Origin of the sequence: Streptomyces sp. NPDC049954, from assembly GCF_040656295.1 — a bacterium.
GTDB lineage: Bacteria > Actinomycetota > Actinomycetes > Streptomycetales > Streptomycetaceae > Streptomyces.
Genome location: NZ_JBFALS010000013.1, coordinates 111,574 through 168,098, shown reverse-complemented (window position 1 = coordinate 168,098; position 56,525 = coordinate 111,574). Strand labels below are relative to the sequence as shown.

The 56,525-nt window shown below is 73.0% G+C and carries 46 protein-coding genes, 1 tRNA gene and 1 pseudogene (1 of these 48 running past the window's edge); 13 read left to right on the top strand and 35 right to left on the bottom strand.

All coding sequences use genetic code 11. The annotated features are described in order from the left end of the window. Positions 1–101: 101 nt before the first annotated feature. From AB0J21_RS26840 to AB0J21_RS26830, 3 genes are all read right to left on the bottom strand, one after another. Positions 102–2,258: a tetratricopeptide repeat protein gene (locus AB0J21_RS26840; RefSeq protein ID WP_363148681.1), complete on the bottom strand. Its 2,157-nt coding sequence runs from the start codon at positions 2,256–2,258 to the stop codon at positions 102–104. Positions 2,259–2,635: 377 nt separating this feature from the next. Then, positions 2,636–2,709 (bottom strand) — tRNA-Met (locus AB0J21_RS26835). A 41-nt stretch (positions 2,710–2,750) separates the two neighbouring features. Beyond that, positions 2,751–5,723: a UPF0182 family protein gene (locus tag AB0J21_RS26830; RefSeq protein ID WP_363148709.1), complete on the bottom strand. Its 2,973-nt coding sequence runs from the start codon at positions 5,721–5,723 to the stop codon at positions 2,751–2,753. A gap of 143 nt (positions 5,724–5,866) precedes the next feature. On the opposite strand from AB0J21_RS26830, the gene AB0J21_RS26825 reads away from it, so the two are divergent. Beyond that, positions 5,867–6,424, top strand: coding sequence for a PPA1309 family protein (locus tag AB0J21_RS26825; RefSeq protein ID WP_363148680.1), 558 nt, complete (start codon positions 5,867–5,869; stop codon positions 6,422–6,424). Between the two features lie 90 nt (positions 6,425–6,514). Here the strand turns inward: AB0J21_RS26825 and AB0J21_RS26820 are convergent, their stop codons facing one another. The 4 genes from AB0J21_RS26820 to AB0J21_RS26805 form a co-directional block, all read right to left on the bottom strand. Next, complete coding sequence (locus AB0J21_RS26820; RefSeq protein ID WP_363148679.1) at positions 6,515–7,612, bottom strand: PDZ domain-containing protein; 1,098 nt, start codon at positions 7,610–7,612, stop codon at positions 6,515–6,517. Between the two features lie 101 nt (positions 7,613–7,713). Further along, a complete protein-coding gene (locus tag AB0J21_RS26815) occupies positions 7,714–7,881 on the bottom strand; it encodes a hypothetical protein (protein ID WP_363148678.1) in 168 nt (55 codons plus the stop codon). A 159-nt stretch (positions 7,882–8,040) separates the two neighbouring features. After that, a complete protein-coding gene (locus tag AB0J21_RS26810) occupies positions 8,041–8,505 on the bottom strand; it encodes a molybdenum cofactor biosynthesis protein MoaE (protein ID WP_363148677.1) in 465 nt (154 codons plus the stop codon). A gap of 70 nt (positions 8,506–8,575) precedes the next feature. Beyond that, positions 8,576–9,685 (bottom strand): SDR family oxidoreductase, encoded by a 1,110-nt coding sequence (locus AB0J21_RS26805; RefSeq protein WP_363148676.1) that lies wholly within the window; start codon positions 9,683–9,685, stop codon positions 8,576–8,578. 192 nt (positions 9,686–9,877) lie between these two features. On the opposite strand from AB0J21_RS26805, the gene AB0J21_RS26800 reads away from it, so the two are divergent. Both AB0J21_RS26800 and AB0J21_RS26795 read left to right on the top strand, forming a co-directional pair. Next, positions 9,878–11,410: a zinc-dependent metalloprotease gene (locus AB0J21_RS26800; RefSeq protein ID WP_363148675.1), complete on the top strand. Its 1,533-nt coding sequence runs from the start codon at positions 9,878–9,880 to the stop codon at positions 11,408–11,410. Continuing rightward, a complete protein-coding gene (locus tag AB0J21_RS26795) occupies positions 11,407–11,928 on the top strand; it encodes an NUDIX hydrolase (RefSeq protein ID WP_363148674.1) in 522 nt (173 codons plus the stop codon). Before AB0J21_RS26800 ends, AB0J21_RS26795 begins: the two co-directional genes overlap by 4 nt. 168 nt (positions 11,929–12,096) lie before the next feature. Here the strand turns inward: AB0J21_RS26795 and AB0J21_RS26790 are convergent, their stop codons facing one another. The 4 genes from AB0J21_RS26790 to AB0J21_RS26775 all read right to left on the bottom strand — a co-directional run bounded on the left by AB0J21_RS26790 (position 12,097) and on the right by AB0J21_RS26775 (position 16,304). Beyond that, a complete protein-coding gene (locus AB0J21_RS26790) occupies positions 12,097–12,831 on the bottom strand; it encodes an AIM24 family protein (RefSeq protein WP_363148673.1) in 735 nt (244 codons plus the stop codon). An 18-nt stretch (positions 12,832–12,849) separates the two neighbouring features. Further along, entirely contained in the window at positions 12,850–13,530 is a 681-nt protein-coding gene (locus AB0J21_RS26785) for an AIM24 family protein (protein WP_363148708.1), read from the bottom strand. Positions 13,531–13,544: 14 nt separating this feature from the next. After that, entirely contained in the window at positions 13,545–15,221 is a 1,677-nt protein-coding gene (locus tag AB0J21_RS26780; protein ID WP_363148672.1) for a TerD family protein, read from the bottom strand. A 399-nt stretch (positions 15,222–15,620) separates the two neighbouring features. Beyond that, positions 15,621–16,304 carry a M48 family metallopeptidase gene (locus AB0J21_RS26775; protein WP_363148671.1) on the bottom strand — a complete coding sequence of 228 codons (684 nt, stop codon included), beginning with the start codon at positions 16,302–16,304 and terminating at the stop codon, positions 15,621–15,623. A gap of 307 nt (positions 16,305–16,611) precedes the next feature. Here AB0J21_RS26775 and AB0J21_RS26770 point away from each other — a divergent pair, with 307 nt between their 5' ends. The 3 genes from AB0J21_RS26770 to AB0J21_RS26760 all read left to right on the top strand — a co-directional run bounded on the left by AB0J21_RS26770 (position 16,612) and on the right by AB0J21_RS26760 (position 20,431). Then, a complete protein-coding gene (locus tag AB0J21_RS26770) occupies positions 16,612–17,916 on the top strand; it encodes a TOMM precursor leader peptide-binding protein (RefSeq protein WP_363148670.1) in 1,305 nt (434 codons plus the stop codon). 118 nt (positions 17,917–18,034) lie between these two features. Next, entirely contained in the window at positions 18,035–19,402 is a 1,368-nt protein-coding gene (locus tag AB0J21_RS26765) for an AarF/ABC1/UbiB kinase family protein (RefSeq protein WP_363148669.1), read from the top strand. 183 nt (positions 19,403–19,585) lie between these two features. Next, complete coding sequence (locus AB0J21_RS26760) at positions 19,586–20,431, top strand: class I SAM-dependent methyltransferase (RefSeq protein ID WP_363148668.1); 846 nt, start codon at positions 19,586–19,588, stop codon at positions 20,429–20,431. A 269-nt stretch (positions 20,432–20,700) separates the two neighbouring features. Here the strand turns inward: AB0J21_RS26760 and AB0J21_RS26755 are convergent, their stop codons facing one another. The 4 genes from AB0J21_RS26755 to AB0J21_RS26740 form a co-directional block, all read right to left on the bottom strand. Then, positions 20,701–21,024: a hypothetical protein gene (locus AB0J21_RS26755; RefSeq protein ID WP_363148667.1), complete on the bottom strand. Its 324-nt coding sequence runs from the start codon at positions 21,022–21,024 to the stop codon at positions 20,701–20,703. Further along, a complete protein-coding gene (locus tag AB0J21_RS26750; RefSeq protein ID WP_363148666.1) occupies positions 21,021–21,398 on the bottom strand; it encodes a WhiB family transcriptional regulator in 378 nt (125 codons plus the stop codon). Before AB0J21_RS26750 ends, AB0J21_RS26755 begins: the two co-directional genes overlap by 4 nt. 171 nt (positions 21,399–21,569) lie before the next feature. Next, on the bottom strand, positions 21,570–21,884 hold the full coding sequence (locus AB0J21_RS26745) for a hypothetical protein (protein ID WP_363148665.1): 315 nt from the start codon (positions 21,882–21,884) through the stop codon (positions 21,570–21,572). Positions 21,885–22,057: 173 nt separating this feature from the next. Beyond that, the gene (locus AB0J21_RS26740) at positions 22,058–24,292 is read right to left on the bottom strand and encodes an ATP-dependent DNA helicase UvrD2 (protein ID WP_363148664.1); all 2,235 of its coding nucleotides are present in this window, start codon (positions 24,290–24,292) and stop codon (positions 22,058–22,060) included. 185 nt (positions 24,293–24,477) lie between these two features. Between AB0J21_RS26740 and AB0J21_RS26735 the strand changes: the two genes are divergently transcribed. Then, positions 24,478–24,732, top strand: coding sequence for a mycoredoxin (locus AB0J21_RS26735; RefSeq protein ID WP_363148663.1), 255 nt, complete (start codon positions 24,478–24,480; stop codon positions 24,730–24,732). 215 nt (positions 24,733–24,947) lie between these two features. Here the strand turns inward: AB0J21_RS26735 and nudC are convergent, their stop codons facing one another. From nudC to AB0J21_RS26710, 5 genes are all read right to left on the bottom strand, one after another. Then, positions 24,948–25,925 carry an NAD(+) diphosphatase gene (gene nudC, locus AB0J21_RS26730; protein WP_363148662.1) on the bottom strand — a complete coding sequence of 326 codons (978 nt, stop codon included), beginning with the start codon at positions 25,923–25,925 and terminating at the stop codon, positions 24,948–24,950. A 63-nt stretch (positions 25,926–25,988) separates the two neighbouring features. Beyond that, positions 25,989–27,410 carry a dipeptidase gene (locus AB0J21_RS26725; RefSeq protein WP_363148661.1) on the bottom strand — a complete coding sequence of 474 codons (1,422 nt, stop codon included), beginning with the start codon at positions 27,408–27,410 and terminating at the stop codon, positions 25,989–25,991. Further along, on the bottom strand, positions 27,407–31,036 hold the full coding sequence (locus tag AB0J21_RS26720) for a UvrD-helicase domain-containing protein (protein WP_363148660.1): 3,630 nt from the start codon (positions 31,034–31,036) through the stop codon (positions 27,407–27,409). The genes AB0J21_RS26725 and AB0J21_RS26720 overlap by 4 nt, the downstream gene beginning before the upstream one ends. 126 nt (positions 31,037–31,162) lie before the next feature. Continuing rightward, positions 31,163–34,471 carry an ATP-dependent DNA helicase gene (locus tag AB0J21_RS26715; RefSeq protein ID WP_363148659.1) on the bottom strand — a complete coding sequence of 1,103 codons (3,309 nt, stop codon included), beginning with the start codon at positions 34,469–34,471 and terminating at the stop codon, positions 31,163–31,165. Between the two features lie 1,023 nt (positions 34,472–35,494). Then, positions 35,495–35,932: an MGMT family protein gene (locus tag AB0J21_RS26710; protein WP_363148658.1), complete on the bottom strand. Its 438-nt coding sequence runs from the start codon at positions 35,930–35,932 to the stop codon at positions 35,495–35,497. Positions 35,933–36,147: 215 nt separating this feature from the next. On the opposite strand from AB0J21_RS26710, the gene AB0J21_RS26705 reads away from it, so the two are divergent. Beyond that, positions 36,148–39,114: a lysylphosphatidylglycerol synthase domain-containing protein gene (locus AB0J21_RS26705; protein ID WP_363148657.1), complete on the top strand. Its 2,967-nt coding sequence runs from the start codon at positions 36,148–36,150 to the stop codon at positions 39,112–39,114. A gap of 103 nt (positions 39,115–39,217) precedes the next feature. Then, positions 39,218–40,795, top strand: a complete 1,578-nt coding sequence (locus AB0J21_RS26700) for an alpha/beta hydrolase (RefSeq protein WP_363148656.1) — start codon at positions 39,218–39,220, stop codon at positions 40,793–40,795. 37 nt (positions 40,796–40,832) lie between these two features. Here the strand turns inward: AB0J21_RS26700 and AB0J21_RS26695 are convergent, their stop codons facing one another. Together AB0J21_RS26695 and AB0J21_RS26690 are read right to left on the bottom strand one after the other, a co-directional pair. Further along, positions 40,833–41,270, bottom strand: coding sequence for a VOC family protein (locus AB0J21_RS26695; RefSeq protein WP_363148655.1), 438 nt, complete (start codon positions 41,268–41,270; stop codon positions 40,833–40,835). 133 nt (positions 41,271–41,403) lie between these two features. After that, positions 41,404–41,964, bottom strand: coding sequence for a hypothetical protein (locus AB0J21_RS26690; protein ID WP_363148654.1), 561 nt, complete (start codon positions 41,962–41,964; stop codon positions 41,404–41,406). A 138-nt stretch (positions 41,965–42,102) separates the two neighbouring features. Between AB0J21_RS26690 and AB0J21_RS26685 the strand changes: the two genes are divergently transcribed. Continuing rightward, positions 42,103–42,705, top strand: a complete 603-nt coding sequence (locus AB0J21_RS26685) for a TetR/AcrR family transcriptional regulator (protein ID WP_363148653.1) — start codon at positions 42,103–42,105, stop codon at positions 42,703–42,705. Between the two features lie 234 nt (positions 42,706–42,939). Here AB0J21_RS26685 and AB0J21_RS26680 read toward each other — a convergent pair whose 3' ends face one another. The 5 genes and pseudogenes from AB0J21_RS26680 to AB0J21_RS26660 form a co-directional block, all read right to left on the bottom strand. Then, positions 42,940–43,263 (bottom strand): hypothetical protein, encoded by a 324-nt coding sequence (locus AB0J21_RS26680; protein WP_363148652.1) that lies wholly within the window; start codon positions 43,261–43,263, stop codon positions 42,940–42,942. Then, entirely contained in the window at positions 43,244–43,519 is a 276-nt protein-coding gene (locus tag AB0J21_RS26675; protein ID WP_363148651.1) for a hypothetical protein, read from the bottom strand. The genes AB0J21_RS26680 and AB0J21_RS26675 overlap by 20 nt, the downstream gene beginning before the upstream one ends. A gap of 548 nt (positions 43,520–44,067) precedes the next feature. After that, complete coding sequence (locus AB0J21_RS26670) at positions 44,068–44,274, bottom strand: DUF397 domain-containing protein (RefSeq protein ID WP_363148650.1); 207 nt, start codon at positions 44,272–44,274, stop codon at positions 44,068–44,070. 95 nt (positions 44,275–44,369) lie between these two features. After that, positions 44,370–44,561 (bottom strand): annotated as a pseudogene (locus tag AB0J21_RS26665) (DUF397 domain-containing protein); the annotation flags it as partial. Continuing rightward, positions 44,558–45,388: a helix-turn-helix transcriptional regulator gene (locus AB0J21_RS26660; protein ID WP_363148649.1), complete on the bottom strand. Its 831-nt coding sequence runs from the start codon at positions 45,386–45,388 to the stop codon at positions 44,558–44,560. The gene AB0J21_RS26660 and the pseudogene AB0J21_RS26665, both read right to left, overlap by 4 nt. Before the next feature lie 106 nt (positions 45,389–45,494). Between AB0J21_RS26660 and AB0J21_RS26655 the strand changes: the two genes are divergently transcribed. Both AB0J21_RS26655 and AB0J21_RS26650 read left to right on the top strand, forming a co-directional pair. Continuing rightward, a complete protein-coding gene (locus AB0J21_RS26655) occupies positions 45,495–45,704 on the top strand; it encodes a hypothetical protein (protein WP_363148648.1) in 210 nt (69 codons plus the stop codon). A gap of 47 nt (positions 45,705–45,751) precedes the next feature. Continuing rightward, the gene (locus AB0J21_RS26650; protein WP_363148647.1) at positions 45,752–45,922 is read left to right on the top strand and encodes a hypothetical protein; all 171 of its coding nucleotides are present in this window, start codon (positions 45,752–45,754) and stop codon (positions 45,920–45,922) included. Between the two features lie 25 nt (positions 45,923–45,947). Here AB0J21_RS26650 and AB0J21_RS26645 read toward each other — a convergent pair whose 3' ends face one another. Continuing rightward, positions 45,948–46,754 (bottom strand): sulfite exporter TauE/SafE family protein, encoded by an 807-nt coding sequence (locus AB0J21_RS26645; RefSeq protein ID WP_363148646.1) that lies wholly within the window; start codon positions 46,752–46,754, stop codon positions 45,948–45,950. Positions 46,755–46,846: 92 nt separating this feature from the next. Here AB0J21_RS26645 and AB0J21_RS26640 point away from each other — a divergent pair, with 92 nt between their 5' ends. Beyond that, the gene (locus AB0J21_RS26640; RefSeq protein WP_363148645.1) at positions 46,847–47,692 is read left to right on the top strand and encodes a helix-turn-helix transcriptional regulator; all 846 of its coding nucleotides are present in this window, start codon (positions 46,847–46,849) and stop codon (positions 47,690–47,692) included. Positions 47,693–47,716: 24 nt separating this feature from the next. On the opposite strand, the gene moeZ is transcribed toward AB0J21_RS26640, so the two are convergent. The 7 genes from moeZ to AB0J21_RS26605 form a co-directional block, all read right to left on the bottom strand. Beyond that, entirely contained in the window at positions 47,717–48,895 is a 1,179-nt protein-coding gene (gene moeZ / locus AB0J21_RS26635) for an adenylyltransferase/sulfurtransferase MoeZ (protein WP_363148644.1), read from the bottom strand. Positions 48,896–48,958: 63 nt separating this feature from the next. Continuing rightward, the gene (locus AB0J21_RS26630; protein ID WP_363148707.1) at positions 48,959–49,786 is read right to left on the bottom strand and encodes a spherulation-specific family 4 protein; all 828 of its coding nucleotides are present in this window, start codon (positions 49,784–49,786) and stop codon (positions 48,959–48,961) included. A gap of 77 nt (positions 49,787–49,863) precedes the next feature. Further along, positions 49,864–50,877, bottom strand: coding sequence for an NAD-dependent epimerase/dehydratase (locus AB0J21_RS26625; protein ID WP_363148643.1), 1,014 nt, complete (start codon positions 50,875–50,877; stop codon positions 49,864–49,866). Positions 50,878–51,075: 198 nt separating this feature from the next. Then, a complete protein-coding gene (locus AB0J21_RS26620) occupies positions 51,076–52,209 on the bottom strand; it encodes a hypothetical protein (RefSeq protein WP_363148642.1) in 1,134 nt (377 codons plus the stop codon). 97 nt (positions 52,210–52,306) lie between these two features. Beyond that, entirely contained in the window at positions 52,307–54,271 is a 1,965-nt protein-coding gene (locus AB0J21_RS26615) for a glycosyltransferase (RefSeq protein ID WP_363148641.1), read from the bottom strand. 215 nt (positions 54,272–54,486) lie between these two features. Continuing rightward, a complete protein-coding gene (locus AB0J21_RS26610; RefSeq protein WP_363148640.1) occupies positions 54,487–56,097 on the bottom strand; it encodes an ABC transporter ATP-binding protein in 1,611 nt (536 codons plus the stop codon). Continuing rightward, on the bottom strand, positions 56,094–56,525 hold the final stretch of the coding sequence (locus AB0J21_RS26605; protein ID WP_363148639.1) for an ABC transporter permease. 558 nt of this gene lie beyond the right edge of the window; only the last 432 of its 990 coding nucleotides appear in the window; the start codon falls outside the window, past its right edge; the stop codon is at positions 56,094–56,096. Before AB0J21_RS26605 ends, AB0J21_RS26610 begins: the two co-directional genes overlap by 4 nt.

Here is a 56,525-nt window from a genome sequence, read left to right as displayed (position 1 = left end):
CGGCGCCTCTCTGTGCTGCTCAGGCGCCGTGTCGCTGAAGGCCCCCGCCCGCCACTCGGCCCCGCGCCGCCCGAGCCCCCGCCGCGCGGGCGCCGTACCGCTCAGGCGCTCAGTTCCTGCTGGAGCGCGTCCCGCAGCCGGGCGGCGCGCTCGGCGACCTCGGCCGGGCCCGCCTGCACGGCCTTGTCGCACCACTCCTGGCTCTCGACCAGCTCGCCCCTGCGGGCGAACAGCAGCGCGAGCCGCAGCGCGGCGCGGCCGTGACCGGCCTCCGCCGCGCGCCGCCACCACAGGGCGGCCTCCGGCTCGCTGCCCTCCCTGGCCAGCAGGAGGCCGAGGTTGAAGGCGCCGTTGCTGCTCCCGGCCTCGGCCGCCTCGCGGTATCTGCGCGCCGCGAGGACTATGTCGCCGCGTGCGGCGGCGAGCATCCCGGCCCGCACCTGGGCGCGCCGGTGCCCCTGGTCGGCGGCCCGCTCGTACCACTCCTCGCACTCGTCACGTTCGGTCAGGACGCTCTCGCCGAGCACCGGCGGGCCCTGCGGGGGGCGTCGGGCGTCCAGTACGGAGGCGAGCCGGTAGGCGGCCTCCGCGCTGCCGCCGCCGGCCGCGCAGCGCAGGTGCCGCTCGGCGGACTGCTCGTCGCCCTCGCGCAGCAGGGCCATGCCGACCTGGAGGGCCGCGTCGGTGTGCCCGGCGGCCGCCGCGCGCTCGTACCAGCGCAGCGCGCCGTCCTCGTCGCCCCGGCCGCTGTGCAGGATGCCCAGGTTGAAGGCGGCGTCCACGCTCCCGCCCTCGGCGGCCTTGGAGAACCAGGGCTCCGCCCCGGCGGCGTCCCCGGCCTGGAGCAGCAGGACGGCCAGCGCGTTCGCCGCCTCGCGGTGCCCCGCGTAGGCCGCGGTGCGGTACCACTGCTCGGCCTGCGCGGTGCGGCCCTGCTCGGCGCAGAGCAGGGCGAGGTTGTAGGCGCCGTTGTCGTCGCCCGCGTCCATCGCGGCCCGGTACCAGCGCTCGGCGGTCTGCGGCTCGCCGCGCTCTGCGTGCAGGGCGCCGAGCGCGTTGGCCGCGTTGCCGTCGCCCTCCTGGGCGGCCTTGAGCCACCACACGGCGGCGCTCTCCTGGTCCCCGGCGTCGCGCAGCAGGAAGCCCAGGGCGCAGGCCGCGCGGGCCTCGCCGTCCTTGGCCGAGGTCAGGTACCAGCGCCCGGCCTCCTTCAGCTCGCCGCGCTGCTCCAGGATCGCGCCGAGGTGCAGCGCCGCCTTGCGGTGTCCGCGTGCGGCCGCCTGCCGGTACCACTGCTCGGCCTCCTGGGCGGGGGTGAGTCCCTCCGTCCGCTCGGCCGCCCTCGGGCCGCTCTGCGCGGACCCCGCGGGCTGCCGCCGTGCGGTGGCCAGCGGGGCCGAGCCGTCCCGCGGGCCGGGGATGGACAGCGCCGGGGCGGCGCCCGCGCGGCCGGAGCGACGCGGCCCGGGCAGTACGGGGCCGCGCTCGCGGCGCGCCTCGTCGGCCACCCGCTGCTCCAGGATGCGGGCGGTGCGGTAGGCGGCCTCGCGGTGCCCGCGCTCGGCGGCGCTGCGCATCCAGCGCTCGGCCCCGGGCTCGCCCCGGTGTTCGAGCAGGTCGGCGAGGGCGTACGCGCCCAGCACATGGCCCTGTTCGGCGGACTGGCGCAGCCAGTAGTCGGCGGCCGGTTCGTCACCGCGCTCGCGGTGGTGCCGACCGAGGGCGTGCGCGGCGGCCGCGGAGCCCGCGACGGCGGCGACCCGCCACCAGCCGGCCGCCTCCTCGGGGTAGCCGCGCTGGTGCAGCAGGACGCCGAGGTTGTTGGCGGCGGCCCGGTCGCCCGCGCCGGTCGCGGCGCGCAGGTGCGGTTCGGCCTCGTCGAGCTCGCCGCGCCGCAGCAGCATCGCGCCCAGTTCACTCATCGCGGCGACATCGCTCTCGGCCGCGGCGCGCAGCCTGGCCTCGGTCTCGGCGCCCGGCTCGGCGTCGCCTCCCTCGGGGCTTTGGGGGGCCCGGTCGGCGGACGGGGCCGGGGAGCCCCCGGGGCCGACACCGACGTACCCGGGGACGGCGGACAGGACGCCCCGGCCGGGCTGGGCCGGCAGACGCCCGGAGCCGGACCGGGCCTCGGCGTGGAGTTCACGGGGCGCGCGCGCACCGGCGGGTGCACCGGTCGGCTCCGCACTCAGGTCATGCGCACCGGACCGCGCAAACCTCCCGGACTCCCACAGAGTCGCCTTGTCCCCCATAACGTCCATCGTCGCACCACCCGCAACCCGGGTACACCTCGTAACCGGCAGTCAAATGAGGTCTCTACAGCGTTTTATCGACATGCCCCCAGAGGGGCACGTCAAACTCGGATTACTCAACTACCCCCGTACCGAACACACTTCACATGCGGAGGCTGTCCGATCCGGTGCGCCCCGTACAGCCGACACACGGGAGACCCGGGGATCTCCTCGATTGTGCCGCCCGCCGGCCGCTTCCAGCCTCTACCAGGCTGCCCCCGGAACGGCTGAGTAGCCGTACTCAGTTCTGCCCGGGATGGGCGGCACCGGGCGAGCGGCCGCGCACGGCGGCACGCCACGCACGAAGAGGCCCGGATCCCTTTCGGGACCCGGGCCTCTTCGATCAGTAGCGGGGACAGGATTTGAACCTGCGACCTCTGGGTTATGAGCCCAGCGAGCTACCGAGCTGCTCCACCCCGCGCCGTTGTGATCACACAGTATCACGGCGCGGGGTGGGCCTGCTCAGCCGTCGTCGGAGGCCGCGTCCCCGGGCTTGGTGCTCGCCGTGGCGTCCGGCTTGGTACTCGCGCCGGCGTCCGGCTTGGCGCCGCCGGCCTTTCCGTCGCCGCTCTTCTTCTTCGCGGCGTCCTGGGCGTCGGCGGCACGCTGGAGGGCGTCCTGGAGGTCGCTCTGCGCCTTCCCGTACGCCTCCCAGTCGCCGTCCTTCAGGGCGGACTGGCCGTCCTTGAAGGCCTTCCCGGCGTCGTCGAGGGCGCCTTGCAGGCTGCTGTCCCCGGTGGCGGGCGGCGGCTTGGTGGTGTCGTCGCTGTCGCCCGGTGGCGTCTCGTCCTCGGCGCCGAAGACCACGTTGAGCGCCTTGTCCAGCGTCTCCTCGAAGGCCGTCTTCCCGGCGTAGGTGACCAGCACCCGCTTGAGCAGCGGGTACTTGAGGCCGCCACCGCGTACGTAGACCGGTTCCGCGTACAGCAGTTCGCCGTCGAGCGGGACGGTCAGCAGGTTGCCGTACTCGACTTCCGAGTCACCACCACGCAGCAGCCGGATCTTCTCGGCGATGGTCTCGTTGGAGTTGAACTTGCTCTGCACCTGTTTGGGTCCGTCGATGGTCTCGGCGGACGGCATCTTCAGGATGTCGATCTTGCCGTAGTCGGGGGTCCCGGCCTCGGCGTTGACCGCCATGAAGGCGCTCAGGTTGTCACGGCCGTTCGGTGTGAACGTCGTGGTGAGCGAGAAGTCCTGCTCCTTGGAGTCCGGCATCTTCATGCTCAGGTAGTACGGCGGGATCGCGTTGCCCGACTTGTTGGTCGGGTCGTCCGGGACCTGCCACACCTCGCTGCCGCTCAGGAAGGTCTGCGCGGTCTTCACGTGGTAGCGGGTCAGCAGTTCGCGCTGGACCTTGAACAGGTCCTGCGGGTAGCGCAGGTGGGCCATCAGCTCGGGGCTGATCGTCGAGCGCTTCTCGACCGTGTTCGGGAAGGCCTTCATCCAGGTCTTGAGGACCGGGTCCTTCGTGTCCCACTGGTAGAGCTTGACCTCGCCGGTGTACGCGTCAACGGTGGCCTTGACCGAGTTGCGGATGTAGTTGACCTGGTTCTGCTGGGCCACCACCGCCCGCTGGTTGTTGGCCGCGGTGAGCGAGTCGGCCGTCGTGTCCCCGAGCGTGGTGCGCGAGGCGTACGGATAGCCGTTGGTGGTCGTGTAGGCGTCGACGATCCACTGGATGTGGCCGTCCACGACCGCCGGGTAGGAGTCGCCGTCGATCGTCAGCCAGGGCGCTACGGCCTCGACGCGGTCCTTCGGGGTGCGGTTGTACAGGATCCGCGAGCCGTCGCCGATGGCGCCGGAGTAGAGGATCTGGGGCTCGCCGAAGGACACGGCGTAGGCGGCGCGGTTGAGCGGGTTCGAGAGGTTGACGCCGCTCTTGCCCTGGTAGCTCGTCGTCTTCTCGCCGTCGTCGTTGGCGTAGTCGATCTCCTTCTGGGGACCGCCGACGATCGAGTACTGCGTCGTCTTCTCGCCGTAGTAGATGCGCTGGTTGTACTTGCCCAGCTCACCCTGGGAGGGCAGGTCGGACTCGGTGAACACCGGACTGCCGCCGGACGCCGCGTCGTCGCCCTTGGCCGCGACCACCCCGTAGCCGTGGGTGTAGCGGAAGTGGTCGTTGATCCAGTTGTTCTTCGGGATGCCCTTCAGGTCCAGCTCGCGCAGACCGATGACGGTGTCCTGGTCGTTGCCGTCCTTGTCCTTGTAGCGGTCGACGTCCAGGTTGGACGGGAACGCGTAGTAGTTCCTCATCTGCTGGAGCTGCTGGAAGGTCGGCGAGACCACGTTCGGGTCGATGAGCCGGATACTGGCCGCCTCGTTGGCGTCGGCGCGCAGTTTCGCCTTGTCGTCCGTCTCGCTCTTGCCCGGGTACTCCTTGACCTTCGTGTCGTCGATCCCGTACGCCTCGCGGGTCGCCTTGAGGTTCTTCTCGACGTACTTGGCTTCCTTGGCCTGCTCGTTGGGCTGGACCTGGAACTTCTGCACGATGGCCGGGTACAGCCCGCCGATGAGGATCGCGGAGAGCACCATGAGGCCGAAGCCGATGACGGGCAGCTGCCAGGTGCGCCGCCACAGGGTCGCGAAGAAGAGCAGCGCGCAGATGATCGCGATGCAGAAGAGGATCGTTTTGGCCGGCAGGTAGGCGTTGGCGTCGACGTACCGCAGACCGGTCCAGTTCCCGGTGGCCTTGAAGTCGCTGGACTTGACCGCGAGTCCGTAGCGGTCGAGCCAGTAGGCCACCGCCTTGAGCGAGACGAAGACGCCGAGCAGCACCGACAGGTGGCCGGTGGCGGCCTTGGTGGCGCGCGCCCCGGGGCTGGTGATCCGCAGGCCGCCGTACAGGTAGTGCGTGAGCAGGCTCGCGATCACGCTCAGCACGACGGCGGCGAAGCCGAAGCCGAGCAGGAAGCGGTACCAGGGCAGGTCGAAGGCGTAGAAGGACACGTCGAGGTGGAACTGCGGGTCCTTCTGGTGGAAGGGCTGCCCGTTGACCCACATGAGCCAGGTGCGCCACTGTCCGGCCGCGGAGGCGCCCGAGATCAGGCCCACGAGGGCGATGATCCCGAACAGGAGCCACTTCTTGTAGGGCGCGATGCCCATGCGGTACCGGTCGAGGTTCTGTTGCTCCATCGACATGGCGCTCAGCGGCGGGCGCAGACGGTGCGCCAGCCAGATGTTCACGCCGACGGCAGCCGCCATGAGCAGGCCGAAGACGAAGAAGAGCCCGATCTTCGTCCAGAGGGTCTTGGTGAAGACGGAGGAGTAGTCGACCGAGCGGTACCAGAGCCAGTCCGTCCAGAACCCTGAGAACATGACGAAGGCCATGACCAGTACGGCCAGCACGCCCAGTGTCATGAGCAGGGTGCGGACACGCCGGGAGGGACGGCCCACTCTGATCCGTGGCCCCGTCGGGCCTCCGCCGCGGTCCGGCATCTGGAAAGCCAAGGTGCGCACCTCGAAGTTCGGTGTTTTTGATGTGTATGTGCGGGCCCAGCGATCGTAGGGCCCACTCATGCAACTTACTGAAGCTTTACTCAGTTCCCGTCCGGGGCCCTGAACCAGGCAGGATATTGCTCATGTCCCAAGATTCCCCCGCCAGCCCCCCGCCCGCCGCGACCCCGCTCACCCGTGCCGTACTGGAGATCGACGAGTACGTCGGTGGCCTGGGCTGGGATCAGCCCGCCCGGCTCTTCGCCCTCGTGGACACCGGACGTCTACAGGAGGAGGAGCCCTCCCTGGCCCGCCGTCTCGGTCTCGACTCCGAGCAACCGGCCGGTTCCCTCACCCCGATCGAGCAGGAGGAGATCCCTGCCGGGACCCCGCTCGACGAGTTCCTCGCCACGATCGCCTGGCCGGGTTCGGTCGCCGGGTGCGCGCTGACCGTGGAGCGGCTGATGCTGCCCGCGGGCGCCGAGGCGAACGTGCCGGAGGGGCTCGACGAGGCGGCCCTGACCAAGTGGGTCGCCCGGCACCCGGAGCGTCAGGAGGTCCGGATGACGGTCGCGGTACTGCGCGACGGCACCCGGGAGTCGGCGCTGCGGCTGCGTGAGAAGGACTCGGCCGTGGAGGTGCTCACGGGCGCCGGTCTCGTCCCGGGTCTGGCCGAGGCGCTCTCCACGACCTTCGCGGAGTGAGCCCGCGGCCCCGCCCGCCGGCCCGGTGACGGGGCCGCCGGGCGGGGCCGCGCCCGTTCCGTGGCCGGTCGGCAGTCCTCGCCAGGGCGCTCAGCTCTTCGAGCAGCTCGGCAGGGCGTCGTCGTGGCCGGCCTTGATGTCCTTGAGGGCCTTCGTCGCGTCGTCGATCGTGCGGACCTTGACGAGCCGCAGCCCGTCCGGAGTGTCCTTGGCGGCGGTCGCGCAGTTGTCGGCGGGGGTCAGGAAGTAGCGCGCCCCGGCGTCCCGCGCGGCCACCGTCTTCATCCCGATGCCGCCGATCGCGCCGACCTTCCCGGCGTCGTCGATGGTGCCGGTCCCGGCCACGAACTTGCCGCCCGTCATGTCACCGGGGGTCAGTTTGTCGACGATGCCCAGGGCGAACATGAGTCCCGCGCTCGGACCGCCGACGTCGGCGAGCTTGATGTCGATCGAGAACGGGAAGGTGTGGTCGGTGCCCGCCTTGATGCCGACGACGGGCCGCTGCTCGCCGTCCCCCTTGGGCGAGTCGACGGTCTCGACGACCACGTTCCGCGTGTTCATCGGCTCCTTGCCGGCCTTCTCGGCCGCCGCGACCTCCTTCGCCGGGATCACCGCGAACACGACTTTGTCGCCCGTCTTGTGCCGGGTGACGAGCTTGGCGACGTCGTCGGGCGCCTTGACCGCCGTACCGTCCACGGAGCGGATCACGTCACCGGCGTGCAGGACGCCCTCGGCCGGGGTGCCCTTGCCGACGGAGGCGACGACGACGCGCGCGGTGACCGGGATGTCCAGCTCCTTGAGGGCGGCGACCTTCGCGCTCTCCTGCGACTCGCTGAACTCCTCCGCGTTCTCCTGCGTCGACTCCTCCTCCGTCTGGCCCTTCGGATAGAGGTTGTCGTGCGGGAGCACGATCGCGTCCCGGGAGAGCCAGCCGACGACCGCCTGCGGCAGGTTCATCGTGAAGTCGGGGCTCGTGACCCGGACCGTCGTCATGTTGAGGTGCCCGCTCGCCTCGTAGGTCTTGCGGCCCGTGATCTGCAGCACCGGTTCACCGTCGTGCTCGTCGAGGGTGTTCACCGTGGGGCCCGGGGACATCTCGGCGTACGGCACCGTGATGAGAACACCGGCACACAACAACGCGATCAGCATCAGGGTGGAGGCGAGCATCGTCGCGGTGCGGCGTGGCATGGAACGACAGTACGGGACGGGAACGGGGGCGCACCCCCGGGGCCGGTCCGTACGAGGGGCCCGGCCGGGCGCTTCCCCGAGGGTGGTTCAGCGCTCGGCGTTCAGCGCTCGGCGGCGGAGGCGGACTTCTCCATCGCGGCGCGGAACCTGGCGTACCCCGCCAGCTCCGGTCCGTCGCCCGTACGGCGGGTGCGCGCGGCCCAGGAACCCCAGAGCCCCGCGCCGACGGCGGCCGTGAACGGAATCAGCAACCACGCAAGAGCGGCCATGCCGACCTCCGACTCCCCGAGAGCGTCCCGACTGACTGATCAGCAGATTAACGAGCTGCTAGGGCAACGCTCCACGGCGGGGTGCGGTTACGCAACCGGAGCGCCGGTCCCACGGTTGGAGCCGCCGCTTCACCCGGCCACCGCCGCCTGACGGGGCGCCTACGCGCCGACGCCCACCCACTCCTCCGTACCGTCACCGAAGGTCTGGTGTTTCCAGATCGGCACCTCGTGCTTGAGGTCGTCGATGAGACGGCGGCAGGCCGCGAAGGCCTCGGCGCGGTGCGGGCAGGAGACGGCGACGACGACCGCGAGGTCACCGATGGACAGGTCACCCACGCGGTGCACGGCGGCCAGCGCCCGCACCGGGTAGTCCGCCGCGACCTTCTCCGCGACCCGGCGCAGCTCCGTCTCCGCGGTGGGGTGGCACGAGTAGCCGAGCGCACTGACGTCGGCGCCGCCGTCGTGGTCGCGCACCGTCCCGACGAACAGGGCCGTGCCCCCGGCGGCAGCGTCGCCGACGGCCGCGAAGACCTCGTCGACGGACAGCGGGGTCTCCCGGATCGCGAGCAGCCGCACCGGGTCCTGGGACGGCCGCTCGCCCGGGTGCTCAGAGGTGGTTGCCATGCCGCCCATGGTGCCGCACACCGCGCCGGGGCGGGACACGGGACGGCGCTCGGGGCGCCTCGCCGGGGTCTCAGATGCGGCGGCGTGCCTTGCGGGCCCGGCGCACCAGCGCGGCCGTGCCGAGCAGGGCGACGGTGGCGCCCGCCGCTCCGGCGGCCGTGGCGTCCTTGCGGCCGAGCCGGCGACCGGCGACGGTGCGCCGCCCGGCCACCTCCTCCAGCAGCTCCGCGAGGACCTCCTCGTTGGTCCATCGTGGGCGCCAGCCCGCGTCGTGCAGCCTGCTGACGCTGACCACCCAGGGGTTCATCGTGTACGCGAGGTCTCCCGCCGGGGAGGGCGTGAGGCCGATGCGGTGCAGCCGGGCGGCGGCGCCGAGCGCGACGGCGGAGGGCAGCTCCATGCGGCGGATGCCGCTCAGCTCCTCGATCTCCTCCTGCTCCAGCCACCCGTCGCAGCCGACCGCGAGTTCCCCGTCGACCTTTTCGAGTACGGCGTACTCCAGGGCGCTGACCAGGTCCTCCACGTGGCAGAACTGCCAGGCGGGCCGCGAGCCGGCCACGACGAGGAGCCGCGGCGACTCGAAGTAGCGGGTCAGGGCCGTGTCGGTGCCGCCGACCAGGAGGGCGGGGCGCAGCACCGTGACGTTGAGGCCGGGGTGGGCGCGTGGGGCGCGGCGGGCCAGCCGTTCGATCTCCAGGAGGTCGCCGACGCCGGTGGCCTCGGCGGTCGCCTTCAGCTCGGCGTCCTCGGACAGCGGCAGTTCGTTGTCGGGCAGCGCCCCGTAGACCATGGCGGAGGTGCACAGCACGACGCGGTGCACCCCGGCCGCGGCGGCGGAGGTCAGCACCGTCTGGGTCCCCCGCACGTTGTACGCCGTACGGGCGGCCGGATCGGTCTCCAGGTCGAGGTTGAAGGCGAGGTGCACGACGACGTCGGCGCCGCGCAGTTTCTCGGCGATCGCCGGATCGCGGATGTCCAGGGTGTGCCACTGCGCCTGCGGGCAGTCACCGCGCCGTTCGTCCAGTGCGACGACCTGCTTGATCTCCTCGGAGGCCACCAGCCGCTCGACCAGGAGGGCGCCGAGGCCCGAGGCCGCGCCGGTCACGGCGACGACGGGACCGCGCGAGGCGGCGGCGGACGGGTTTCGCGCTGCGCGAACCTGCGGATCTGGGGAACTCACCAGGCGTCTCCAGCGGTTGTCTTCAGTACGTGCGGGAATCACGCGTACGTACCAGGTGGCGTCCATCCTGCCGCAGGCCACGTGTCGGCGGAGCACCGAGCCCCTTTGCGGCTCCGGTGTCTACGCTGGGTGGTGTTGCAGGGCAGCCGCCGCCGGCTTCGTGACCGGCGGCCTTACCAGCCGAGGAAACCCGTGAGTGACACCCCATTCGGATTCGGCCTTCCGCCGGAGGAGCCGGACGACGGCGACGAGGGCAAGAAGAAGGGCACCCCCGGTGGGGGCCAGGGCTCCGGCTCCGGCTTCGGCCAGGGCGGCCCGATGAACCCGTTCGGCATCGGGCCGGGCGGGCCGGGCGGCGCGGGGGGCGACAACCCCTTCGCCGCGATGTTCGGCTCGCTCAACCCGAACGACCTGGGCGCGGCCTTCCAGCAGCTCGGCCAGATGCTCTCGTACGAGGGCGGCCCGGTGAACTGGGACATGGCCAAGCAGATCGCCCGGCAGACGGTCTCCCAGGGCACCGCCGACGGCACGAAGGACGCGAGCGTCGGCCCGGCGGAGCGCTCGGCCGTCGAGGAGGCGGTGCGGCTGGCCGATCTGTGGCTGGACGACGCGACCTCGCTGCCCTCCGGGGCCGGCTCGGCGGTGGCGTGGAGCCGCGCCGAGTGGGTCGAGGCGACCATCCCGGTGTGGAAGGACCTCGTGGACCCGGTCGCCGAGCAGGTCGGCGCGGCCATGGGCGATGTGCTGCCCGAGGAGATGCAGGCCATGGCGGGCCCGCTGCTCGGCATGATGCGTTCCATGGGCGGCGCGATGTTCGGCACCCAGATCGGGCAGGCCGTGGGCACGCTCGCGGGCGAGGTCGTCGGCTCGACCGACATCGGGCTGCCGCTGGGTCCGGCCGGGAAGGCCGCGCTGCTGCCCGTCAACATCGAGGCGTTCGGCAAGGACCTGGGCGTCCCCAAGGACGAGGTCCGTCTGTATCTGGCGCTGCGCGAGGCCGCCCACCAGCGGCTCTTCGCCCATGTGCCGTGGCTGCGCTCGCACCTGTTCGGCGCGGTCGAGGGCTACGCGCGCGGCATCAAGGTGGACACCTCGAAACTGGAGGACGCGGTCGGCCAGCTCGACCCGTCCAACCCCGAGCAGCTTCAGGACGCTCTCCAGCAGGGCATGTTCCAGCCGGAGGACACCCCGCAGCAGAAGGCCGCGCTGGCCCGTCTGGAGACGGCGCTCGCGCTGGTCGAGGGCTGGGTGGACGCGGTCGTGCACACGGCGGCCAAGCCGCGTCTGGGGGCGGCGGACGCGCTGCGCGAGACGCTGCGCCGTCGTCGCGCCTCGGGCGGTCCCGCCGAGCAGACCTTCGCGACCCTGATCGGTCTGGAGCTGCGTCCGCGCCGCCTGCGGGACGCCTCGCGGCTGTGGGCCTCGCTCACCGACGCACGCGGCGTGGACGGCCGGGACGGCCTGTGGGCCCACCCGGACATGCTGCCCACCGCCGAGGACCTGGACGATCCGGACGGCTTCGTCCACCACGAGCAGGCGGACTTCTCCGAGCTGGACAAGATGCTCGGCGAGGCGGCCGGAAGGGCCGACCTGAAGAAGCGGGACGCCGCCGAGGGCTCCGGGGACGCCGCCGAGGACGAGGGCGGTGCCAAGGGCTCCGACCCGGGTGAGGGGAACGGCGAGGGCGGCAAGGGCGGCACGGACAGGGGCGACGAGGGCGCGTGAGTCTGCTCGAAGACGCGGTCGCGGTCCTCAAGGGCTACGACCGCCAGCCCGAGCTGCGCCAGGCGTACCTGGATCACCTCCAGGCGCACCCGGACGGCATGGGGAAGGCGTGCGGCGCCGGTCATGTGACGGCCAGCGCCCTGGTGGTGGACCAGGACGGCGGCCGGGTCCTGCTCACCCTGCACAAGAAGCTGCGGATGTGGCTCCAGATGGGGGGCCACTGCGAGCCGGAGGACCCCACCCTGGCGGCGGCCGCCCTGCGCGAGGCCACGGAGGAGTCGGGGATCGCGGGGCTGAGCCTGCTGCCGGTGGGACCGGTGCGGCTGGACCGGCACTCCATCCCGGGCCCGTGCACCCAGCACTTCGACGTGCAGTACGTGGCGGTGGCGCCGCCGGGCGCGGCCGAGCGGATCAGCGAGGAGTCCCTCGACCTGCGGTGGTTCCCGTACGAGGAGGTCGCCTCGGTGAGCGATGCCTCGGTCGTACGGCTCGTGGAGGCGGCGCGCGCGGCGCTGTGAGGGGCCGGATGCCGTCCGGCCGGACGGCGTCGGGGAGGACATCGGTAAGGGGCGCTCACATGGGTGAGCGCCCCTTACCGTTTCCCGTGCGGCGGTGCGGTCCCACGCGCCGTCGTGGGGTGGCGGTCGGGCCCGGCAGACCGTCGTGACCGGGCCGCCCGCTCCCGCTCACTGCCAGGCGTTGCCCTGGTTCTGGCCGACCCCGTAGTGGCCCGCGAGGCCGGAGGGGCCCGCGCCCTGCGGGGGCAGCAGTTCGCTCGGCTGGACGAGGACCTGTCCCTGGCCGAGGAAGCTGAGTTCCCAGCCCTCCCCCGTGCTGCCCCTGCGCCGCCACACGCCGCCGGCGTGGGTCTGTGCCTGCATCTGGACGCGCAGCCCGGAGGACCAGGCGACGACGGCGTCGGCGTCCACGTTGACGTACGTCTCCCCGGTGACCTGGAGCAGGAGCGGCTGTCCCGAGGTCATGAGGGCGGCCTTGCCCCGGCCGGTGATGTTGAGCTGGTACTTGCCGGAGCCGGAGATGCCGAACTGGCTGTCGACGGCGATCACCTCGGTGTGCAGCGTGGAGTCCAGGGCGAGGACGTAGGCGCTGTCGACGGTGAGGCCCTCGTGGTCGATGTCGACGAGGTGGGTGTACTGGGCGAGGTTCGCGAGGTAGACGGTGCCCTGCCCGGAGCAGCGCATGAGGTCGAGGCCCTCGCCGGTCTGCCTGCGGGCGCGCCGCTGCCCCGGGGAGACGTACTCGCCGTCGAACTCGACGAGGCCCTGGTAGGCGACCATGGCGCCCTTGCGGGCGAGGACGTCCTCGTGGCCCTGGAGGGCCACCCGCAGCAGTTGCGGGTTCTGGACGGTCCAGCGCTCCTGGGTCTGCTGTTCCGTGTACGCGAAAAGCGGGCTCTGCATGATGTGTTTCGCTCCCCCTCAGCCCCGGGCCCTGAGCCGGTCGGTGCTGTCCTCGCTGGGCTGGACGACGACGATTCCCTCTCCGGAGAAGGCCATCTGGTACGCCTCACCGCTGCCGCGGCCGATCATCGCACCGGCCTTGAAGCTGCGTTTCCCCTTGACCTTGAGGTGCGGGGACCAGGCGACGAGGGCGTCGGGGTCGACGTAGGTCTCGTCCTCGCCCCGTCCGCAGTCCACGACGATGGGCGTGCCCCTGGAGGTCAGCGCGACCCAGCCGTCTCCGGCGACCTTGACGTTGAACAGTCCCTGGCCGGCGAACTTGGCGAGGCCCTTGACGCGTTCCACGCCCCACTGGAGGTGGGCGTCGAACGCGAGCAGGTTGGTGCCGTTGACGGAGAGCGCGTCACCGCCGAGGTTGATGACGACGACGTCGGCCCCGTAGTCGGCGAGGTAGAGCAGTCCGTCCCCGGAGCACTTCATGAGGGGCGTGCCCTCCCCGGTGGCCCAGCTGCCGGCCATCTGCCGCAGGGACGGCGGATTGGCCTCGTACTGGACGAATCCCTCGTACGCGACCATGGAGCCCTTGCGGGCGTAGAGGTCCCGGCCGCTCTGCATCGCGATCTTGGCCATGTGGTGGCCGTGGTTCTCCATGCGGGCCGCGACGGGGGTCGCGGCGAAGCCCGCGAGCTGCTGCTGCAACATTCCGCTTCCCCTCAGATCTCGTACGGCTGGACGATGACGAAATTGCCCGGGGCGCCTCTGAACTGGAGGTTCACGGTCTCCCCGCTGTGGCCCGGGTAGGCGTTGCGGCGCAGCCGCACCTGGCTGGAGATGATCACCTGGGAGGCGGCCGACCAGGCGACGACGGCGTTGCAGTCGGCGAAGGTCGTGGGGGTGACGGGCAGGACCACGGGGGTGCCGTGCGTCTTGACGACGACGGTGCCGGTGCCCTGGAACTGCATGGTGAACAGCGAGCCGCCGGGGATGCCGTGCCCGTCGATCCGGCGGACCTCGCGCTGCAAGGACTCGTCGAAGGCGAGGACCGCCTCGGCCGACACGCAGATGGCGTCGCCCTGCAGCTCGATGGGGTGCAGGTGCGCCCCGGCGTCGGCGAGGAACACCTGGCCCTTGCCAGTGCAGCGCATGAGCTGGAGTTCCTGGCCGGTGGCGTTGCCGACGACGCGGCCGGCGAAGCCCGCGCCCTTGTACCCGAAGTCGACCTTGCCCTGGTAGAGCACCATGCTGCCCTGGCGGGCGAGGACGGGTGCGCTCTCGGCGCCGAGGTCGACGCGGACGAGCTGCCCGTTCTGCTGGGTCCAGCGGCGCCCGCCCGGTGCCTCGCGGTACTTCTCGAAGGCCGCGGCGACTCCGGGGGTGCCGCCGCCCTGGGGGATGGCGCCCGGGGCTCCGGCCGGGGGCGCCCCGCCCGCTGCCGGTGCCGCGCCGAAGGGCGGCGGCTGGTAGGCGCCGGGGGGCTGGGCGTAGCCGGGCGGGGCCGAGGGCTCGGCAAGGGTGTGCCCGGGGGCCTGCGGCTGCCCGGGAACGGGCTGGACATGTCCGGGTGGCGGTGGCGGCGGCCCGGGAGCGCCGGGCGGCGCGGTCATCGGCGCCACGACCGTCGGCGCGGCGTGCAGGTCGGGCTGCGGCGGAACCGGCGGCGGCGAGACGGCGGGAGCCGGGACGGCGGGAGCCTGGGGAGCCGGGACGGCGGCGGGCTGCGGGACCGGGGCGGGAGCCTGCGGGGCCGCCGGAGGTTCCGGCGCGGCCGAGGCGGGAGCCGGCGCGGCCGGCGGGGCGAAGGCCGGGGGTGCGAAGCCCGGGGCCGCCGTGGCGGGCGCCGGCTCGGGTGCGGGCGGTTCCTCCTCCGCGACCTCGCCGCCGAAGTTGCGCAGCAGCGCCTCCAGTCCGCCGTCGAAGCCCTGGCCGACGGCGGCGAAGCGCCACACGTCCTTGAGGTAGAAGTCGCCGACCATGACGGCCCGCTCGGTCGTGAACTCCGAGCCGTCGAAGGCGTAGCGGGCGACCTCCTCGCCACCGGCGACGATCCGCAGGTAGCCGGGCCCGATCTGGGACATCTGACCGGCGCCGTCGATCGTCGCGGTGAAGGAGAGCCGCTGGACGTGGGCGGGGACGCGGTCGAGCGTCACCCGGAAGGACTCGGTGTCCCCCGCCTGCGGTCCGAGCAGCTGAAGCGACTCCTCGGGGGACTTCGGCTGGTTGAAGAAGATGAAGTACTGGTCGTCCGACAGCCGTTCCTCGGCGTCGAGGCCGAAGCAGCTGATGTCGAAGCTGAGGCCGGGCCCCGCGATCTGCACTCCCACGTACAGATCCGTCCCGGCGGTGAGGTCACTGATCTTTGCCTTGTGGCCGCGCTGGAATTGCCTGGACATGCCTGCCGACCGCCCCCCATTTCCGTCTACGTGCTGGTCCCTGCGTGCTGCCTGTCCGTCCGGCTGACGGCGACGAGGCCGTGCCGTCACCCGTCGTCCGCCCTCGCGGAGGATCCCGCGGGAAGCAGCCGGGCAGCAGTGTGTCGCGTCAGGCTAACGGTTCACGAGGGGAGGGCCGAGAGCTGGTACAGAGCTGCCGCACAATCGATGCGGGACGAGCACGTGTGACGCCCCGTCACATCGGTGACCTGCGGAGTTCTCGGCCCGCTCCGCCCTCGGGAAGTCCCGCGCCAAAGTCCGGAGAGGACGCGCGCACCAGTCTCCGGGCCGCAGTCCCTGAACCTCGGCGTCTGAACATCAGCCCCCGAACCTCGGTGTCCGAACCTCGGTCTCCGAACCTCAGTCCCCGAAGAGGTCCCGCGGCTCGTCGTGGATGTCCCGGTCCTCGTGATCCTCGTGATCGTCGGCCCCGTCCCCGGCGTCGGCGCCGCCGTCCCCGTCGCCGGTCTGCGCGGGCGACGGCAGGGCGGACACGACGCCCTCCAGGTACCCGCGGGCGCGCTCGGTCCGCGGGTAGACGTCGAGCAGGGCCCAGAAGCGGGGGCCGTGGCCGGGGACCAGCAGGTGGGCCAGTTCGTGCAGGAGCACGTAGTCGACGACGTACTCGGGCATGCCCTGGAGGCGGTGGGAGAGACGGATGCTGCCCTCGGAGGGGGTGCAGGAGCCCCAGCGCGTGTTCTGGTTGGTGACCCAGCGCACGGTCGCGGGCCGCGCCCGGCCGTCGAGGAACTGTTCCGACAGGCGTGCCGCCCGCTCGGTCAGCTCCGCGTCGCCGGGGCGTCTGCGGCTCTCCTGGGCGGCGAGCTTGTCGAGCATCACGTTGACCCAGCGCCGCTCCTCGGCCTCGGACATGCGGGCCGGGATGAGCACGATGGTCCGGTCGCCCTCGCGGTACGCGGAGACCGTGCGCCGTCGGCGGGCGCTGCGGCGCACTTCCACCGGGCCGGTGCGTGCCGGGCTCTGCGAGGGGCTGGGCGCACGGCGCGCGGCGCCGGCCGCGCGGTGCAGGGGGTCGCCGGACATTCCTCGACGTTACCCGCTGTCAGGGGTGGACGTCCCGCCTCCGGACAGCATGCGTGGCGAGCCGCACCACCGTCCGCCGCATTCATACGACAAACGCCCGGGGCTGTGGACAACTTTCCGCACACGAACGGACAGGCGTCGCATGATGGCATCACTCGCTCACGCCGGGTGAGCGGGTGAGGTGAGGGCCGACCATCGGGCGGCGCCGGAGAGCGGGGACGGGATGACGGGACGAGCGAGCACGCGAGGGACGACGGCACGAGCGGGCACTCGGGGGACGACGGCACGAGCGGGCGGCGGTGGCGAGGTGGGGACGGCTGTCGCGGCACCGCTCGGGCATCCCGCGCTGAAACCGGCGCTGCGGCAGGGGTGGCGGGATCTGAACAACACGCAGTTCGGGGTCACGGAGGCCCGGGCCGTGGTCCTCGGTCCGCTGGATCTGGCCACCAGCGCCTTCCTGCGGCTGCTCGACGGGACGCGCGGTCTGCCACTCCTTTACGCGGAGGCGGCGCGGGCGGGGCTGAGCGAGGGATACGTGGACCGGCTGCTGGACGGCCTGGTGCGGGCGGGGCTGCTGGAGGACGCGACAGGCGGCGGGGAGGGCGCCGCCCGCCTGCGGGAGGACTCGGCCCTCATGGAGCGGCTGCGGCCCGACCTCGCGTCTCTCTCGCTGCTCGATCCGCGCCCTTGCGGAGCCCTGGAGAGGCTGGGTGTGCGTGCCCGCGCCCGCGTCCTCGTCCGTGGGGCGGGAAGGGTGGGGGCGTCGGTCGCGGCCCTGCTCTCGGGGGCCGGGGTGGGCCGCGTCGAGGTGATGGACGGGGGCCGGGTCGATCCGGGGGACGTCTCGCCTGGAGGGCTGCCGCCCTCGGCGGTGGGGCAGCGGCGCGCGGAGGCGGCCCGCCGTCTCGTACGGGAGATGGCGCCGGCCCACGGCAGACGCCAGGCGCCGCCGGACGAACCAGCCGGCGGGCGGGTACCACGGCAGAGCGGTGCGGGAGGCGGTGCGGGAGGCGGTACGGATGCCGGTCGCGCTCCGGGGGCGCGGGAGTCCGAGGGGTACTCCCTGGTCGTGCTCGCCCCTCGGGACGGACTGGCCGTGCACGCCCCCGACCCGGCGACAGCTGAGCCGCTCCTCGCCTCCGGCACCCCGCATCTGTACGCCGGGCTGATCGAGTCGAGCGCGGTGGTGGGGCCGTTGGTCCTGCCGGGGGCGACCGGGTGTGCCCGGTGTCTGGACCTGGGGCGCGCGGACCGGGACCCGGCCTGGCCCCGGCTGCTGGCCCAGTGGCGCTCGGGGCGGGCGCACCGGGCCGAGGCGGCGGACCTCGCGCTGGCCGCCGCGGCGGCGGGGCTCGCGGCGGCGCACGCGCTGACCTTTCTGGACGGCGGACTTCCGGCGAGCACCGGAGCACGCTGGGAGGCGGCGCTGCCGGGCGGGGACTGGCGCTCCCGTTCCCTCTCCCCGCATCCGCTGTGCGGGTGCGGGGCGGCTCACGAAACCCGCGCGGGCCGCGCGGGCCGGGCGGACGAGGCGGCCCGGGAGGATCGGGCGGAACAGGCGGCCCCTGAGGGCCAGGCGGCTCAGGCCAGTCATACGGGCGCGGGCGGGTGAACGCCTCGGGGACCGCGCACCGGGTGAGGGGAGGAGCCGACGGGGTCGCGGACGCGAGGGGACACAATGGCCGGGTAGGCGCCGTTCGCGGCGCGGCCTGCTGGGACATGGAGGGCTTATGTCTGATCTTCCCCGTAAGGCGGTGACCAGGACCGCCAAGCTGGCCACACTGCCGCTCGGTTTCGCCGGTCGCGCCACCTGGGGCCTGGGGCGGCGGATCGGGGGCGTCTCCGCGGACCTGGTCGGCCGTGAACTGCAGCAGCGCACCGCCGATCAGCTCTTCAAGGTGCTGGGCGAGCTGAAGGGCGGGGCCATGAAGTTCGGGCAGGCTCTGTCCGTCTTCGAGTCGGCCCTGCCGGAGGAGGTCGCGGGCCCCTACCGGGCGGCGCTCACCAAGCTCCAGGAGGCCGCTCCCCCGATGCCGACGAGCACGGTGCACGCGGTGCTCGCCGAACGGCTCGGGGAGGACTGGCGCGAGCTGTTCCAGGAGTTCGACGAGCGGCCGGCGGCGGCGGCCTCGATCGGCCAGGTGCACCGCGCGGTGTGGCGGGACGGCCGGGCGGTCGCGGTGAAGGTCCAGTACCCGGGGGCGGGCCGGGCCCTGCTGTCGGACCTGAACCAGCTGGCCGTCTTCGCGAAGCTCCTGGGGCCGGTGGTACCGGGCATCGACGTCAAGCCGCTGATCGCGGAGTTGCGTGCGCGGGTCGCCGAGGAACTGGACTACGAGCTGGAGGCGGACTCCCAGCGCGCCCACGCCGCGGAGTTCGCGGACGACCCCGACGTGGTCGTGCCGGACGTGGTGCACCAGTGCGAACAGGTGCTGGTGACGGAGTGGCTGGAGGGCGTGCCGCTGTCGGAGGTGATCGCTTCGGGGACGGCGGAACAACGGGACCGGGCCGGGCAGTTGCTCGCGCACTTCCTGTTCTGCGGACCGGCCCGTACCGGGCTGCTGCACGCCGATCCACACCCGGGGAACTTCCGCCTGGTCCCCGACGGAGAGGGCGGCTGGCGGCTGGGCGTCCTGGACTTCGGGACGGTGGACCGGCTGCCGGGCGGGCTGCCGGACATCATCGGCCGTTCGCTGCGGCTGAGTCTGGAGGGCCGGGCGGAGCAGGTCCACGAGTCACTGCGCACCGAGGGCTTCATCAAGGAGTCCGTGGAACTGGACGCGCAGGCCGTCCTCGACTTCCTCCTGCCGATCATCGAACCGGCCGGGGCCGAGGAGTTCGCCTTCACCCGTGGCTGGCTGCGGGGCCAGGCGGCCCGGATCGCGGACCCGAGGTCGCCCGCGCACCACCTCGGCCGGCAGCTGAACCTGCCCCCGTCCTACCTTCTGATCCACCGCGTGACGCTGAGCACGATAGGTGTGCTGTGCCAGTTGGACGCCCATGTCCGGCTGCGCGAGGAGCTGGAGAACTGGCTCCCCGGCTTCGCGAGCGACGGTGAACTCCCGGGCTTCGTATGGGAGGAGGAGCCGGCCACCTGAGCGGGCGCTGCGGCCCGCCCGGCCACGTACTTCCTGCTTCCCCCCCCTTTCACCGGCACCGCTGATCGCGTCTTCCCCGTCTCACCGGCACCGTCGCCGAGGGTGTGGCTCTCGCCCCGGGCCCGTCACCCGTCGGGCCGCTCCCGTCCGGCCACGGCCCGCCGAGGCACTACCCTGCTCCGCATGCCAGAGGACAGCACCCTTTCGCTGCGGGACGACGCCCCGCAGGAGTCCCGGCGGGAGCTCCTGAGCCGGACGTTCGACGAGGACGCGGAGTTGTACGACCGGGCCAGGCCCGGATATCCGCCGAAGCTGTACGAGGACCTCGCGGAACTCGCGGGCGCCTCCTGCGGCAGCCGCGTGCTGGAGGTGGGCTGCGGAACCGGACAGGCGACGGTGCCGCTGGCCGGGCGGGGGTGCCGGATCACGGCCGTCGAGGCGGGCGTGCACATGGCCGCGGTCGCCCGCCGCAAGCTCGCCGAGGCCGGGGCCGCGGACGTGGAGGTGGTGACGGCGCGGTTCGAGAGCTGGCCGCTGCCTCCGGACCCCTTCGACGCGGTCGTCTCGGCGACGGCCTTCCACTGGATCGACCCGTCGGTGCGGGTGGCGAGAGCCGCCGACGCACTGCGTCCCGGTGGCGCGCTCGCCGTGGTGCGTACCCAGCATGTGCGGGGCGGCACCGAGGAGTTCTTCGTCGAGGTGCAGCGCTGCTACGAACGCTTCGACCCGCTGACGCGACCCGGGCAGCGCCCGCCCGAGGCCGCCGCTGTCGACGGCTCGGACCACGCGCGGGAGGTGGCGCGCAGTGGCCGGTTCGGTCCGACGGCCTTCCGCCGCTACGAGCGGGACCTCACCTACACCAGCGCGGAGTACGTGGAGCTGTTGCGGACCTACTCCAATCACCGCGCCCTGCCGGAGGCCGCCAGGAACGGGCTGCTGGGGTGCGTCGCGGATCTGATCGGGCGGCGGTACGGCGGCCGGGTGACCAAGCGGTACCTGATCGAGCTGGCCGTGTCGCACCGGCGCTGAACCTCGCCCTCGTCGCCCGCACAGCCGATGTCCGCCCCGCCCGTCTCCGTCTCACCCCCCCCTGCCCGCTCCACCGCTGAACGCCGGGAGGGGGTGCCCCACCGTCACGGTGGGGCACCCCCTCACAGATTGGCGCGGACCGGCACGAGAAGGCCCGGGGCCGGGGTGCCGGGGCCGCCGGCATTCCGGGGCCTCCGGCCTCCAGCTTCCGGCTTCCGGCCTTCCGCAGCGTTCTGAGCACCTGAAGGTTCAGGGCGTCCGCTCGCTGATTACTGCATGACGGCCAGCGCGAGGGCGCGGCGGGCCCTCATCGAGGCTCGTTCGGCCCGGCGTTGAAGGCGCCGGGCGGCGAGGAGGCGGGCGGCCGGACGGGCCGCTTCCGCCTCTCGCAGGCGTTCGTGCATATGCGCACGCGCCATGGCTTCTGGGATGAGTTGCATCTCTCGGGTCCTGTTCTGGGGTCCGGCGGTCTCACCGGTACGAGTGGCTTCTGCAAAGGCGATGCCCATGGGCTCCGCTGCGGTGGACTTCATCGGGTCCTGCTTCTGGGGGTTGTGCGTGCGAGGTCGATCGATGGTTCCGGTGATGTTCATGCCACGACCGGGTTCTTGCGCGGGCGGCCACGCGGCCGCTTGCGGGCGACGACCACGCCCTGGACGAAGAGCTCCCCACCCCAGACGCCCCACGGCTCGCGGCGCTCCTTGGCGCCGGCGAGGCAGGCCTCCACGAGCGGGCAGGTACGGCAGAGCGACTTGGCGTACTCGACGTCGGCCGGGGACTCCGCGAAGAAGACCTCGGGGTCGTAAGCGCGGCAGGGCACCGGGGTGCCGAGGTTCTCGATGGCCTCGTCGAGAGCGGTGAGCGGGGTGAGCGGGCTGAGCGCGGTCAAGGCGGAATCCTCCGTGGAGCCGGGCGGCTGACTGGCGGGTGAGGGCGGTACGGACGGGACGTGCGTTTCGGTGTGCACGGTTGCTGGTTCCTCGTCTGTCAGTCCGGCTGGTGGCCGGTGGTGGCTGGTACCGGTGTTGCCTGGCTCGTGGCTCCTTCGCGCTCTGCCTCAGAATGCCGAGGCAAAACAAAAGGGCCGCGGTACCCGAGTGGGGTTCCGCGGCCCTGAAGGAGCCTGTCTGACTGCCGGTCAGACTGGATCGCTCCAGGGTTCGAGCCCACGGAAGGCCCACATCGTGTGGTGCTGGTGCTGCTTCGTCCGGTCTTCAGCACCGGCTGCGGCGAAGGAATAGGCCGAGACCTGTGCCGTCGCTACTGCTGCCGCCGGTGCCTGGGTCGGTCGCTCATTACGCTCGATCACGGGGAGGGAGCCCACGAAGGAGACTCCGGCCATGCGTGCGACAGAGACGCCGGACAGTCCGGTGCCCAGGACGGAGACGCTGAGAGAACGAGAGGCGACGACCGAGAGATCGGTCTTTTTGGTGGAGTTCAGAATGCTGATCACTTCAATCGCCTCCCTTCGGCGTCTCGGGGGACCGGCACGGGGCCTGTCCTGCGGTTTACGACTGTTCGAGCACAGCACGGTTCGGGGGCTTCGGAGAAGCCGTCCGTTCCCGTGCCTAAGAACCTATGGGGCTTGCCCGGGCATGCGCAAACTATTTTTCCGACGAGTTTCGCTCAGTCCTCGTCCTGGGCCGTCGCACGGTCCTCACCTGCGCAGATGGCGAGGACATCGGGGCCGTAGGTGCGAAATTTCCGCGCCCCGACTCCGGGGATGCGCGCGAGGTCCGTCTCGCTCTCCGGGACGGCCTCGGCGATGGCGACGAGGGTCTTGTCCGTGAAGACGCAGAAGTCGGGCTGTCCGAGCTGCTGGGCCCGGGTCTCCCGCCAGTCGCGCAGCCTGCGGTAGACGCCCTCGTCCATGTCCGAGGGGCAGGTCTCGCACCGCATCAGCTTCATCTCGCCGGCCTCGGTGAGGGTGCGTCCGCAGACCCGGCAGCGGGCGGGGGCCCGTCGGCGCGGGGCCGTCCGGAAACCGTCCTGCCCGGCGTCCTCGCCCGCCTTCGCGTCGGGTCGCCCGCCGGTGGAGCCGGGGACTCCGGCGGAGGAACCGAGGGGGGTGCCCGTCGCACCCGAGCGCAGTGTCTCGATGAAGCGGCTGGGGCGGCGGCCTCCCCAGCCGCCGGGGGTGCGGGAGAGCGCCCAGGACAGGGAGAGGTGGACGCGGGCGCGGGTGATGCCGACGTAGAGCAGGCGGCGTTCCTCCTCGATCTGCTCGTCGGTCTTCGCGTAGGTGATGGGCAGCATGCCCTCGTTGAGGCCGACCAGGAACACGGCGTCCCATTCGAGTCCCTTGGCGGCGTGCAGCGAGGCGAGGGTGACGCCCTCGACGGTGGGGGCGTGCTGGGCGGCGGCCCGTTCGTCGAGTTCGGCGACGAGGTCGCCGAGGGCGGCGGCGGGCCGGGCGGCGCTCAGGTCCTCGGCGAGGCGGACGAGGGCGGCGAGGGACTCCCAGCGGTCGCGGACCGCTCCGGAACCGGCGGGCGGGACGGGCGACCAGTTCCGGCTGGAGAGGACGGCGCGGACCTGGGAGGGCAGGCCCGCCGTGTCGTCGTGGCGACTGTCGTTGCCGCCGAAGCGGGCGGCGGCGCGCAGGCCCGTGAGTGCTTCACGGACCTCGGCGCGTTCGAAGAAGCGCTCCGCTCCGCGCAGCTGGTAGGGGATCTGGGCGTCGGCGAGGGCCTGTTCGTAGAGGCTGGACTGGCCGTTGGTGCGGAAGAGCACGGCGATCTGTCCGGCCGGGACCCCGGAGGCGACGAGTTCCCTGATGCGGCGGGCGGTGCCCTCGGCCTCGGCGGGTTCGTCGGCGTACTCGGTGCTGAGGGGGCGGGGGCCCTTGGGGCGCTGGGCGACCAGTTCGAGCCGGTGCTCGGCGGCGCGGCCCTTGGCGTGGGCGAGCAGGTTGTTGGCGAGGTGCACGACCTGCGGGGTCGAGCGGTAGTCGCGGACGAGTTTGACGACCTTGGCCTCGGGGTGGCGCACCCGGAAGTTCAGCAGGTGGTCGGGGGTGGCGCCGGTGAAGGAGTAGATCGTCTGGCTGGCGTCGCCGACGACGCACAGGTCGTCGCGCTCACCGAGCCACAGGTCGAGCAGGCGCTGCTGGAGCGGGCTGACGTCCTGGTACTCGTCGACCACGAAGTGCTGGTACTGGGAGCGGACCTGGACGGCGACCTCGGGGTGGTCCTGGAGGATGCCGACGGTCAGCAGCAGGACGTCCTCGAAGTCGATGAGGACGCGCTCGCGCTTGAACTCCTCGTAGCGGCGGTAGATCCGGTCGATCTCGGCCGGGTCACGGGGCGGGCGGCGGTCGGCCTTGGCGGCGGCGGCCGCGTAGTCGGCGGGGACGGTGCGGGTGACCTTGGCCCATTCGATCTCGCCGGTGACGTCGCGCAGCTCGCTGCGGTCGAGACGGATTCCGCAGTGGGCGGCGGCCTCGGCGACGAGCTGGACCTTGCGTTCGACGAGCCGGGGCAGGTCCCCGCCGACGGCGCGCGGCCAGAAGAACTGGAGCTGGCGCAGCGCGGCCGAGTGGAAGGTGCGGGCCTGGACGCCCTGGGCGCCGAGCTGGCGCAGCCGGCCGCGCATCTCCCCGGCGGCGCGGTTGGTGAAGGTGACGGCGAGCACCGTGCTGGGCTTGAACCGGCCCGTGCGGACTCCGTAGGCGATGCGGTGGGTCAGCGCCCTGGTCTTGCCGGTGCCGGCCCCCGCGAGGACGCACACCGGGCCGGACAGGGCCGTCGCCACCTCGCGCTGCTCGGGGTCGAGCCCTTCGAGCACGGCGTCGGCGGTTTCGGGAACCTGGGGAACCTGCGGGGTGGGGGTGAAGAGGGATGCCTGCGGTGCTGCTGTCACTCCGCCATGGTCTCAGGTCGGCCCCCGGAGGCGACGTCCTTGTCCACAGGCCACCCTCCGCAGTCGTACGACCTGACTGAGTGCCCGGCCCCACCCCCGGGAATGGCCGGGGCGTGGCTTACGTTCACTGTGTGCGTCGACCTCATGGGAGGCCGCACCCCGAGGGGCGAAGGAGTACGAGAGACATGCCGGGCACCGTGACGATGTACAGCACCACCTGGTGCGGCTACTGCCGCCGGCTGAAGGGCCAGCTGGACCGCGAGGGGATCGCGTACAGCGAGATCAACATCGAGAACGACCCCGCGTCGGCCGAGTTCGTGGAGAAGGTGAACGACGGCAACCAGGTCGTTCCCACCGTGCTCGTGCAGGCCGAGTCGGGCACCGAGTCGGTCATGACCAACCCCTCGCTGGCCCAGGTCAAGCAGGCGCTCGGCGCCTGACGAGGGCCCCGGGCCGTCCGCGGGACGGCGCCGCGTCCCGCGACGGCCGTGTCCGGGAACACCGAAGCCCCCCGCCGGAAAGCGTGTCCGGCGGGGGGCTTCGTGCGTCCAGGTGCCACGGGTGGCCACAGGTGCCATCAGGTGCCACAGGTCTCACGGGTCCGACAGGCGCACCGCACCGCGCCGGCCCGGCCGGGCGGGCGGGGGCGGCCGCCTCAGCCCCGGTTGAGCGGCTTCGGCAGCGGCTTCCCGTACCAGAGTTCGACCAGGCGGGCGGCGATCGAGACGCCGAAGGGCGGCAGGACCTCGCCCGCCTCCATCGCGGAGCGCAGGTCCTCCCGGGAGAACCAGCGGGCCTCCTCGATCTCCTCGCCGTCCACGGTGATCTCCGGGGAGGTCGCGTGGGCCATGAAGCCGAGCATGAGGCTGGAGGGGAAGGGCCAGGGCTGGCTCGCGACGTACTCGACGGGGCCCACGGTCACTCCGGCCTCCTCGAACACCTCGCGGCGCACCGCGGCCTCGATGGTCTCGCCGGGTTCGACGAAACCGGCGAGGGTCGAGAAGCGGCCCTCGGGCCAGTGCACCTGGCGGCCGAGCAGGGCGCGGTCCTCCTCGTCGGTGACGAGCATGATCACCGCCGGATCGGTGCGCGGGTAGTGCTCGGCCCCGCAGGCGGGGCAGCGGCGGATGTGCCCGGCGGCGGCGATGACGGTGCGTTCGCCGCAGCGGGAGCAGAAGCGGTGCAGTCGCTGCCAGTTCTCCAGGGCGACGGCGTGCACCATGAGCCCGGCCTCGCGGTCGGACAGCAGCATCCCGGCCTCGCGCAGTCCGGCCGCGCGGGCGGACTGGTCGATGCGGCCGGGCAGGCTGTCCTTCTGGAGCGCGAAGTAGCAGACCCCGTCCTCGTCGGTGCCCAGGAAGTAGCGGTGCGCCTCGGTCATGGGCGCCTCGAAGCTCGGCGTCATGACGATCTCGGTGCGGCCGTCCTCCGTCTCGTCCAGGAGCACCTGGCCGCCCGACACGACGAAGACCCGGGTGCTGGGGTGGCTCCAGGCCGCGGCCAGCCACGCCTCGTCGAGACGGTGGTGGGCGGCGCGGTCGATGCCGCTGGGCGCGGTGAGGGAGATGGGCCGGGCGGTGGTGTCAGTGGTGTCGGTGGTGCGGTCGTTCCGGGTGGTCACAGGTACTTCCAACTCCCCCAAAGTGCGATGGCGCGATGGTCACGGGTCGGGCGGCGGGCGGTGGGGCTCCGTCTTTCAGTGTGCCTGGTCCCCACTGCCGGCGAGGTCCTGCCACAGGTGGGCGCTGGCCTCGGCGCCCTTGAGGAGGAGGTCCAGCTCGATCTTCTCGTCGGGGGCGTGCCAGCCGTCGGAGGGGACGGAGACGCCGAGGAAGAGGACGGGGGCGTCGAGGACGTCGCGCAGGTCGGCGGCGGGTCCCGAGCCTCCTTCGCGGGTGAAGCGGACGGGCTGGCCGAAGGCCTTCTCCATGGAGCGGACGACGGACTGGAGCGCCGGGTGGCTCAGGGGCGTCAGACAGGGCCTGGTGGCGCCTCCGAAGGAGATCTCGGCGCGCAGGCCCTCGGGGACGCGGGCCAGGGCCCAGTCCCGTACGGCCTGCTCGATCCGCTCGGTCTCCTGGCCCTCGACGAGCCGGAAGGAGAGCTTCACGAAGGCCGAGGACGGGATGATCGTCTTGCTGCCCTCGCCCTGGTAGCCGCCGCCGATCCCGTTGACCTCGGCGGTGGGCCGGGCCCAGATCCGCTCCAGAGTGGTGTGACCGGATTCACCCGCGGTGGCCCGGGACTTCGCGGTGCGCAGCCAGCTCTTCTCGTCGAAGGGGAGCTCCGCGAAGAGGCGTCGTTCGTACTCGGTGAGCGGGACGATCCCGTCGTAGAAGCCGGGCACGGTGACGCGGCCGTCCGCGTCGTGGAGGGCGGCGACGAGGCCGGCCAGCGCGGTGGCCGGGTTGGGCACGGCGCCGCCGAAGGAGCCGGAGTGGATGTCCTGGCCGGGTCCGTGCAGGACGATCTCGCACTCGGCGAGGCCGCGCATGCCGGTGCACACGGTGGGCGTCGTCTCGTCCCACATGCCGGTGTCGGAGATGACGACGGTGTCGGTGGCGAGCCGGTCGGCGCGTTCCTCGACGAGGGCGCGGAAGTGCGGCGAGCCGGACTCCTCCTCGCCCTCGACGAGGAGTTTGACGTGGACGGCGGGGGCGGTGCGGCCGGTGGTGGCGAGGTGGGCGCGCAGGCCGAGTGTGTGGAGGAACACCTGGCCCTTGTCGTCGGCGGCGCCGCGCGCGTACAGCTTTCCGTCGCGGATCTCGGGGACGAAGGGCTCGGAGTGCCAGCCGTCGGCGAGGTCGGCGGGCTGCACGTCGTGGTGGCCGTAGACGAGGACGGTGGGGGCTGCGGGGTCCTCGGCGGGCCAGTGCGCGAAGACGGCGGGCCGGCCGGGGGTGTCCCAGATCTCGACCACGGGGAAGCCGGTGTCGCGCAGTTTCCCGGCGAGCCAGTCGGCGCTGCGCCGTACGTCGTCGGCGTGTTCGGGCTGGGCGGACACCGAGGGGATGCGGAGCCATTCGGCGAGTTCACCGAGGAAGTCGGCGCTGTGACTGTGGACGTACGTGCGTACGGCGCCGACCTCGCTGTCGGCACCACCGGGGGGCGTGCTCATGCCCCCGAGCCTATCGGCCCGCCGTCGTGACCTCCTCCGGCGGCGCTCTCGCCGTCCTGTACGGCGAGGCTCCCGGGCCCCGGGTCCGGCTCCCGGTCCGGCTCCGGTTCCGGCTCCGGGTCCCGCAGGAGCCGTTCGAGTTCCCGGCGGCCGGGCAGCCGCCCGGGGCGCACCGCCCGGCCGGTGCGTACGAACAGGAAGGTGGCGGTGACCTTCTCGGGGTCGAGTCCGAGGCGTTCGGCCCAGGCCAGGCGGTAGACGGCGAGCTGGAGCGGGTCGGCGCCGCTCTCGTCGCGGCCGGTCTTCCAGTCGACGATCTCGTACGTGGCGTCCGCGCCCTCGCCGTCCTTGAAGACGGCGTCGATCCTGCCCCGGACGACGCGTCCGGCGAGGCTCATCTGGAAGGGGACTTCGACGCGGTACGGGGCGCGGCGCGCGTACGGGGTGCGTTCGAAGGCCTCCTTGAGGGCGGCGAGGTCGTACTCGTCGGTGATGCCGTCCTCGTCCCGCAAGTCCTGGTCGTCCCCGGGGCCGGACTCGTCGGGGAAGGGCAGGGGCGTCTCCTCGTAGCCGGCGCCGAGCCGGGTCTCCAGCCAGGTGTGGAAGCGGACGCCGCGCCGGGCGGCGGGTTTCGGGGGCTGCGGCATGGGCCGCACCAGTTCGCGCGCGAAGCCGTCGGGGTCGGCGGCCAGGCGCAGCAGCTGGGTCGCGGTGAGCGAGGCGGGCACGGGGACCTCGCGGACGGTCGCGGCGGCCCGGCGCAGTTCCCCGGCGAGCGCGTCGAGATCCCGGTCCCAGGAGGCGACGGCGCGGGCCTCCTCGGGGGTGAGGGGGTCCTCGTCCGGCGCGAAGGGGTTTTCGTCCGGTTCCGGGGGCGGGCCGGGGCGCGTCTGCCGGGGGACGGTGCCCGTCGGCCGGGTGTCGGGGACCGGGGCGGCGGGGCGCTCGGTCGGCAGTTCGTCCCAGTCGAGTACGAGGTCGGGTTCCGCCTCGTCGGCGCCGGGGCCGTACGCGTCGGGCCCCTGCGCCCCTCCCCCGGCCTCGGCGTCCAGGTCCTCGGGGGGCGGCGGCCAGTCCGGGTCGTAGGGCCGCGGGGCGGGGCCGGGCGGCGCGGCGGCGGGTTCCGGGGTGTCGAGGAGGGCGCGGACGCGGGCGGCGGCGGCGCGGCGGCGGCGCATCGCCTCGGGGTCGAGCGGGAGCGGCCAGGCGTGGGCGGCGCGGTCCTCGCCGAGCGCGGGGTTCTCCTCGTCCTCGGCGGGCGGTTCGGCCCACGCCTCGATCTCGCCGTTGCCGCGCACGCAGTGCTCGTACAGCGCGGTGAGGAAGTCGGAGGGGCCGCGCGGCTTCTTCTGGCTGGGGCCCCACCAGTGGCCGGAGCCGAGCAGGATCGAGCGGGGGCGGGTGAAGGTCACGTAGCCCAGGCGCAGTTCCTCGGTGAGCTGGTGGGCGCGCATGTCCTCCTGGAAGGCGCGCAGGGACTTGCCGTCCCAGTCGGTGACGTCGGGGAGGGTCGCGGCGTCGCCGCGCAGGGCGTGCGGGACGACCTTGGGCTGGGCCGTCCACTTCTCGCGGCCCTGTTCGCTGGGGAACTGGCGGGTGACCAGGCCGGGGACGGCCACGACGTCCCACTCCAGCCCTTTGGACTTGTGCGCGGTCAGCACCTTGACGGTGTTCTCGCCGCCGGGCAGCGCGGTGTCGAGCCCCTTCTCGTACTGGACGGCGGTGCGCAGGAAGCCGAGGAAGGCGAGCAGGGAGGCGCCGGGGTCGGCGGCGGCGAAGGAGGCGGCGACGTCGAGGAAGTGGGAGAGGGTCTCGCGGCGGCGGGCGGCGAGGGCGTGCGGGGAGGCGGAGAGTTCGACTTCGAGGCCGGTCACGGCGAGCACGCGGTGCAGGACGTCCATGAGGGGGTCGGCGAGGCTGCGGCGCAGTTCGCGCAGTTCGCGGCCGAGGTGGGCGAGGCGGACCCGGGCCTCGGGCGAGAAGCTGAGGCCGTCCTCGCTCTCGGCGGTGTCCTCGCCGCCGACGAAGGTGTCGACGGCGTCGGCGAGGGACACGACCTCGGCGGGGTCGACGCCCTCGACGGCCTCCGCGAGCCGCCGGTCGGGGTCCTCGGAGCCCTGGGACCGGTCCCGTACGAGGTGGCGGGCGCGGCGGCCGAGCAGCGCGAGGTCGCGCGCGCCGACGCGCCAGCGGGGCCCGGTGAGGAGGCGGACGAGGGAGGCGTTGGCGCCCGGGTCCTGGAGGACTTCGCAGATCGCGCGCAGGTCGGCGACCTCGGGCAGGTGCAGCAGCCCGGACAGGCCCACGACCTCCACGGGTACGTCGCGCGCGACGAGGGCGCCCTGGATCTCGGCGAAGTCGGTCGCGGTGCGGCACAGGACGGCGATCTGCTGGGGCGGGGTGCCGGTGCGGACGTAGTGGGCGACGGAGTCGGCGAGCCAGTCGATCTCCTCGGCGTGGGTGGGCAGCAGCGCGCAGCGCACGGTGCCCTCGCGTTCCTTCCCGGCCGGGGGGTGCAGGGCCTCGACTCCGGCGTGCATCGCGCGCAGCGGGGTGGCGAGGGTGTTGGCGAGGTCGAGCAGGCGGCCGCCGCTGCGCCGGTTCTCGCTGAGCGCGTAGCGGTCGGCGGGGCGGCCGTCGGCGTGCGCGAAGTGCTCGGGGAAGTCGTCGAGGTTGGCGACGGAGGCGCCGCGCCAGCCGTAGATGGCCTGGCACGGGTCGCCGACGGCGGTCACGGGGTGGCCGCTGCCCCGCCCGAACAGGGAGGAGAGCAGGACGCGCTGGGCGACGGAGGTGTCCTGGTACTCGTCCAGCAGCACGATGCGGAACTCCTCGCGCAGCGCGGCGGAGACCTCGGGGTGGTCGCGGGCGAGGCGCGCGGACAGGGCTATCTGGTCGCCGAAGTCGAGGAGGTCGCGTTCGCGTTTGGCGGCGCGGTAGCGGTGGACGAGGCCGGTGAGGGCGAGCCGCGCGGCGGCCGTCTCGGGGACCTTGCGCAGGTCGGCGTTGCTGAGCCGGACGCCTTCGAGGCGGTCGAGGAGGTCCTTGTCGTACGTGGTGAGCGCGCCCGGGTCCACGAGGTGCTCGGAGAGTTCGGAGTCGAGCGCGAGCAGGTCGCTCACGAGGTCGGGGAAGCTCCGGGTGAGGGCCGGGTAGGCGCCGGGGGCCTCGCGCAGGACCTGGGCGGCGAGCTGGAAGCGGGTCGCGTCGGCGAGCAGCCGCGCGGAGGGCTCCAGGCCCAGGCGCAGCCCGTGGTCGGTCAGCAGCCGCCCGGCGAAGGCGTGGTAGGTGGAGATCACGGGTTCGCCGGGCGGTTCGGCGGCGCTCGCCGGGTCCGGGTCGGGGTCCATGACCCCGGCCTTGACGAGGGAGGCGCGCACGCGTTCGGCGAGCTCCCCGGCGGCCTTGTTGGTGAAGGTCAGCCCGAGGACCTGTTCGGGGGCGACCGCCCCGGTGCCGACGAGCCAGACGACGCGGGCGGCCATGACCGTCGTCTTGCCCGATCCGGCCCCGGCCACGACGACCTGCGGGGCGGGCGGCGCGGTGATGCAGGCCGTCTGCTCCGGGGTGAAGGGGATGCCCAGCAGCTCGTTGAGCTGGGCGGGGTGGGTGAGACGTGCGGTCACTTTGACGAGGTTAACCGGGCGGACGGACAGTGCCGCCCGGCGTCCGGAGCCGGACGCCTCCCGGGCCGGGCCCGAACGCTACCGGACACCCCGCAGGCCGGACACCCCGCGACCCGGCCCCGGCGCTCACTCGACCACCTGACGTCCCTCCGGCAGCGCGCTGCACGAGGAGCGGAAGGAGCAGTGCGCGCAGTGGCTGCCGGGGGCGGGCAGGAAGCGCTCGTTCAGGACGCGGCCCGCCGCCTCGCCGAGCAGTTCGGGGAGCCAGTCGCCCTCGGGGGGTTCCTGGGCCTGGATCTTCGGGAGGCTCTCGCCGCCGTCCTTCTTGGCCGCCCCCTGCCGCAGGTGGACGAGTTCGGCGCCGCCCGCCTCGGGCCGTACGCCGCCGAAGACCTCGTCCAGGGCGCCCTGCCGGACGGCGAGCTGGTAGACGGCGAGCTGCGGGTGGTGGGCGACCTCGGCGGAGGCCGGGGCGTGTTTGCCGGTCTTGAAGTCCACGACGTAGGCACGGCCGAGGGGGTCGGTCTCGACGCGGTCCATGGAGCCCCGGACGCGGATCTCGTGCCCCCCGGCCTCCAGCGTCACGTCGAAGGGGTGTTCGCTCGCGACGGGGTCGCGCCCGGAGCGGTCGAGGACGTGCCAGCGCAGGAAGCGTTCGAGGGCGGCGCGGGCGTTCTCCTTCTCCTGGAGCGATTTCCAGGGCGCGTCGAAGGAGAGCCCGTCCCACACGGTGTCGAGCCGTTCCATGAGGACGTCGAGGTCGGCGGGGCCGCGACCGGAGGCGACCTCGTCGGCGAGCACGTGCACGACGTTGCCGAAGCCCTGCGCGGCGGTGGCGGGGGCGTCGGCCTTGACCTCGCGGCCCAGGAACCACTGGAGGGCGCACACGTTGACGAGCTGGTCGAGGGCGCTCCCGGACAGTGCGACGGGCGCCTGCGGATCGCGTACGGGTGTGTCATTGGCGGTGGGCTCGTTGAGGCCCCACCAGCGGTCGGGGTGCGCGGCGGGCACGAGGGGGCGCCCGTCCTCGTCGGTGAGCGCGGCGAGCCGGGCGAGCCGCCGGGCGGCGGCCTCGCGCAGCGCGGGGCCGGCGTGCGGGTCGACGGTCGTGGCGCGCAGTTCGGCGACGAGGGCGGGTACGGCGAGCGGACGGCGCGGGCGCCCCGTGACGTCCTGCGGGGGCACGCCGAGTTCGGTGAGGAAGCGGGAGGGCTGGTCGCCGTCCTCGGCGGGGGCCTTCACGGCGGTGACGACGAGCCGGTCGCGGGCCCGGGTGGCGGCGACGTAGAACAGGCGGCGTTCCTCGGCGAGCAGGGCGCCGGGGGTGAGGGGTTCGGCGAGGCCGTCGCGCCCGATGCGGTCGGCCTCCAGGAGCGAGCCACGGCGGCGCAGGTCGGGCCACACGCCTTCCTGGACCCCGGCGACGACGACGAGGCTCCACTCCAGGCCCTTGGCGCGGTGCGCGGTCATGAGGCGTACGGCGTCGGGGCGTACGGTGCGGCCACTGAGGGTGTCGGCGGCGATGTCCTGCGCCTCGGTCTCGGCGAGGAAGTTGAGGGCGCCCCTGCCGCCGGTGCGTTCCTCGGCGCGGGCGGCCGTCGCGAACAGGGCGCACACGGCGTCGAGGTCGCGGTCGGCGTTGCGCCCGGCGGCGCCGCCCCGGCGGGCTGAGCGTTCGAGGCGGCGCGGCCACTCGGTGCCGTTCCACAGCCGCCACAGGGCCTCTTCGGCGGTGCCGCCCTTGGCGAGCAGTTCGCGGGTGGCGCCGAGCAGCCGCCCGAGTTCGCGGGCGGCGCGCGCGTAGCGGTCCTCGTGGACGAGGAGGCGTTCGGGCTCGGCGAGGGCGCGGGCGACGAGCACGTCGGAGGGCGGCGGTACGGGGTTTCCGGCGGCGCGTTCCTCGGCGCGCAGCGCCCGGCCGAGGCGCCGCAGGTCGGCGGCGTCCATCCCGGCGAGCGGGGAGGTCAGCAGGTCGAGGGCGGTCTCGGTGCCGAGCCAGGCGGGGGCCTCCTCGTCCGGCCGGTCCCCGGCGGGCCGCGTCACCGGTTCGCTCGCGACCGCCCGCAACGCGGTGAGCAGGGGCTGTACGGCGGGTTCGTGGCGCAGCGGCAGGTCGTCGCCGTCTATGTCGAGCGGCACCCCGGCGGCGGTGAGGGAGCGGCGGACGGCGGGCAGCCGGGCACCGGCGCGCACCAGGACGCCCATCTCACGCCAGGGCACGCCCTCTTCGAGGTGGGCACGGCGCAGGATGTCGGCGATGTTGTCGACCTCGGCGCCCGCCGTCGGGTACGTGTACGCCTCGACGCGCCCGCCGCTGCGGGTGGGCCGCTGTTCGCGGTGGGCACGGACCTTGTCGGAGGGCAGCCGGGTGAGCGGCATGCGCTGGGTGAGCTGCCGGGTCGCGGTCAGCACGCGCTGGGCGCCGCGCCGCGCGGTGGGCAGGACGGCGACGGGGGCCGGGGCGCCGTGCGCGGTGGTGAAGGTGTCGGGGAAGTCGAGGATGCCGTTCACGTCGGCGCCCCGGAAGGTGTAGATCGACTGGTCGGGGTCGCCGAGCGCGACGAGGGTGCGCCCGTTCCCGGCGAGGGCCTTCAGGAGGCGGACCTGCGCGGGATCGGTGTCCTGGTACTCGTCGACGTACACGGCGTCGTACTGCGCGGCGATCCGGGCGGCTGCCTCGGGGCGGCGGGCGAGCAGGACGGCGCGGTGGACGAGTTCCGCGTAGTCGATGGCGCCCTGCATGTCGAGGACGTCGAGGTACTCGGCGAGGAACGCGGCGGCGGCGCCCCAGTCGGGCCGTCCGGTGCGGCGGGCGAAGGCGGCGAGCGCGTCGGGGCCGAGACCCAGTTCGCGGCTGCGGGCGAGGACGGCGCGCACCTCGTCGGCGAAACCCCGGGTGGTGAGGCAGGCGCGCAGTTCCTGCGGCCAGTGCGCGCGGGTGCGGCCGTCCTCGGCGAGGGCGATCTGCCCCTCCAGCAGTTCACGTACGGCGAGGTCCTGTTCGGGCCCGGACAGCAGGCGGACCGGTTCGGTGAACAGTTCACTGTCCTGGTGGGCGCGGACCAGGGCGTAGCTGTACGAGTGGAAGGTGGTGGCGCGGGGTGCGGCGGCCGGGCCGATGCGCAGCGCCATCCGGTCGCGCAGGGCGACGGCGGCCTTGCGGCTGAAGGTGAGGACGAGGACCCGCTCGGGGTCGGTGCCGCGCTCGATCCGGGCGGCCACGGACTCCACCAGGGTCGTGGTCTTGCCGGTGCCGGGCCCCGCGAGGACGAGAAGGGGGCCGGTGCGGTGGTCAACCACCGCACGCTGGGCGGCGTCCAGAGAAAGGGGTCCCGGACGGGACTGGGGGGTACGCACCAGTCGGTAGCCGCCCGCGGTCCCTCGCCGCGCCCCGGGGTGCGCGGCGTGCGGGACGGTGATGGAGGAGGAGCTCACGTGGTTCGCCGGTCCTGGTGGAGGTGCGGGTGGAGTCGCGGGCGGAGGAACGAGTACGGGTGGATGAACGAGTACGGGTGGAGGTACGAGTACGGGTGGAGGTACGAGTACGGGCGGGGTGCGGTCGTCGGTACGGGTGGCGCGGGCGGCTCGGGCGGCGGCGTCGGGCCGGTCGGCCCGGTCCCGTGCCCGGGGCTGCCGCCGTACCGCGCCGCTCGTACGACTCGTGCGACTCGCACGACGGCCTTCGACGCTACGCCGACGGGGCGCGTGTTCCCCAGTGAAGCGGAAGCTTCCCGGGTGTGGCCTTGCGCACGCACGGGGCGCGGGAGGAACGGGGTACACAGCGAGAGCACTGCTCTCTCGCGGGGCGGGGCCAACGGCGAGAGCAGCGCTCTCGCGAGCGGCGCGACTGAAGGGGCCGGAGGGGCTGGAGGGGAGAGCGCCGCTCTCCTTCGGGGTGGATCCGGCGACGAGAGCAGCGCTCTCTCCAACGGAGGCGGCGAGAGCGAGAGCGGTGCTCTCACCTGCGACGAGGCCCGCACCGAGAGCGGTGCTCTCTCTCGCGACGGGGCCGGTAGTGAGAGCAGTGCTCTCACTAGTGGTGACGACGGTAGCGAGAGCAGCGCTCTCACCTGCGGTACCGACGACAGCGAGAGCAGCGCTCTCGTGTGCGATGACACCAACGCCGAGAGCACCGCTCTCCCCCGCGCCGCCCGCGCCGCCCGCGCCGCCCCCGACGCCCCCCACGGCACCCACAGCACCCACAGCAAGAGCAGTGCTCTCGGCAAGAGCAGCGCTCACGCGGAGAGCGTTGCCCTTACAAGGCACACGTCAGGGGTACGCCAAGGGCGGCGGCTGCCAGGCACCCGGTCCGCCTCCGCCCACCGGGTGTGTGCCGGACACGCAGACAGGCGCGCAAACAGGCACGCAGACAGACGCACAGACAGGCGCGCACAGGGACGCGCACAGGCCCGGACTCGGTATTCCGGACGACGGGCCGGTGCCCGATGGCGGAAGCTGTCACGTGTGAGACTCCCCCTGCCCCTCGTCCCCCAGCCATCTGGCCCGGCGCATGTCGAGCCGGGGCACGTGGCCCTCCGCGGTGCGCGGGGCGGGGCGCAGCGGGGTGCCCTCGGCGCGGTACCGCTCCAGGGCGCGCAGTTCGTGGCCGGGCAGCAGGACGCCGTCCGAGCGGACCACCCGCCACCACGGCACCGTCCCGCCGTACAGGGACATGGCCCGGCCGACCTGCCGGGGCCCGACGCGGCTGCCGCCGGTGCCTTTGCCGGTGATCGCCTCCTGCTCCTGGCGCTCCTCCTCCAGGCGGCGGGCGACGTCCCCGTAGCTCATGACCCGGCCGGGCGGGATGAGTTCGGCGGCCTCCAGGACCCGTTCGACGTACTCGGGCGGTCCGGGGTGACCGGGCGGACCGGAGTGCTGCTCCCTCGACTCGCTCATCCGGACCATCCTGCCGCATGCCTCCGACAGCGGGCCGTCACCTCGGCGCAGGGTGTCCGGGTGTGCTCGGGGGCGCGGGAATCCTTCCGCACGCTCCCGAAATGCACCCTGATGCCCCTTGGCGGAACCGGGCCGTGCCACCATCGTGCGGGCGGTGACGCGTGAGGCGGGACCGACGACGGCAAGAGTTCCCTGAGACAGCGAGGCGGCAGAGCGTGCGTTCCGAAGAGCCGGACAGCTCTGCCGGCACTCCCCCGCGTCCGGACTCCGGCTCGTCGGCGTCCCCGGGCCCGGCGGCCACCGAACCCGCCGGGGGGGCCACCGACTCCGCACAGCAGCCCTCCGGGCCGACGAGACCGGCCGCCGAGCCGACCCCTTCGGAGGCCACCGAACCCACCCCCCCGAAGGCCGCCGAGCCCACCCCCTCGGAAGCCGCCGACCCCACCCCCTCGAAGGCCGCCGACCCCGCCCCGGACGCCGCCGGCCCCGCCCCGACCGCTCGCCCCTCCGTCGAGGCCGTCGAACGGGCCAAGGCGGCGGGTGAGCTGTCGGGCGCGACCGCCGTTTCCCGTGCGGGGGCGCGGGACGACGAGGACGAGGTCGTGCACGCCGACCAGGTCGAGGGCGACGAGCCCTTGCTCCCGGCGCGGGTGCACCGCCCCTACGACCTGGTGCGGTTGTTCGCCGGGGTGCTCGCCATCGCGGTACTGCTCGCGGTGGCGGCCTTCGCGCACGGTACGACCTCGGGGCTCGAACAGGACATCAGCAAGGGCACGGGGCGCGCCCCCGACCTGCTGATCAAGTTCGCGGGGCTGGCCTCCAGCATCGCGGTGCTGCTGGTCCCGGTGGCCTTCGCGATCGAGCGGCTGATCAAACGGGACGGTCTGCGGATCGCGGACGGGGTGCTGGCCGCCGTCCTCGCGCACGGGGTGACGCTCGCGACGGACCTGTGGGTCGCGAAGTCGGCCCCGCACTCGATCCAGGACGCGCTGACCCAGCCGTCCCCCGCCGACGTCCACGCGCTGACCGACCCGGTGCACGGCTATCTGGCGCCGGTCATCGCGTACATGACGGCGGTCGGGATGGCGCGCCGGCCGCGCTGGCGGGTCGTGCTGTGGGTGGTGCTGCTGCTCGACGCCTTCGCGATGCTCGTCGTGGGCTACACGACCCCCTTCTCGATCGCGCTGACCGTGCTGATCGGCTGGAGCGTGGCCTACGGGACGCTGTACGCGGTCGGCTCGCCCAATGTGCGGCCCACCGGGCGCACCCTGCTGGCGGGGCTGCGGCACGTCGGCTTCCACCCGGTGTCGGCGGCCCGCGCCGAGGACGTACCGGACGCGCCGGAGCACGCGGACCGGGGCCGTCGCTACTTCGTGACGCTGGAGGACGGTCCGCCGCTGGACGTCACGGTCGTGGACCGGGAGCAGCAGGCGCACGGCTTCTTCTACCGGGTGTGGCGGCGGCTGACGCTGCGCTCGGTCACGACGAGCCGCAGTCTCCAGTCGCTGCGGCAGGCGCTGGAGCAGGAGGCGCTGCTCGCGTACGCGGCGATCGCGGCCGGGGCGAACGCCCCGCGTCTGATCGCGACCTCGGAGCTGGGCCCGGACGCGGTCATGCTGGTGTACGAGCACACCGGGGGCCGTTCGCTGGACACGCTGGCCGACGACGAGATCACCGACGCGCTGATGCGGGACACCTGGCGCCAGGTCCAGGCGCTCCAGTCGCGCCGTATCGCGCACCGCAGGCTCGCGGGGGACGCGATCCTGGTGGACCGTTCCGGCACGGTGATCGTGACCGATCTGCGGGGCGGGGAGATCGCCGCCGGGGACCTCGTGCTGCGCATGGACGTGAGCCAGTTGCTCGCGACCTTCGGCCTGCGGGTCGGCGCGCGGCGCGCGGTGGACGCGGCGCTGGACGTGCTGGGCCCGGACGCCGTCGCCGACTCGCTGCCGCTGCTCCAGCCCATCGCGTTGACCCGGTCGACCCGGGCGACCTTGCGGAGACTGGCCAGGGAGCGTTCGCAGCGCGAGCGGGAGGCGGTGCTCGACGCGTCCCAGGAGACGAAGCGGGCGCGCGCGGAGGCCGGGGAGGCGGGCCCGGACCGCAAGGCGGCGCGGGCCGAGAAGCAGGCCGAGAAACGGGCCATCGACGAGGCGCTGGACGAGGCCCGCGAGGACGATCTGCTGACCCAGATCCGTCATCAGGTGCTGCGCATCCGGCCGCAGGCCCCGGTGGAACCGGCCCGGCTGGAGCGGATCAGGCCGCGCACCCTGATCAGTTTCATCGCGGGCGCGATCGGCGCGTACTTCCTGCTGACGCAGCTGACGCACATCGAGTTCGGCAAGCTGATCGACCAGGCGCAGTGGGGCTGGGTGATCGCGGCCGTCGCGTTCTCCGCGCTGAGCTACGTGGCCGCCGCGATGAGCCTGCTGGGTTTCGTACCGGAACGGGTGTCGCTGCGCCGTACGGTGCAGGCGCAGGTCGCGGGCTCCTTCGTGAAGGTCGTGGCGCCGCCCGCGGTGGGCGGGGTCGCGCTGAACACGCGGTTCCTCCAGCGTTCCGGGGTGCGTCCGGGGCTCGCGGTGGCGAGTGTGGGCGCCTCGCAGTTGTTCGGGCTGGCCTCGCACGTCGTCCTGCTGCTGGCCTTCGGCTATCTGACGGGGACGGAGAAGACGCCGTCGCTGTCGCCGTCGAGGACGGTCATCGCCGGGCTGCTGACGGTCGCGGTGCTGGTCCTCGTGGTGACGGCCGTCCCGTTCCTGCGCAAGTTCGTGGTCACCCGGGTCAGGTCGCTGTTCGCGGGAGTGATCCCGCGCATGCTCGACGTGCTCCAGCGCCCGCAGAAGCTGATGACGGGCATCGGCGGGATGCTGCTGCTGACGGCGTGCTTCGTGATGTGCCTGGACGCCTCCATCCGGGCCTTCGGCGACGAGTCGGCGCATCTCTCGCTGGCGAGTGTCGCGGTGGTCTTCCTCGCGGGCAACGCGCTGGGCTCGGCGGCGCCGACGCCGGGCGGGGTCGGCGCGGTCGAGGCGACGCTGACGCTGGGCCTGATCGCGGTGGGCCTGCCCAAGGAGGTCGCGGCGCCCGCCGTCCTGCTCTTCCGGCTGCTGACGCTGTGGCTGCCGGTCCTGCCGGGCTGGCTGTGCTTCAACCAGCTCACCAGAAAGGGGGCGCTCTGACAGCGGCGCCGGGCCCGGGAGGACCACTGCCCGCGAGGGCGGGCACTCACCCGACCGGACCCCGCCCCGAGCGCCCCGGATTCCCCACAACGAGGATGGGACCATGTCATTTCCCGCCCAGCCCCGCGCGGCTCTGAGGACCGGGGCCGCCGCCCTGCTCACGCTGACCCTGGCCGCCGCCCTCACCGCGTGCACCGGAGACGACGGCTCCTCGGCCGCCGGAGCGCCGAGCGGCGGCGATCCCAAGGCCCAGAAGCTGAGCTGGAAGGACTGCCCGGCCCCGAACGACGCGCAGGGCTCGGGCGACAAGCCCTCCCCGCTACCGGGCGGGACGGCGTGGCAGTGCGCCACGATGAAGGCGCCGCTGGACTGGGACAAGCCGAAGGGCCGCACGATCGACCTCGCGCTGATCCGCGCGACGGCCAAGGACAAGAGCGACCGGATCGGTTCGCTGGTCTTCAACTTCGGCGGCCCGGGCGGCTCGGGCGTCTCGACCCTGCCGGCCTTCGGCACCGACTACGAGAAGCTGCGCACCCGCTACGACCTGGTGAGCTTCGACCCGCGCGGGGTGGGCCGCAGCTCCCCCGTCGAGTGCGAGAGCGCCCAACAGCTCGACCAGTACTTCCAGCAGGACAACACGCCGGACGACGAGGCCGAGCGCAACGAGTTCGTGACGGGTACGAAGAACTTCAACGCGGCCTGCGAGAAGAACGCGCGGGCGGTCCTGCCGCACGTCTCGACGACCGACGCCGCGCGCGACATGGACCTCATGCGCGAGGTGCTGGGCGACAAGAAGCTGTACTACTTCGGCATCTCCTACGGCACGGAACTGGGCGGCGTGTACGCGCACCTGTTCCCGAAGCGGGTGGGCCGCGCGGTGTTCGACGCGGTCGTGGACCCCACGGAGGACTCCGAGCAGGGCTCCCTGGGCCAGGCGAAGGGCTTCCAGCTCGCGCTGGACAACTTCGCGCAGGACTGCGTGAAGCAGAAGGAGCAGTGCTCGATCGGCGACTCCGCGAAGGACGTGGAGAACCGCATCGCCACGTTCCTGCGACGCCTCGACAGCAAACCGCTGCCGGGCCTGGGCAAGCGCGAACTGACCCAGTCGGCGGCGACCGGCGGCATCGCGCAGGCGCTCTACTCGAAGGACTACTGGCCGTACCTGCGCGAGGGCCTGTCCCAGGCGTACGAGGGTGACGGCCGGGTCCTGATGGCGCTCGCCGACGCGATGAACGGCCGCAACGAGAACGGCACGTACAGCAATATCCAGGCCGCGAACGTCGCGATCAACTGCGCCGACGACAAGCCCCGTTACTCGATGGACGACATCCAGAAGCGGCTGCCGAAGTTCCGGAAGGCATCCCCGGTCTTCGGTGACTTCCTGGCCTGGTCGATGGTGAGCTGCACCGACTGGCCCGTCCCCGGCGCCGCCGACCACCCCGACGTCTCCGCGAAGGGCTCGGCCCCCATCCTGGTCATCGGCAACACCGGCGACCCCGCGACCCCCTACGCGGGGGCGGCCCGCATGGCCTCGGCGCTCGGCAAGGGCGTGGGCATCGAACTGACCTACAAGGGCCAGGGCCACGGCTCGTACGACAGCGGGGACCCCTGCGTCCAGGACACGGTCAACGCGTATCTGCTGGACGGGAAGGTGCCGCAGAGCGGGAAGGTGTGCCAGTGAGGCGCCCGGCCCGCCGAGGCCGGGGCCCCGCCGACCGTCAGTCCTCCTTCAGCTCCTCGGCGAGCATCACCAGGATGCCGCTGGGGCCGCGGAGGTACGTGAGCTTGTAGACGTCCCGGTAGGTCGCCACGCCGCGCAGCGGACGGCATCCGTGCTTCGCGGCCGCCTCAAGGGCTTCGTCGATGTCGTCGACCGAGAAGGCGACGCGGTGCATGCCGATGTCGTTGGGGCGCGTGGGTTGCGACTCGATCGCTTCGGGGTGGATGTACTCGAAGAGCTCCAGGCGACCGTGCCCGTCCGGCGTCTGGAGCATCGCGATGTTGGCGTGGTTGCCGTCGAGGCCGACGGCGGTGTCGGTCCACTCACCGCTGACCGTGTCCCGGCCGATGACCGTGAGGCCGAGGTCGGTGAAGAAGGAGATCGCTGCTTCGAGATCGCGGACGGCGATACCGACGTTCTCAAGTTTGATGGCCATGCGCCCGCATGCTACCGATCCGGGCCGATCGGCCCTTTCCGGAAAACACCTCGCGCCGTCCGCCGCAGGAGGCGTCACGGGCCCGGTCGGCACCGAGGCCGGCCGGGCCCGTGACGCCGGGCGGCCGGCCCGGTCACGCCTCTTTGCCGGTGGAGCGCAGGCGGAGGGCGGAGACGAGGAAGAAGACGCCGCCGAGGAAGGCGTAGCCGGCGAGGTTGGTCAGGGAGGCGCCGTCCTTGCCCGCCTGCGCGAAGAAGGACGCACCGGCGAGGGTCGAGATGGCGCCGCTGGCGATCATCGCCCACTGACCGCCCAGACGGCGCCGGAGGGCGCCGACGACGAGTTGGACGACTCCGGCGGTGACGGCCCAGACACCCCAGACACGCAGGACGGCCGGGATGCCCGAGGTGGCGGCGAGGGCCAGGCCGACGGCGGTGAGAGCGCTGAGCGCGATGTTCACGTACAGGCCGCGGACCGGGCCGCCGTTCGCCTTGGCCGACCTGACGTCGACGACGGCGCACGCCACGTCGAACAGGGGGTAGAGCACCAGCAGGACCGCACTCAGCGGTCCCAGCGTGTCGGCGGTCGCGAAGAGCAGGGCGGCCCACACGGCGGCGAACGCGAAGCGCAGAAGGTACAGCTTGCGCAGGGCTGCGGCGGGGACGACGGGGGCGCGGCTGACGAGCGTGTCCATGGCGGTGCCTTTCAAGTGACAGCGAGGAGAGCCAGCAGGAGGGAGAACGTTCGGTCTCGCCCCCTTCGCCATACAAGAGGAGCCCGCACCTCTTGTCAAGACCGAACGTTCTCCCTCCTCACTTGGTAGGGTGGCGGCATGAGTCGGACCACTGGAGGCGCCAGCACCTCGGAGGCGCGAGCGCGCTTGCTCGCCACGGCGACCCGGATCTTCTACGCGGAGGGCATCCACTCCGTCGGCGTCGACCGGATCATCGCGGAGGCGCAGGTGACCCGGGCGACGCTGTACCGGCACTTCACCGGCAAGGAGGAGCTGGTCCTCGCGTATCTCGCCCAGGCCGATCAGGCCATCAGGGGGCAGGTCGCCGCCGCAGGGACGAGCGGGCAATCGGCGGCCGACGAGGTGCGGGCCGTCGGCCGGTCCATCGCCGACGGCATCCGGTCCCCCGGGTTCCGCGGTTGCGCCTTCCTCAACGCGGTGGCCGAGTACCCCGACCCGGACCACCCGATCCACCGGGCCGTCCTGGCCCACCGGCAGTGGTTCCTGGACACCGTCACGGACCTGCTGACCGAGACCGGCGAGGCACCCGCCGACGCGGCCGCCCGGCACCTCGTCATGCTCCGGGACGGCGCCATGGCAGCCGGCTGTCTCTTCGACCCGGAACTGGTCAGCGAGACCTTCCTGCGGGGCGTCGAAGGGGTGTTGCGGGCGCGCACCGCCCCCCACGCGGGCACGGGCTGACGTACGTTGCCGCCCGGTACGAGCGGGTGGGGGTCGCGCACGGGGACGAGGCCGCCGCCGCGCGGGGGCGGTGAAGGCCGAGGGCAACCACGGGTCACGCCGGGATGAGTGCGGCGGGCGGCACGCGGGAGATGCTCCGGTGGCCGACCTGGCGGTCACAGCATGCGCGCTACGGACGGGTTCGGTGCCACCCGGCGGCGGCCACTCGTCCGCGTCACTTCCTGGCCTGGCCTCCTACGGGCCGAGTCTCCCCTTGTCGAAGTCCTCGACTAGGGAGGACGCGAAAATGGTTCCCGCCAGCCAGCCGTCCTTGTCGGGCCCACCGGCCGGGATGACCAGACGTTTTCGCGTGTGAGATGCGGCCGTGCCCACGGAATTGATGACGGCGTCCACCCAGACACCTTCACCGTCCTCTTGGAAACTGATCTCCCGCAAGGCAAGAGAACCCTCGTCGGGATCGCCCGCCAGCTGCGCCTCCACCTCGGACCTGAAATCCGCGAGGAAATCGGAGTAGGTGGCCAGCATGCTCACACCGCCCTCAGCATCCACAGTCGTCATGGTACGCAGTAATGACGCCGACCGGACGGTGGTCCTTCGAGCGGCTGTCGACGCGCTCCGTGAAGACCACTTTCATTCCTCCCGCATTGATGTTTCTGAAGGTGTGGCTCTCCAGTTTGCAGGTGGTTTTACTCCCCTTGGCGCCGCACTTCCCGCGATCGAGGGTCGAGTCGATGTCCAGCTTCATATTCGACCAGCTGGAAATCTGCCCCGTCGTGACCGGACTCGATATGCCGTTTGCCGAACCCGTCGACACCGCCGGCGTCCTTCTGGCCGACGCGCAGAGGCACGTCCTCACCGTCCTGCCCGATGAAGGTCGTGTAGACATGCCAGTCGATCGGGTTCGGGTTGGGCTGCCGCCTGCGCGGGCAGCGCTGACGCCCCCACAGCGGCGGCGGCTCCGAGCAGCGCCACCATCACCTGCGTACAAGTGAAGTGCCGCGCGTTCAGTCCCCCTGCCACCTTTGCCCACTTGATCGTCGGCGACACACATACTCCTACAACTCCCCCGCGAGATGTCAACGCCGTTTATCCGGGCCGAGCGGTGAACACGAGACGGTTTCGATTTCCCCACACCGGACGCGCACCCCTCTTACCGAGAGGCGATATCCGCTCACCCCGTACGCGAACCGGAAAACCGGCCCTGAATCGAACTGCACGAAAGCGGAGAAACGGAGAATGGGAGAATCGGTCCGCACGGTGCGCCTGATCGAAAGGTCCCATGAAAACGCGGTGCCCCACCGTGACACATACGGTGGGGCACGCGGTGGGGTACTGAACAGCGCTTCACGCCGGCACAGGCGGTCAGACGGCGCCGAACTCCTCGCCCTTGACGCCCGCGAGGAAGGCGGAGAAGGCGTGGGAGGGAAGGTTCAGAACCGGGCCGTCCGGGTCCTTGGAGTCACGGACGGGGACGAGGCCGCGCAGGGCGGCGAGGTTGAGGGCGGCTTCGACGCACTGGCCGCCGTTGCCGCTGTAGGAGGACGTGAACCAGGAGGCCGAATGATTCATCACTAAGTGCCCTCTCGTCATTGCCCCGCATCGCCATGGGAACCGCCTACAGCAGGGGCTCGTGTCGCGACTGATGGTAGGCGGCTAACAGGCCTCCCGGCCTTTACTCCCGCTACGAAGGACAGGAACGTAGCGGCGCGAAGGTGCAGGACCGGGCTGCTCGAAAGCTTGGAGTCACGGACAGGGACAAGGCCGCGACAAACCGCAAGGTTAAGGGCGACCTCGACACAGGCGCCACCGTTGTCGCTGTAGGAGGACGTGAACCATTGCGGTTTCTCAGTCGTCACAAGGTGCCCTTTCGTACCCGCTCGATCATGGCTACGGATGCCGCCTGCGAGAGCGCTACAGCCTGCAGCTGATGGTAGGTGTTCAACAGAGGTACGACGGAGGTGGCTTCTCGTTCGAGTTGCCCACGTTGCGCGGACTCCGCGTAGGAGAGCAGGCTGCGGTTCTCCATCGTCAGGATGTACAGCGGCAACCTGAGCGGGCGTTGGTCCCCCAGCTCGAACGGAGTGACTTGCAGCACAGTGTTCGGCAGTGCAGCAAATTCAATCAGCCGCGTCAACTGGTCTCTCATGAGTTCCGGTCCGCCAACTGGCCAGCGAAGGCAGCTTTCGTCAAGGACGACGAACACCATGGGGGGAGGCATCCGCTCAAGTGCGTCCTGCCGCCTCTGTACCAGCCCGACCCACTCCTCCCCCTGCTCGCGCGTAACCGCCCCGCGCTCCACCGTACGAGCGGTGAGTGCCGCAGCGTACTCCGGCGTCTGGAGTAGACCCGGGATGATGCCGAACTCGTACAGCCTGATCTCTGCCGCACGCGCCTCCTGCGCGACATACTCCGGAAACCCCTCCAGCAATGCCGTCTGCCGCACCGCACGACTCTGGCGCTGGAGCCTGTCCCCCGTCCCCAAGGCCCTGTCGGCAGCCGCCGCGAAGCGGGGAGTTGGAGGTCGGCGACCAGTTTCGACGGCCGAGATATGGGTCCCTGAACACCCGATGCGCGCCGCCAGTTCGTCCTGGGTCCAGCCGCGCTCCTCCCGCAACGTCCGCAGGAGCAGGCCGAACGCGGAAGCGGGCGACTTGTCGGGATCCAGCTCTTTGAGGTTCACCATCCGGGGAGACCAACCCTCCGCACAAATACCGCAAGTTGAAGATACTTCGACCCTAGGCCACGCTGAGCCGCCCCGGTAGTGAAACGACTACGGAGAGGCACCATCCATGGCTGGCAAGAATGTTCGCCCGAACACCCGGGAGCCGTCGCGCCCCACGGCTCCCGACAAATCGTCCGAGTGCCGCACCTGCCAGGAACTCCATCTGGCCGAGGCCGTCGCCAACGCCCGGCGCGACTACAGCAGGGCGACGGACTGCCGCGTACTTCTCCGGCGTCACCAGGCGGCGGACGACTGCTCGGAGCGGGGGTCGGAGTGAGCGAACGGGAACTTCAACCGCCACGGGAGAGGCCGGAGTTCAACCCGATGCGCTTCCCGCCGTGCGAGTGCCCACGGTGCCGCGAGGACGAGCCCCGGGCGGACGGGGCGGACAGGGAGGACGGGGACGGCAACGAATCCGTCCTGCTGCGACAGCTCCGCGCACGGGTCGCCGAGGAGAACGCCCTGCGCCGCTCGATGCGGCGGCGCCCGGAATGACAGGGCGCACGGTCCCGCCCTCCCCCTACCCGCCCAGCACGACCATCGCCGCCGTCACCGTCGCGAGCAGGCCGGCGTACGCCCGCGTGTGCACGCGGTCCGGGATGCGCGGCGGGTGGCGTCGGAGGAGCGCGATCACCGGTAGGGCGCCTGCCAGCAGGAAGGCGGCGGCCCGGAGGTCGACCAGGCCCGCCAGGGGTGGTGTCTGCGGGTGGGCGGTGGTGGGGCCCGTCGCGCCGCTCAGGTAAATGGCGGCCGCAGGAAGGGAGATGGCCAGGGTGAGAGGGTTGGCCAGGGCGGTGGCCACGCGCATCAGGTGGCCGGCGCGGCGCATCGCGGGGACCGTCATGACGCTGCCGCCCACGCCGAGGAAGGCGGCGAGCGCGCCGATGGGGGCGCCGGAGACGGTCGGCAGGGGGCGCGGGGCGGTGGTGGTGGCCGGGTCGTCCGGCGGGCGCAGGAAGCCGGGGCGCAGGAGTACGTCTGTGAGGGTGAGGGCGGTGTAGGCGACGAACGCCCAGTGGGCGGGGCCCGGTGGGGTGAGCCCCGCGGCGAGCGCCCCGGCCGAGGCACCGGCCGCCAGCAGGAGGACCAGCGGGGCGCTGCCGCGCAGGGCGGCGAGGGTGCGGCGCGGGGTGACGGCCGTCGCGAAGCCCGCGTTCACCACCATGACCAGGGCCGAGGTGGCCGTCGCCACCCGCATCGCGTCCGCACCGAGGGCGGAGTCGGCCCACACCACGACCGGCACGGTGACGAAACCGCCGCCGAACCCGAAAAGTACCGTCGTCAGCCCGGTCAGCAGCCCGATACCGAGCAGGGTCACCATGTCCATGCCCCCAGCTCACCAGCCGCCGGGCGTGTCGGGCATGCGATGGTCGGCAGGATTCCTTCGCGTCTCGGCCACCACCGCCGTACGGTGGCCAGGTGAGGAACGTTTCTCTGGACGAGGTGGACCGGAGCGGGCGGGCCGTGCTGCCGATCGGTACCGACTACGCGCCGGGGCAGTTGCTCGACTGGCACGAGCACCGGCGGGCCCAGTTCCTCTACGGCGCCACCGGCGTGATGGTCGTGGACACCGCTGAGGGCAACTGGACCGTACCGCCCGAGCGGGCCGTCCTGATCCCGGCCGCGACCCGGCACCGGGTGCGCATGCTGGGCGTGCGTACCCGCAGTCTGTACATCGAGCCGGACGCCGTCCCCTGGTGGCCCGCCACCTGCACGGTCGTCGAGGTCGCGCCGCTGCTGCGCGAACTGCTGGCCGTCGCAGTCGACTTCGAGGCGGACTACAGCCTGTCGGGGCGGGAGGGCGTCATCGCCACTCTCCTGCTGCACGAGCTGTACGGAATCGCGGTCGGCGCCCCGCTCCCGTTCCACGTGCGGATTCCGGGCTCCGCGGACCTCGCCGCGCTGTGCCGCGACTACCTGGCCCACCCCGACGCGGGGGTCGGCAACGCCGAGTGGGCCGCGCGCGTGGCCATGAGCGAACGGGCCTTCACCCGTCGTTTCCGTGCGGAGGCCGGGGAGAGTCCCGCCGTGTGGCGCGGGCGGGCCCGGCTGCTCGCCGCCGTTCCGCTGCTGCGTACCGCCTCGGTCACCGAGGTCTCCGGCCGGCTGGGCTACGCCTCCCCCGCGGCCTTCACCGCCGCCTTCACCCGGGCCTTCGGCACACCGCCGTCCCGGTTCGACGCCGCGAGCCCGGCCGTCCCGACCGGGGCACGCGAAAGCGCCGGACGCACCGGGAGGAACTCTCCCGGCGCGTCCGGCGCTTGAGGAAACGCCTTCAACGGTACCGGCCTAGTACACCGGCTTCGACGGCTCGATCTGGTTGACCCAGCCGATGACGCCGCCGCCCACGTGCACCGCGTCGGAGAAGCCGGCCGACTTCAGGACGGCGAGCACCTCGGCGCTGCGTACGCCCGTCTTGCAGTGCAGGACGATCTTCTTGTCCTGCGGGAGGTCCTGGAGGGCGGTGCCCATCAGGAACTCGTTCTTCGGGATCAGGCGGGCGCCCGGGATGGAGACGATCTCGTACTCGTTCGGCTCGCGGACGTCGATGATGTCGATGTTCTCGCCGTCGTCGATCCACTCCTTGAGCTGCTTCGGAGTGATCGTCGAGCCGGCCGCCGCCTCCTGGGCCTCCTCGGAGACGACGCCGCAGAACGCCTCGTAGTCGATCAGCTCGGTGACCGTCGGGTTCGTGCCGCACACCGCGCAGTCGGGGTCCTTGCGGACCTTGACCTGGCGGTACTGCATCTCCAGCGCGTCGTAGATCATGAGGCGGCCGACCAGCGGGTCGCCGATCCCGGCGAGCAGCTTGATCGCCTCGGTGACCTGGATGGAGCCCACGGACGCGCACAGCACGCCGAGGACACCGCCCTCGGCGCAGGAGGGGACCATGCCGGGGGGCGGGGGCTCCGGGTAGAGGCAGCGGTAGCAGGGGCCGTGCTCGGACCAGAACACGGACGCCTGGCCGTCGAAGCGGTAGATGGAGCCCCAGATGTACGGCTTGTCGAGCAGCACGCACGCGTCGTTGACGAGGTAGCGCGTCGCGAAGTTGTCCGTGCCGTCCACGATCAGGTCGTACTGGCTGAAGATGTCCATCACGTTCTCGGCTTCGAGCCGCTCTTCGTGGAGGATCACGTTCACGTACGGGTTGATGCCGAGGACCGAGTCCTTGGCGGACTCGGCCTTGGAGCGGCCGATGTCGGCCTGGCTGTGGATGATCTGGCGCTGGAGGTTGGACTCGTCGACCTCGTCGAACTCGACGATGCCGAGCGTGCCGACGCCCGCGGCGGCCAGGTACATGAGGGCCGGCGAGCCCAGACCGCCGGCGCCGACACACAGCACCTTGGCGTTCTTCAGCCGTTTCTGTCCGTCCATCCCGACGTCCGGGATGATCAGGTGGCGCGAGTACCTGCGGACCTCGTCGACGGTGAGCTCAGCTGCTGGCTCGACCAGGGGTGGCAGCGACACGGCAACTCCGTTGGTCGGTTCTTCGGAAGACTGGTTCTGTCCGTAACACTGCCACGCCGCTTTTCATTCCGAGACACCGCGTCCGATCCGCGAGACGATTTCGTCCCAGTAGCCGGGCAGCGTCTCAAATGCCCTGTATTGCGCGGTTGTCGGGTCCTCGCCGCGCTCCCCGTCAACGGCTCGCGCGGTCCGGTCGGTGAGCAGGACGGTGCCGGCGCCCTGCCAGCGGGCCAGCCGCAGCGCCTCGTCCAGGTGGGTGCGGGGGACGCCGTGCACGAGGTGGCAGAACCGTTCGGGCGGGAGCGCCGCGGTCCACTCGGGCGGCCGCGCCCAGCGGTAGCGGGACCAGGAGCCGAGGAAGGTGACGAGTTGCTCGGCGAGCGGCGCGTAGCCCGGGTCCGGGTGCGTGCCGTGTCCGAGGACGAGGTGGGCGGGCCCTTCGAGCAGTCCGCGCAGCGCGGCGGTGAGCCGTCTCACGTGCGGCAGGGCGGCCGGGCCGCAGGGGCAGCGGTGCAGCAGGTAGCCGTCGACGCGGTACCAGTCGCGGTAGCGGCGGGCCTCGTCGAGCACGGCGCGCGCCCCGCGGGCACCGTGGCCGAGGTCGAGCCGCCCGAGTACGAGGCCCGCCGGGTGCGGCTGTCCGGGGGCGGCGCGGCGTCCGGCGTTCTTGAGCCGGCCCGCGGCCTCCAGGCACCGCGGGTCGGGCCGGGTGCCGGGCCCGTTGTCCACCGAGAGGACCGTCCAGTGGACGGGGACGTCCGCGCGCAGCGGCTGCGCCCACTCGCCGGGTGCGAGCAGCGGGTGCGCGAGGCCCGGCAGGGCGAGTCCGGTGCGGTCCGGGGCGGGCAGGGGGCCCTGTGCCGCCCGCCCGTCGGCCCGCCCCTCGGGCAGCCCGAGGGGGGCCGGTCCGTGGGCGGCCACGGCGGCGGTGGTCCCGCCGCGCGTGGCCGGACCACCGCCGCCGTGGTTCACATGCGGCACGCCGCCTCCATCCAGATGTCGGCGAGGGACTCCTCCAGGTTGATGCGGGGGCGCCAGCCGAGCCGGTCGCGCGCGGTGCGCACGTCGGCCTGCTGCCAGGTCCCGCAGCCGTCCGGGTAGGGGTGCGAGGCGGCGGGTGCGGCGAGGACGTGCTCGCCGTCGCCGCCGCGCGGGTGCCCGATGGTGGAGCGCAGGCCGTGGCCGAGGTGCGGTTCGCGCACGGGCAGTCCGGGGCCGAAGCCGGGCGGTGACTCCAGTTCGTGCAGCGCCCCGCCGAACCCGGCGACCCTGGCGAGTACGGCGGCGGCCTCGCGCAGCCGTACCGCGCGGCCGGAGCCGATGTTGACGACGCCCTGGGCGGCCGACAGCGAGGCGGCGTGCACGGCGCGGGCCACGTCGCGTACGTCGACGAAGTCGCGCTGCACGCCGAGTCCGCCCAGTTTCAGTTCGGTGTCCCCGGCCTGCATCGCGCGCCGCATGGCCTCCGCGAGCCGCCCGAGCGGGGAACCGGCCGGGGTGCCCGGTCCGACGGGTGAGAAGACCCGCAGGACGACGGCGTCGAGCCCGGAGCCGAGGACGAGTTCGGTCGCGGCGAGTTTGCTCACGCCGTACGGCCCGCCGGGGCGGGGCACGGCGTCCTCGGCGGTCGAGGAGCCCGGCTGGCTCGGCCCGTACTCGGCGCCGCAGCCGAGCTGGACGAGGCGGGCCCCGCAACCGGAGCGGCGCAGCGCCTCGCAGATCGTGGCGACGGCGACGGTGTTGTGCCGGGTCAGGTCCCGGGCCCCGCCGCGCACGGTACCGGCGCAGTTGACGACGACGCCGGGGTGGACGGCGTCGAAGAACCGGGTGAGCGCGCCGGGTGAGCCGCCCGCGAGGTCGAAGCGGACGTCGGCGTCGTCGCCCCGGCCCAGCACGGTGAGCTGGACGGCCGGGTCGGCGAGCAGCCGGTCGGCGACGAAGCGGCCGAGGTAGCCGTTCGCGCCCATCAGCAGCACCCTCATCGGGCACCTCCGGTGGGGGCCGAGGGGCGGCGGGGGCTGGTCATCGTGTGTCTCCTTCGGGGGGTGGTGCCGTGGGTCGCTGGTGAGGCCCGCGGGGCCGGTCCTGCGCGAGAGGCGCCGGGCCGGCTTCGCGGGAGGTGGCGCGAGAGGCGCGCCTGACGGCGGTGGTGCTCCGGTGTGCGGACCGGGCGCCCCGCGTCAGGTCCGGCCGGCCCGGGCCGCGTGGGCCGAGGCGCGGGAGAGTGCGGGCAGGCCCCGGGCCAGCAGGGTGAGCACCGCGAGGGTGCAGGCCAGCGCGGGGACGGCCCCGGTGCCGCCCAGGTCCGTGAGCGCCTCGACGGGCGCGGACACGGACCGGGCGCCGGGCAGCCGGGCGGTGAACACGGCGCACAGGGCGGCGAACTGGAGTCCGCAGGCGGTGAGCAGGGCGGTCCTCGCGGCCCCAGCGCAGCCGTACTGGATCATCAGCCGGGTCAGCAGCAGGAGCCCGCCGAGCGCTCCGGCGGACAGCGCTCCGCTCGCCTGGTGGAGCGCGGCCGCGGTGAGGCCGAGCAGGGTCCACAGGCAGCACAGGAACAGCAGGAACGTGCCGAGCAGCAGCGGGCGGACGGCGAGGACGAAGTCGTCGAGGGAGCGGCTGAGCGCGAGCCGCCGCCCCGCCCCGTACGCGAAGGCCCGCGCGCACAGGGCGCCGGGGACGAGGGCGAGGAGCAGCGCGAGGGCGGGCGCGGTGTGCGGGCTCCAGCCGTGCTCGGGGCCGCCGGTGAGGGCCTGGGCGAGCAGTCCGTCGCCGTACAGGGTCCCGGCGAACAGGAGCAGTACGTACTGCGTGGTGCCGGGGGCGGCGGGGACGCGGCTGGCGAGCGGGCAGCGCCGCAGACAGGCGCGCAGGCTCAGCAGGACCGCGAGCGGTCCGGCGCCGAGCAGCGCGGCCCGGGGGTGTCCGCCGGTGTGCGGGAGGGCGAGGAGGGTGCCGAGGGCCAGGGCGCCGGGCAGGAGCACGAGGAGGGCGCTCAGGTCGCGGCCCTTCGTCACCGGGGTGGCGGTGGACGGGGCGCGGTCGGTGAGCAGTTCGGCGCGGGCGCGGTCGGTGTGCCGGGGCATCCGCGCGAACATCTCCTCGGCGAGCGCGAAGACGTCCCGGTGCAGGTAGTGGCGGGCGGTGCGGTCGGTGACCCCGCGCGCCTCCAGGCCGGCCGCGATCTCCAGCGGGTCCACGGCCTGGGCGCACAGGTCGTGGTGGGTCTCCATGAGGGCCTTGACCGGGTCGGCTCCGGCCCCTGCGCCCGGTTCCGGGCGGGCTCCGGGCCCGGTGGGGGTGTACGCGCTCATCGGGCCGCCTCCTTGCGGTCGTCGTAGGGATGGGTGGCGTCGGCGTGGTGGGCGTCGCGGCGGCGGCCGGACCGGGGTGCGGCAGGGGGCCGGGGGCTCATCGGGCCGCCTCCAGGCGGCGTCCCGCGCCGGGCGCTTTGGCCGCCGTGGGGTCCAGGGGCGCCCAACCGGGGCCTTCCACAAGGGCGGTGGGGAGGACGGTCTCGGCGGGACGGCCGAAGGGCAGCGGCTCCCCGTGGTCGTCGAGCGGTTCGCGCGGTACCGGGCAGCGCGTGAGGATGTCGAGGTAGATGTCGTGGAAGGCGGCCACGTTCTGCTCGACGGTGAAGAGTTCGAGGGCGCGGGACCGGGCGGCGCCGCCGAGCACCGCGCGGCGCTCCGGGTCGCGCAGGAGTTCCAGGCAGGCCCCGGCCAGGGCCTCCGGATCGCGCGGCGGGACGACGAGCCCGGTGGAGCCGACCACCTCGACCACGGCGCCCGTGTCGGTGGAGACGGTGGCCCGGCCGCAGAACATGGCCTCGACGAGGCTGACCGGGAAGCCCTCGACGACGCTGGAGAGGACCACGGCGTCGGCCTGCGCGTACACCTCGGCGAGTTCCGGCCCCGGTGCGTCGGGCGCGCCGGCCTGCTCGAAGCGGACCGGACGGGGCTCCGCCCCGGGCCCCGGCGGGAAGAGGGCGGCGGCCAGTTCCTCGCAGTCCGCGCGGTAGGCGGCCTCGGACTCGTCGGCCGCGGGGGCGCCGACCAGGCGCAGCGTGGCCCGGGGTTCGGCGGCGTGCACGGTGACGAAGGCGCGCAGGAGGCTCGCGAGGTCCTTGGCCTCCTCGAACCGCCCGACCCACACGAGGTCCCAGCCGCTGCGCTCCGCGCCGTCCCCGGACCCGCGGCCGGTCGCGTCGGCCCCGCCGGCGGCCTCCCCCACCGCGGCGAACCGGGTGGCGTCCATGCCCGGGTAGACGGTGCGGAGTTTGGCGGGGTCGGCCCCGCACCGCTCCTGCCAGCGGCGGGCGTGCGCGTTGCCCGGGGTGACGAGGGCGGCCACCCGGTAGACCTCGGCGGCGAGTTCGCGGTGGAAGCCGCCGAGCACGGCGCGTACGGGGGCGCTCAGCGCGGGCCGGTCCGCCCCGTCCTGGTCCGCCTCGCCGAGGGCGGGCCGGGCGCCGAGGTAGAGCGAGCGCAGCCGGACGCCGTACTCGGTGACGAGCAGCGGGACCCCGCCGAAGTGGTGGGCGAGCAGTCCGGGCAGCGCGGCGAGTCCGCCGGCGGTGGCGTGGCACAGGTCCACGGCGCCGAGGCTGTCCTCGGCGTACCAGTCGAGGGAGAGCGGGCGCAGCGCGCGCTCCAGCAGGTCGGTGAGGAGCAGCAGGTCGCTGACCCGGGCGTGGTGGGCGGCGGGCAGCGCGCCGGAGGCCCGGCAGGCGCGTTCCAGGACGCGTACGGCCGCCTCGGAGCGCAGCGCCCCCGACAGGCCGCCGGTCTCCTGCGCCAGTTCGGCGAGGCCGTGGAGCGCGGCCCCGAAGGAACCGGAGGGTTCACCGGGGGCGAGGGGCCCGCGCACCTGCGCACGTCCGTCCCGGGGGGAGGGTCCGGGCGCCGCCGTCCCGGTCCGGGTTTCCCCGACCGCCATCCCGGCGAGCGCGGTGAGCCCGACGAGCGCGCCGGGGCGCGCGGTGGGCTCCTGCGCAGGTCCGGGGGCGGCCCCCGCGTACGCGGTGAGGGGCCCGGGTGTCCGTGCCCGGGCTCCCGCCCCCGCTCCGGCCCGTGCGTTGTCGGCGGAGCAGACGGCCGCCGCGAACGCCTCGAAGTGGCGCAGGAACACGCCTCTGGCGCGGCGGCCGAGCCGCTCGCCGTCCTCGGGCGCGTCCCACAGCGCCGCCGTGCGCACGCGGCTGACCTGCTCGGGCAGCCGCACCCAGCCCCGCTGCTCCTGGTGCTCACTGCGGCTGAGCGCGTAGACGTCGAACTCGTGGTGGTCCAGGCCCCGCACGAGCCGGTCGCACCAGAGTCCGGCCTCTCCGCTCACGTACGGATAGCCGCCGTCGGTCAGCAGTCCTATGCGCACAGCACACCCCCGATCTCCCGGTGACGGGGCCGTCCTCGGCGAGACGACCCGCAGCGGGACGAAGGTATGCGGGTGAGGGGGCGCACGACGGACGGTTGTCCGTCGCACCATCAGAAGGGGTGAAGCCTCGTAACCAATCCGTGGCGCGGACGTTTAACCGCGACGTAGCGGGATTGAAGTGGTGCGGAACGGCGGCCGGTTGCCGCTCGCGGCGCTCAGGCCACCGGCAGCGCCTCCCCGGGGAGCGCGGTCCGCTGCGCGCGCCGCTGCCGCGCCGTCTCGGGGTCGAGGACGGGTACGGCGGCCAGCAGCCCCCGCGTGTACGGGTCGCTGGGCGCCGCGTAGACCTCCTCGACGGTGCCCTCCTCGACGATCCGTCCGCCCCGCATGACGAGGACCCGGTCGCTCACCTGCCGTACGACGCCGAGGTCGTGGGCGACGAAGACCAGGGCGATCCCGGTGTCGCGCTGCAACTGGGCCAGGAGCTCCGTCACTTGGGCCTGGGTGGTGACGTCGAGCGCGGAGACCGCCTCGTCGCACACGATGACGGCGGGTTCGGGCGCGAGGGCGCGGGCGATGCCGACGCGCTGGCGCTGTCCGCCGCTGAACTCGTGCGGGTAGCGGTCCTGGGCCTCGGGTTCGAGCCCCACCTGGGCGAGGAGTTCCCCGACCCGGGCGCGGATCGCCTTCTCGTCGCGCTCTCCCCGGGCGCGCAGCGGGTCGGCGACGGACTCGCCGACGGTGCGCCGGGGGTTGAGCGAGGACGCGGGGTCCTGGAAGACCATCTGCACGGCGGGCCGCCCGTCCGGCCGCCGCGCGAAGGGAGCGAACTCGACGCTGCCCGCGCTCGGTTCGAGCAGTCCGACGAGCATCCGGCCGAGCGTGGTCTTCCCGCTGCCGCTCTCGCCGACGACGCCGAGGGTCTCTCCGCGCCGGACGGTGAGGGAGACCTCGGACACGGCGGTCACGGCGCGGGCGCCGCGCCCGAACCTCTTTGTGAGGCCGTGCGCTTCGAGGACGGTCTCGGCCGCGGGGACGGGCGGGCGCAGGGGGCCGTCCACGCGGGGGACGGCGGCGAGCAGCTCGCGGGTGTAGTCCTCGCGGGGGCCGCCCAGCACCTCGGCCACCGGTCCGCGTTCCACGGCGCGTCCGTGCCGCATGACGAGGATCTCGTCGACGCTGCCGGCCGCGACGCCCACGTCGTGGGTGACGAGGATCAGGCCGAGGCCGGTGTCGGTGCGCAGTTCGTGCAGGAGGTCGAGGATCTGGGCCTGCACGGTGACGTCGAGCGCGGTGGTGGGTTCGTCGGCGACGAGCAGCGCGGGTTCGCAGGCGAGCGCCATGGCGATGAGGGCGCGCTGGCGCATGCCGCCGCTGAACTCGTGCGGCCGGGAGCGGGAGCGGCGGGCCGCGTCGGGGATGCCGACCCGGTCGAGGACCTCGACGGCCCGGGCCCGGGCGGCGCGCCGCGAGGACCCGCTGTGCAGCCGGTGCACCTCGGCGATCTGGTCGCCGACCGCGTAGTACGGGTCGAGCGAGGACAGCGGGTCCTGGAACACCATGGCGACGGTGCCCCCGCGCAGGCGGCGCAGCGCGCGGTCCTCGGCGGTGAGCACGTCGGTGCCGTCGACCCGCACGCTGCCGCCGACCCGGGCGCCGGTGCCCCGGTGCAGGTCGAGCAGGGCGTACGCGGTGGCGCTCTTGCCCGAGCCGGACTCGCCGACGATGCCGAGGGCGCCCCCGGCCGCGAGCGAGAAGGACAGTCCGTCGACGGCGCGGACGGAGCCGAAGTCGACGGTGAGGTCGGTGACTTCGAGCAGGCTCATACGATCGCCACCCTTCGGTCGGCCACCGCGTACAGGACGTCCGCGAGGGCGTTGGCCAGCACGACGAAGAAGCCCATCACCAGGACGACGCCGACGACGATCGGGAGGTCGGAGACCTGGACGCCCTGGACCAGGGCGCGGCCGAGACCGGGGATGCCGAACAGGGACTCGGTGAGCATCGCCCCGCCCAGCATCGTCCCGGCGTCGAGCGCGCTCATCGCGATGACGGGGGCGACGGCCGCGCGCAGGGCGTGGCGCATGACGAGGGAGCGTTCGGAGACCCCGTAGGCCCGGAAGGTGCGCACGTGGTCCTCGGCGAGCGTCTCCAGCATGGAACTGCGGGTGAGGCGCGCGTACTTGGCGGATTCGATGAGGGCGAGGGAGACCCAGGGCAGCACGAGGTTCCAGGCCCACTGCTCGGGGTCCTG

Coding starts and splice junctions, on each gene's coding strand:
- AB0J21_RS26840 (WP_363148681.1), bottom strand. CDS start 2,258: ATGGACGTTATGGGGGACAAGGCGACTCTGTGGGAGTCCGGGAGGTTT.
- AB0J21_RS26830 (WP_363148709.1), bottom strand. CDS start 5,723: ATGCCGGACCGCGGCGGAGGCCCGACGGGGCCACGGATCAGAGTGGGC.
- AB0J21_RS26825 (WP_363148680.1), top strand. CDS start 5,867: ATGTCCCAAGATTCCCCCGCCAGCCCCCCGCCCGCCGCGACCCCGCTC.
- AB0J21_RS26820 (WP_363148679.1), bottom strand. CDS start 7,612: ATGCCACGCCGCACCGCGACGATGCTCGCCTCCACCCTGATGCTGATC.
- AB0J21_RS26815 (WP_363148678.1), bottom strand. CDS start 7,881: ATGGCCGCTCTTGCGTGGTTGCTGATTCCGTTCACGGCCGCCGTCGGC.
- AB0J21_RS26810 (WP_363148677.1), bottom strand. CDS start 8,505: ATGGCAACCACCTCTGAGCACCCGGGCGAGCGGCCGTCCCAGGACCCG.
- AB0J21_RS26790 (WP_363148673.1), bottom strand. CDS start 12,831: ATGCAGAGCCCGCTTTTCGCGTACACGGAACAGCAGACCCAGGAGCGC.
- AB0J21_RS26780 (WP_363148672.1), bottom strand. CDS start 15,221: ATGTCCAGGCAATTCCAGCGCGGCCACAAGGCAAAGATCAGTGACCTC.
- AB0J21_RS26775 (WP_363148671.1), bottom strand. CDS start 16,304: ATGTCCGGCGACCCCCTGCACCGCGCGGCCGGCGCCGCGCGCCGTGCG.
- AB0J21_RS26765 (WP_363148669.1), top strand. CDS start 18,035: ATGTCTGATCTTCCCCGTAAGGCGGTGACCAGGACCGCCAAGCTGGCC.
- AB0J21_RS26760 (WP_363148668.1), top strand. CDS start 19,586: ATGCCAGAGGACAGCACCCTTTCGCTGCGGGACGACGCCCCGCAGGAG.
- AB0J21_RS26755 (WP_363148667.1), bottom strand. CDS start 21,024: ATGAACATCACCGGAACCATCGATCGACCTCGCACGCACAACCCCCAG.
- AB0J21_RS26735 (WP_363148663.1), top strand. CDS start 24,478: ATGCCGGGCACCGTGACGATGTACAGCACCACCTGGTGCGGCTACTGC.
- AB0J21_RS26725 (WP_363148661.1), bottom strand. CDS start 27,410: ATGAGCACGCCCCCCGGTGGTGCCGACAGCGAGGTCGGCGCCGTACGC.
- AB0J21_RS26710 (WP_363148658.1), bottom strand. CDS start 35,932: ATGAGCGAGTCGAGGGAGCAGCACTCCGGTCCGCCCGGTCACCCCGGA.
- AB0J21_RS26700 (WP_363148656.1), top strand. CDS start 39,218: ATGTCATTTCCCGCCCAGCCCCGCGCGGCTCTGAGGACCGGGGCCGCC.
- AB0J21_RS26695 (WP_363148655.1), bottom strand. CDS start 41,270: ATGGCCATCAAACTTGAGAACGTCGGTATCGCCGTCCGCGATCTCGAA.
- AB0J21_RS26690 (WP_363148654.1), bottom strand. CDS start 41,964: ATGGACACGCTCGTCAGCCGCGCCCCCGTCGTCCCCGCCGCAGCCCTG.
- AB0J21_RS26685 (WP_363148653.1), top strand. CDS start 42,103: ATGAGTCGGACCACTGGAGGCGCCAGCACCTCGGAGGCGCGAGCGCGC.
- AB0J21_RS26680 (WP_363148652.1), bottom strand. CDS start 43,263: ATGACGACTGTGGATGCTGAGGGCGGTGTGAGCATGCTGGCCACCTAC.
- AB0J21_RS26670 (WP_363148650.1), bottom strand. CDS start 44,274: ATGAATCATTCGGCCTCCTGGTTCACGTCCTCCTACAGCGGCAACGGC.
- AB0J21_RS26660 (WP_363148649.1), bottom strand. CDS start 45,388: ATGGTGAACCTCAAAGAGCTGGATCCCGACAAGTCGCCCGCTTCCGCG.
- AB0J21_RS26655 (WP_363148648.1), top strand. CDS start 45,495: ATGGCTGGCAAGAATGTTCGCCCGAACACCCGGGAGCCGTCGCGCCCC.
- AB0J21_RS26650 (WP_363148647.1), top strand. CDS start 45,752: ATGCGCTTCCCGCCGTGCGAGTGCCCACGGTGCCGCGAGGACGAGCCC.
- AB0J21_RS26645 (WP_363148646.1), bottom strand. CDS start 46,754: ATGGACATGGTGACCCTGCTCGGTATCGGGCTGCTGACCGGGCTGACG.
- AB0J21_RS26625 (WP_363148643.1), bottom strand. CDS start 50,877: ATGAGGGTGCTGCTGATGGGCGCGAACGGCTACCTCGGCCGCTTCGTC.
- AB0J21_RS26620 (WP_363148642.1), bottom strand. CDS start 52,209: ATGAGCGCGTACACCCCCACCGGGCCCGGAGCCCGCCCGGAACCGGGC.
- AB0J21_RS26610 (WP_363148640.1), bottom strand. CDS start 56,097: ATGAGCCTGCTCGAAGTCACCGACCTCACCGTCGACTTCGGCTCCGTC.